Raw genomic sequence first — 57,671 nt, 5'->3', positions numbered from 1 at the left:
AATATCTCAAAAAGACAATTATATAGTAGTCTCAATCTTTGTCATTATTACTTTGGTTGCATTTACACTCCTGATCTATTTTTGGTATAGAAATAAGCAAAGAATTGCAAACAAAAACCTTGCTTTGCTTCAAAAGGAGAAAGAGATGCAGGTACTTCGGGCTATGATTGACGGGGAAGAAACTGAGCGATCACGATTAGCTAAGGACTTACATGATGGTGTTGGTGGATTATTATCTGCAACAAAAATGCACTTGAGTATCTTGCAAAACGATCAGAATTATCTAGACATCCATAATCATTTTAATCATACAGTGTCAATGCTGGATAGCGCCTCTCAGGAAATTAGGATGATTGCACATAATCTTGCCCCTGAGTTATTAGTGAAGTTTGGTTTAAATAAAGCATTGGCCACCTATTTTTCAAGGCTACAGTCACCAGGGTTTAAGATTAATTACCTAAAAGTAGGGGAAGTACCAAGATTAGAAAGCAATTTCGAGTTACTGGTTTACCGAGTTATACAGGAATTGATAAATAATGTGATCAAACATGCGCATTCAAATTATGTATTGGTGCAAATGAGTTACCATGAAAATGCACTGTCGATAACAGTTGAGGATAATGGAGTAGGAGTAAAAATGGGCGAAAGTGAAGGCCTTGGTTTTAGTAACTTAAAATCAAGGGTTGATGCTGTAAATGGTTATATAGAAGTTGACTCATCACCGGGAAATGGAACAACTGTTTTTGTCGAGTTTGACGTTATGAAGTATGTTAAGCAAGAAAATGGATTGATTATACAAAATACAAGTTTATGATACCTATTACTATTGGAATAGCCGATGATCATCTGCTGGTCATTCAAGGCATAAAGGCAATGCTAAGCAAAAAGAACCATTTGAGTATTGTGTTCGCTGCAGAGAATGGGAATTCCTTACTTAATAATTTAAAAATTGCACTGCCGGATGTACTCTTATTAGATATCCAAATGCCCGATATGAGTGGGATCGATCTGTGTCAGCAAATCGCAAAAGATTATCCCTCCGTAAAAATATTGGCATTAACGAATATGGATGAATCATTTTATGTGAAACAAATGATCCGAAATGGGGCAGCAGGCTATTTACTTAAAAATACGGATCAACTTACCATGATAAATGCAATTGAGGAGGTTATGATGGGTAATCAATATCTTGATAAACAGATTCAAAAGAATCTGATGGATGAAATGCTTTTAGGGAAAAAAAGGTCTGCACAACAGGTCGTGCTAACAAAGAGAGAATTAGAAATACTTGGACTAATTGCAAAGGAATTTACCAATCATGAGATTGCGGAAAGTCTTTTTATTAGTTTAAGAACCGTTCAAACTCATCGTTTAAACATCAGCCACAAGCTAAATGCTAAGAATATGGTTAGCCTTGTTAAAGAAGCTTATAAGAGAGGTCTTATCTAAAACTAAGTAAATTACGTATTTATAAAACTACCGCAGGCTGCGGATGTGGCGCGTATCCCACGCTTTTAATTTTACCTAAACAAAATTAAAGGCAATGGAAAAGACTTACATCCCTGGCATAACTGCCAAAATTACTATCCCAACATCCGACTGTATTAAGAAATACTGTGAGATGAAATCGTTGGGAATTAACTTTATTAAAGCTCCGGCATATTCCCCTCGTGGTTTATCAGCAGATTTTATTGATGCTTTCGGTAACGAGTGTTCAATACTTGAAGAACGGAATTATCAATCTTCATACGCTTTCTGTGATGAGATACGCTAGAGAGCTAAGCAACCGAAACAGGATTTCCTGCGATACTGTTCGGAATTCTACTGCGCAGACGCAGGAGAATCATTACACATTTAAGTTTGTTTTGAGGGGCCGACAGGATTACCTAATGGCAAAACGTAGGGTTAGCATCTTTCCGGATAGCTTTCTTTTTCTGCCGCCAGGAACCAATTACACAAGTATTATTGATTCTTATGACCCAGTAGATATTCTTTCTGTTTCGGTGAGTGCTAATTTCTTGTCAGATTTTCACAGCTCTTATTATAGCAGCACAGGTCTGTTGTCGGGCGTTACCGAGACCAACAATGAAATGCCGGAAATGTTGGAGTCATTTTATCCTTTTAGTGGTGATATGCGATTTACTGTAATGCATTTATATCAACAGTTAATTGAAGGAGAAGCGGATGAGTTACTGATCAATGAGTATCTGCATCATTGTCTGCTAAACTTTTATAGAATAAGAGGCAGAGAGGTTAATAGCCGAATGGAAAGGCTGGGGGCATTAAAGGCAAGTACGAGACAAGAGCTATTTAAGCGATTGATATTGGCAAAGGAGTTTATTAGTAATAATTATAATAAAAAATTTAACCTGAACGATGTTGCGCGCTTTTCTTGTTTGTCTGTAAATCATTTGCTAAGGACGTTTAAGGAGGCTTATGGGGTATCGCCTTATCAGTTTCTGACACAAGTTAGGCTAGAAAGGGCTAAGTACTTTTTAGAACATGCAGATTACCAGATTGCGTACACTTCAATGATGGTAGGATTTGAATCAGTAAGCTCTTTTATCCGTGTGTTTAAAAGCACATTTAATATCACTCCGCGTAAGTATAAGAGCTTATTCTCAATAGACAAGCCATGTTAAGGTTATTACTTGCTTTATTGGCGCTTGCCTGCTTTAGTCCTTTCATATGTAGTGGGCAATCAGATTCGACAGTTATTGCCACTGAATATGCCTATTTTGATTTGCCTGATAAAAGGATAGGCATTCTTAAGTCTATATATGAAAAGCCGAACTTAAGTTTTTTGGTATTGCATGATGATGAAAATACGGGTCTAAATGCGGCTAAAGCTTTCTGCAGAAGTAATGGTGGATCATTGACTGAACTCCAATACGGAAACGTTAGAAATATCTCTTTTGGAGGACAGCCACCAAGGTATGCTTTTGATCCAAATCAAATCTTTAACAACGTGGGATTAGAGAAAAGCTTAAAGAAATACAGCATTGGTAAAACTGTTGAAGGAACTGTAAAGCGAGCTCGTGGACTTGCATTATCCTTGTTTGATGTATATAAGCCTGATAGTTTAGGGTATATAATAACCCTTCATAATAATACCGACGAAAATTTTGGTATCCAATCTTATCAGCCCGGCGGGTATTTATTTGGAGTAGCTGACAGCATTTATGTTAATCCTGAAATGGATACCGATGATCTGATTTTTGTTACGGAACCTGCCTTTTTCAATTATCTGAAACAGCAGAATATCAATGCCGTCTTGCAAAGTGTGAGTGCATTGGACGGCTCCTTGTCTGTGTATGCTCAGGTAAACAGAATTCCGTATGTCAATATTGAAGTTCAGCACGGGCATGAAGATGAACATTTGCGATTAATTTATGTGGTTGAGCATATGTTTAAAACAATAAGGTTTGATGAGTTTTATGCAAAAGGTAAATGAAAGAGCTAAGAACATTTTTTAATAAACTATTATTAACAATTTATATAAATTTTCTAATGAAAACTATTAGATCAAATGAGAGAAAACAAAGTGGTGGGTACAGGAAAAGTATAATGACATTACTTGTTGTATCGCTTTGCAGCTTCGCAGGGAATGCACAATTTCTTAAAAGGCTAGGTAAGAATGTTGCTGAAAGAGCTGTTGAGCGTGGGGCAAATAAGGCTGCAGACAAAGTAGTTGACAAGCAGATTGATAAAGCATTTGAAGAAAAAGAAAAAGCTGAAAAAGAAAAAAGCGGAACAACCGAAGCTCCAGAAGAGAAGCAGGAGCAGATCGCCAGCTATTCCAAATTTGATTTCATACCTGGAGAGCAGGTGTTATATGCAGAAGATTTTGTACAAGATAATATTGGAGAGCTCCCGTTAAACTGGAACTCTAACGCAAACGGTACGCTAGTTGGCATTGAATCCCCAAAAGGGAATTGGCTAAAATTAAGTAAGGGGAAGTACTTATCTGGAAGTAAGCTAAAAACATTTGGGAATGATTATACAATCGAATGGGATATGATTTTAAATGTGGTATCTAAATCAGGATATTATCTTCCTCCTGTATCATTTGGCGCTTTTAGTAGTGGTACAGATAGTAATGATGACAATAAATTTCTAAACGACCACCGTCGAGTTAACTCGTTTGAGTTCAAAATAGACCCCAATGAAAAACTGAATACAGCCATCGAAATGCGTAGCTATAGCGACCGTAAAGAAGTATTTCGAAGCGATCGTAAGACTTTAAGTGGATTTGGAAAAACGATAAGAAAAGTGGCTCATTACGCCCTTTCGATACAGGGAAGCAGACTAAGGTTATGGATTGATGAGACTAAGGTGTTTGATGTTCCCAAAGCAGTAAATCCTGGGGCAACAATTAACCAGTTGTTTTTCGCAACTGAGACGACAGGTGGATATGATGACGAAAATTACAGTTACCTGATCTCAAATATTAAGGTGGCTTCTGGTAAACCAGATACTCGGTCAAAATTGATAACCGAAGGGAAGTTTGTGACTTCAGGAATTTTGTTTGATGTAAATTCAGATCAGATAAAACCGCAGTCATATGCCGTTCTTAAAGAAATTGGGGATGCTTTAGCTACAAATCCTGATGTAAAAATCAAAATAATTGGCCATACGGACTCAGATGGAAGTGCAGCGTCCAATCTTGCCTTATCTAAAAAACGCGCTGGATCCGTTAAAAAGTTCCTTAATACTACTTTTTCTATAAAGGATGATAGAATGGAGACCGATGGGAAAGGACTGACCGTGCCTATTGCTGACAACAAAACTCCTGCTGGAAAAGCTTCTAATAGAAGGGTTGAGTTTGTTAAGTTGTAGTAGATATGATTATAAAGGTTCATAAAAACAGGATATATTTTGTTTAAATTTATGAACCTTTATAATCGTAAAATATTATGTGGTGGATATATGCCTTGTTATCAGCTTTCTTTGCCTCATTAACGGCCATCTTTGGTAAAATAGGGGTTGCTAACGTAAATTCTGATTTAGCAATGGCAATAAGAACCATTGTGATTGTGGTTGTTGCATGGGGAATTGTAATGGCAAGAGGTGAATTTAAGGGAATTCATGAACTTTCAAAACATAGCCTTTTATTCCTATTTCTTTCTGGATTGGCAACTGGCTTGTCCTGGATTTTCTACTACAAAGCATTACAGATTGGAAAAGTTTCTCAAGTTGCTCCGGTCGACAAATTAAGCGTTGCCTTAACAATAATCTTGTCAGTTATTTTCTTAAAAGAAGTTTTAACCCTTAAAACGGCAATAGGCGCTATACTGATTATGGTAGGTACCTTTGTTTTAATCTCTTAAAACTACCAGCAAAAAAAGTGTATTTTTGCACAAAACCTACCTGAATAATGCAGGTATCTATAATAGATTATAATGAAGATCTGGCAAAAAAACGTAAACGTAAATAAAGATATTGAAACCTTTACTGTAGGTAAAGACAGGGAACTGGATTTGCAAATGGCTGCTTTTGACGTGCTTGGTTCCCTTGCACATGTTGAAATGCTTGAAAGCATCGGCCTACTTACCGCAGATGAGCTTAAGGAAATTCAAAAAGAACTTAAAAATATCTATGCCGATATTGAAGCTGGTAACTTTACGATTGATGATACTGTTGAAGATGTACATTCTCAGGTAGAATGGCTACTTACCCAACGAATTGGGGATGCGGGTAAAAAGATCCATAGTGGTAGATCACGGAATGACCAGGTTTTGGTAGATCTGAAACTTTTCTTTAGAAATTGCATTGAGGAAATGGTTGGTAATACTTCCGTTTTATTTAGTCAGCTACTGGAATTAAGCAATACTCATAAAGATAAACTTTTACCCGGCTATACCCACTTGCAAATAGCTATGCCATCTTCTTTCGGATTGTGGTTTGGTGCATATGCTGAAAGCCTGGTTGATGACATGGAATTAATGCTTGCGGCATGGAAGATCTGCAATAAAAATCCTTTGGGATCTGCAGCAGGATATGGCTCTTCTTTTCCTTTAAACAGAACAATGACTACTGAATTATTAGGCTTCGAAAGGCTAAATTATAATGTAGTATATGCTCAGATGGGGAGAGGAAAAACAGAGCGCATCTTAGCACAAGCAATGTCGTCTGTTGCTGCCTCACTAGCTAAAATGGCAATGGATGTTTGCTTATTCATTAACCAGAACTTTGGTTTCATTAGCTTCCCTGATGAACTAACTACCGGGTCAAGCATCATGCCTCATAAGAAAAATCCTGATGTGTTTGAGTTGATTCGTTCACGTTGCAATAAGATACAGGCATTGCCAAACGAGATTGCGATGATGATTACTAATCTTCCTTCAGGATATCATAGAGATCTTCAATTATTAAAAGAGAACTTGTTTCCTGCCATCACATCTTTAAATGAATGTCTGGAAATGACTACCTTCATGTTGCAAAACATAAGCATTAAAGACAATATTCTTGCTGATAAAAAGTATGCGTACTTGTTCAGTGTAGAGGTGGTAAATGAACTTGCATTAAAAGGCACTCCTTTCAGAGAAGCATATAAAATTGTAGGTGAGTCAATTGAAAATGGAACGTTTACACCGGGTACAGAAATACACCATACACACGAGGGAAGCATTGGCAACCTATGTAATGGTGACATTGAGGATATGATGGATGAAATCTTGTCTCAATTTAAATTTGAAAAAACGAAAGAAGCAATCCAGCAATTGCTGTCTTAATCTTTACAATATAAAGCATAAGAAATGAATGTATCAGTATTAGCAAACACCCTTATCGGCTCTGAAATCATTAAAATAGGTAACGAGGTTAATGATATGAAACGAAAGGGAGGGCAGATTGCGAATCTGACAATTGGAGACTTTGATCCGTCGATTTTTCCAATCCCTGCTGAACTTAAAGATGAGATTATTGATGCTTACCATCATAATCAGACCAACTATCCACCTGCAGAGGGTATTTTGCCCCTTCGTGAAACGGTAGTTGAGATTTTAAAGGATAGATATTCATTGAACTATGCTGTGTCGGATATTTTGATAGCTGGAGGTTCAAGGCCTTTGATCTATGCAACTTATCTTGCATTAATTGATCCGGGTGATAAGGTGATTTATCCTGCTCCATCATGGAACAATAACCATTATTGTCACCTTTCATCAGCAAAAGGTGTTGCTGTAGTAACCACAGTAGAGAATAACTTTATGCCTACTGCTGCTCAGTTAAAACCACACTTAAAGGGAGCAACGCTACTTGCGCTTTGTTCTCCGTTAAATCCAACTGGTACCATGTTTACTCAGGAACAACTGGAAGAGATATGTGAGGTGGTAATTGAAGAAAACAAAACCAGAGGTGCCGATGAGAAGCCTCTTTACATCTTGTACGATCAAATCTATTCTTTGCTAACTTTTGGGCGTACACACGTTAATCCGGTAAGTTTACGTCCAGAACTGAAAGAATACGTAATCTATATAGATGGAATTTCTAAATGTCTTTCTGCTACAGGCGTTAGGGTAGGATGGGCTTTTGGTCCGGAAGTTATTGTTAGTAAAATGAAAGCTTTACTTGGTCATATCGGAGCATGGGCACCTAAAGCTGAGCAGGTAGCAGTAGCCAAATACTTTAAAAACAACGATCTTGTTGATAGCTTTTTGAACTCATTTAAAAAGCAAGTTCAGATAAGTCTTGATGAATTACATAACGGATTTCAGCAATTAAAATCAGAAGGCTTTAATGTAGATTCAGTGATCCCTATGGGGGCTATTTACCTGACGCTTAAAATCGAATACATAGGTAAAACCACACCATCAGGTGAATTGCTTAAAAATAGTGCAGATGTAAATTTCTACTTAATTAAAGAAGCTCAGGCTGCGTTGGTTCCATTCTCTGCTTTTGGAAACGACGAATCAATGGCCTGGTTTAGAGCTTCCGTTGGTGGATGCTCTTTGCAGGATATTAAAGACATGTTGCCAAGAATTAAAGCAGCACTAAGCAAGCTAAAATAAAAGCTATTTAAATTCTGAAGTTTTGTGGAATTCGATATCCGGATAATCTCTCATGGTCATATTGATCATGAATTCATTATCTGCAAGGAAAACAGGGTTGCCGTCTTTATCCTGACCGATGTGCTGTTGCTTACGTTTTAGGAATTCTTCTAATTTCTTCTTGTCTTTAGATGTTACCCAGTTTGATCTGCCATAACTTAAGGTTCTGAAGTATGCTTTAGCACCATACTCATGCTCAAGTCTGAAGGCGATAACCTCAAATTGAAGCTCACCAACAGCACCTATTATTTTCCTGTTTCCAGGTTGTTGTGTAAATAGCTGTGCAACGCCTTCCTCTGTAAGTTGCTGTATGCCTTTTTCAAGCTGTTTAGTGCGTAGAGGGTCTCTGTTCTCAACTTCCTTAAATATTTCAGGAGAGAAGCTAGGAATGCCCTTAAATTGCAATTGTTCTCCCTCTGTAAGGGTGTCGCCAATTTTAAAGTTACCGCTATCGTATAAACCTACCACATCACCTGGCCATGCTTCTTCTACAATACTCTTTTCATTGGCCATAAAGTCCATTGGATTAGAGAATTTTAGTTTTTTACCTTGTCTGGTATGGAAATAGAATTTATTACGCTCAAATTTCCCTGAACATACTCTTAGGAAAGCAATACGGTCACGGTGTTTAGGATCTAAGTTCGCATGGATCTTAAAAACAAAACCTGAAAAGTTCTTTTCATTCACAAGAACTTCACGTTGTTCAGCCTCACGGCTTCTAGGGCTTGGGGCAATCTGAACAAAGGTGTCCAAAAGCTCTTTTATCCCAAAGTTGTTAATGGCACTTCCAAAAAATACAGGAGCAAGTAACCCTTCGGTGTACATACTCTTGTCAAGCTTGCCATAAACACCATCCACAAGTTCTAAATCACCTTTTAAGCCATCAAGTTCTTTTGGCTTTAAAAATTTGCCTAGGTTTTCATCATTCAGATCGCTTACTTCAATAACAGGCTCGCTAATCTTAGTCTTGTCTGGCTCAAATAAATTAAGGTGATTATTGTATATGCTGTATACCCCTTTAAAAGTATGTCCTTGCCCAATAGGCCAAGAAAGAGGGCATAAGCTGATGTTAAGTTTATTCTCAATTTCATCAAGCAAATCAAATGCATCTTTACCCTCGCGATCCATCTTGTTAATAAAGATAATAACAGGAGTATTTCGCATACGGCACACGGCCATTAACTTTTCAGTTTGCTCTTCAACACCCTTTACGCAGTCAACCACTAAAATAACACTGTCAACTGCTGATAAAGTACGATAAGTATCCTCAGCAAAGTCTTTGTGACCTGGAGTATCCAATATGTTGATGCGTTTGTTGCTATACTCAAATCCCATAACAGAGGTAGCCACGGAAATTCCACGCTGCTTCTCAATTTCCATGAAATCGGAGGTATTACTTTGGTTTGCTTTATTCCGTTTAACTGCCCCGGCAGTATTAATAGCCCCTCCAAAAAGTAAGAATTTCTCGGTTAATGTAGTTTTACCTGCATCGGGGTGACTGATAATGGCAAATGTTTTTCGTTTTTCTATTTCCGGGTTAATCATAAAGAGTTTAAGCGTGTTGTGCTTGATAAAAGGCTGCAAAGATAAGGAAAAAAAAGCTTGGAATGTGTAAAAGGAAAAGGCGACACATTTGCGCCGCCTTTTCTATGTTGGATTTACCTAGTCTCTTCCGCTTCTTGATGGTCTGCTTTCTCTTCCACCACCGTTACTTTCAGAACCTCTTGAGGGTCTGCTTTGCTCTACGCGTTCAGATCTTTGAGGCTGAGGCCTTGCTTGTTCTTGCCTAGGCTGTGCTTCTTGTCTTGTTTGTTGTGGAGCTCTTTCCTGTCTAGGTTGTTGAACCGGTTCTTGCCTTTGTTGAGGTTGAGGTCTAGGCTGAACTTCCTGCCTTGTTTGTCTCTCTTGTCTTGGCTGTGGCTCAATTCTTTCCTGTCTTGGCTGAGATGGCTGTTGTCTAGGCTGAATATCTTGTCTAGGTTGAACTTCCTGTCTGGGTTGGGTTTGATCTTGTCTTGTTGGACGATCTGGTCTTTGAGATGGAGAAGTGTTCCCTTGAGGTACTCTTTCTGGACGACTATTTACCCTTGTGCCATCAGTTGTTCTGTTGTCCGCTGGCTGGCTGCCATCTCTTGGTACTCGGCCATTAGATACTCTTCCATCTGTATTGCCTCTGTCAACGCTATTACGATCAGTTCTAGGACTTGCATATCCTTCACCACGAACCGGGTTTCTTGGAGCTACATTTCCTGCATTAGTTTCTCTACTGCTTCTGCCGTTTGGTCTATAGATTTCAACCTTGTTTCCGCTAATGCTACTTCTGCCTGGTCGGCTAGTTCTATCTATGTTGTAGACAGGAACTGCTTGTCTGGTTGAACGTCTGATATCGTCAGCCCTTGGACCACTGTAATAATTACGGTTGTTTCTTGAATAAACATTATTGATAATAGTTGTATTATGAATAATAGTTACATTTCTGCGTGAATAGTAACGAGGGAAATCGTTGTAATAGATATTTCTTTGAGGAACAAATACCCACCAAAGATCAGGAATATTGAAGTTAATATTGATATTCATCCCAGGGCCCATAGGTGCCCATCCATAATATCCGCCACCACTTCTCCAGCTTACCCATGCCGGACCCCAAACGGTGTCAGGAATCCATACCCATTGACTATAACGATTATAAACCCATCTTCCATAATGAAAAGGAGCCCATCCCCAGTCGTAATTTGAAATCCATGTGTTACCATACTCAGTCATAGCCCATCGGCCATTTGAATAATAAGGTCTGAAATCTGCCTGTTCCACATCTGGTCGCCAAACATAACCGTACTGCGAATCCTGAATCCAGGTGCCATAAGGAGATAACTCATCGTAAAAAGACTGTAAGGAAATATCCTCGTCTTGTGCCATAACCCGCTGAGCGGTTCCGGTTAAGAGGAGCATGAGCCCCAGCACAATAGCCGGTAATTTGATGATGTTTTTCATTGCGTGTGTGTTTTAAATTTACCTAACGATATTTATATATCAATTTGAGTTCCAAATAATCTAAAAAGTTTAATCTATTTATAAAATATTACATTATGATTATAGGGCTGGACGTAATATTATTGGCTTAAGTGTGGTTTAAGCCAATATTTAATCGGTTTTCTAGTTTAAACAATTTACGAAAAATATTTTTTAATAGACTACATTTAGATAGAAGATTACGATCTGCTTATAATATTTACTCCATCAAATGCGCTTTCCAGCGAATTATTTTCTTCTTTTGTAACCAAAACAAAATCTATGACAAAAGGCACCTTATTTCTTATTCCAGTACCTCTGGCAGAAAACGCAGCTCATAAATCTTTTACAAGTTATCTTGGAGATACCATCAATTCCATAAATACCTACATTGTTGAAAATGAGAAAACAGCGCGTAAGTTTTTGAAGGAAGCAGGAATAAAAGTACCTCAGAGCGATCTTGTAATCCATGATTATGGTAAGCATAAACGCAACGATTCCTTTGTTCCCTATTTTAAGGAACTAATGACGGGTAGGGATGTTGGTTTAATGAGTGAAGCAGGCTGTCCGGGAATTGCGGATCCGGGAGCTGATATCGTTGCCGAAGCACATAAAAGAGGTATTAAAGTAGTTCCACTTGTTGGGCCAAGTTCTATTTTACTGGCATTAATGGCTTCAGGTTTTAATGGCCAAAGTTTTACTTTTCATGGTTATTTGCCTATTGATAAAGTGGAAAGAGCTAAAAAAATTAAAGAACTTGAACAATTAGCAGATAAAAACAAGCAGACTCAAATCTTTATAGAAACGCCTTTTAGAAACAATCATTTATTTGAAGATGTATTAAAGAGCTGTCAACCTCAAACACTATTGAGTATTGCCAGTAACATTACTTCAGAAGATGAGTATATTAAAACATTGCCAATTGCATTGTGGAGGAAGGAAAGAATAGATTTACATAAAAAACCTACAATCTTTTCATTGTACCGTCAGTTTTAGCGGTACATATTTTTACTTTCTATGAAAGTAAGCACATTATCAGGGGCAAAATACTGAACATTTTTCCCCTCCTTAATTCCCTTCCGAATAAAAGTAGATGAAATATCCATTTGAGGAGTTTCAGTAATTATAATTGAAGGGTGACTTTCCCATTCACTGATATCTATTCCAGGTCTGGGATACACATAAATCTGATAATTCTTTAAAAGAACATCATAGTTTTTCCATTTTTTAATGGAAGCCAGATTATCAGCCCCCATTATTAGCACAAACTCTTTTCCTGGGTACTTTTCTTGTAAATGAGTAAGTGTATCGATGGTATAAGAGGGTTGAGGCAGGCCAAATTCGATATCGCTAACCCTGATTTTCTCAGAGTTCTCGGTGGCTAATTTGGCCATCTCCAATCGGTCGTACATATTTGTCAAACCGTTTTTATTCTTCAGAGGGTTGTGAGGCGAAACTACCAGCCAAACTTCCTTTAGTCCGGTAAAACTAGCCATATAGTTAGCAATTACTAGATGTCCGATATGTATGGGGTTAAAGGACCCGAAGAATAACCCTGTTTTCATTATTTAGCTATTGATAAAATCTCCAACTAATTTTTCAGCTTCAGCACATGCCGTATCTAAATCATAGTTTTTTAGGATAACATCAAATTTGTCGGCATAGCTAAGCTCTTTTTCAGCCTTTATAAAGCGCTCCTGTAGTTTTTCAGCACTATCAGTGCCACGGCCACTTAAACGTTCTTTCAGCACCTCTAAAGATGGTGGTTGAACAAAAATAGCCAGGGCATCATCTTCATACTTGCGTTTTAAGCGTAATCCACCTTCTACATCAATGTCAAATATCACATGTTTGCCATCATTCCAGATGCGGTCAATTTCAGACCTTAAAGTGCCATAAAAAGTACCGTTATAAACTTCCTCAAACTCTACAAACTCCTGGTGAGCAACTTTGTGCAGAAAATCTTCTTTAGAGATAAAGTAATAATCCTTGTCATTTTTTTCATCTCCACGTAACTGACGTGTTGTTGCAGAGATAGAAAAACTTAACGAAGGGAATTTCGTAAGTAGGTGTTTTACAATTGTTGTTTTTCCTGCCCCAGAAGGTGCAGAAAATATGATAAGTTTACCTTGTTTCATTTTTTGTGTTGTCGTCTTTAAGCCAATGGCTTACAAAACATTTAATAGTTGTTCTTTAATTTTCTCTAGCTCTTCCTTCATTCCCACAACCAACTGCTGTATTTGCGCATCGTTAGCTTTTGCTCCCATGGTATTAATCTCTCTTCCAATTTCCTGAGAAATAAAACCAAGCTTTTTCCCGTTTGCATCTTTGCTTTTTAATGTTTCAATAAAGTAATCACAATGACTCCTTAAACGAATCTTTTCCTCAGTAATGTCAAGCTTGTCAATGTAATAGATTAACTCTTGCTCCAGACGGTTCTGATCCACGTTTACCTTTCCTACATTATCTTCCAGAAACTGATTTAATCTGCTTCTGATCTGAGGAATTCTAAGCGGTTCCAAAACTTCAATTTCAGAAAAGAACTGTAGAATGTTTTTAATTCTCAGCTCAAGATCAGTTTTTAAAACAACCCCTTCTGCAATTCTGAATTGGTTAAAACTCTCTAAAGCTTTAGCGAAAGTACTGTTTAAAATATCCCAATCATTTTCATTAACCTCTTCATCAGAATAGCTAATTACCTCAGGGAAATTAAGAACAGCTTGTAAAAGATTATTAGAATTGGCTCCTAATTGGGTATTGATTTCTTCAAGTTGCTTGTAATACTTGCTTAGCAAGGCAGCATTAATAGTTGCCCCTTTTAAGTTTTCTTCGCTGCGTTCTATGTTTATAGAAACACTTACTTTACCGCGCTCTATTTCCTTGCTGCAGATATTACGCAGCAATAATTCCTTATCCGAGAATGCTCTTGGTAGTTTTAAATTAAGTTCCAGGAACTTACTGTTTAAAGATTTTATCTCTACCGCAAACTTTATGTTTTCTTGATCAGTAGAAGCCAGGCCATACCCTGTCATTGATTTTATCATGTGCAAAGATATAATTTATTGCCTTTTCAAACTCATTTAACTTTTTTTAACTTAGGTCATTGGCAAACAATAGTTAAGTTTACAAAAAATATTCGTTAGATGATGAGGCTTGGTTATTTAAATATTTTAGTATTCCTACTGTTTTTTGCGGCATCCATAGCTCCTGTTTCAGCCCAGCAAGAGTTTATTTTGAAGGGGGCAATATTAGAAAAGGGGACAAAGACGCGCGTTGCGGCAGCTCAAATCGTAAATAAAAGAACCGGTTTGTTTGTATTAAGTAACGATTTTGGCCTGTTCCAAATAAAGACCGTACCGGGCGATAGCCTTTTGGTAATTAAAATGGAATATTCTGATGGAATAGCTGTTGCCCAACCAGGGAAAGACCTTATCGTTTATTTAGATAGAGGCACAACATTAAAGGAAGTTAATATTATCGGGCAAACAAAAAGGCAGGAACTAAATGATATAAAAAGAGATTTTAGAAACAAAGGCTCATTTTACCAAGGGAAACCACCATTCTTATCCTTTCTTTTTAAACCACTTACGGCAGTTTATGAGTTGCTAGGCCGAACACCAAAAAATGCAAGAAGATTTGGCCGTTATTATGAAACCGAAATGCAGCAGACCTTAATAGATGGATTTTTTAATGAATCTATTATTCAAAATAATACTGATTTAAAAGGAGATATTCTCGAGAAGTATATGATTGATTACAGACCAGAGTATGAGAAGGCTAAAAACTGGACAGAATACGATGCCATTAAATACATAAGAGAGTCGTATAAAAAATATACTGACACCCTAAAAAAGTAAAAGTTAAATAGAAAGGGCTTCGCAAGCTTTTTCAGCAGCAAGCTTTTCAGCATTCTTTTTATTGTAATCCCTACCTGTACCAAAGCTTTCACCTTCAATAACAGCCTGTATTGTGAATAGCTTTGCACTTTCACCTTCACCATTCTGGATCATATCAAACGAGATATCTTTACCATGGCGTTGGCACCATTCAATCAATTTGCTCTTAAAGTTAGTCTCAGTAAGCTCTAATGTATGAATATCGATATACGGCTTTACAATTCTTTTAAGCAGAAAATCTTTAGTGAAATTGTATCCTTTATCAAGATACACAGCGCCTACAAGAGCTTCAAATGCATCACCCAACATAGAATGATGTTTTGTTTGGATGTTTACAGCTTTTTGATCAAAAACGATCAGCTGATCAAAGCCCATTTTTCTTGCAAGTTGATTAAGATTGGCGCGATTTACAATTTTTGAGCGCATTTCTGTTAAAAAACCTTCCTCTTTGTATGGATAGCTTTTAAACAGTAATTCTGCAATTACGGCTCCCAAAATAGCATCGCCTAGAAATTCTAAACGTTCGTTACTACTCCGGCTGCCATTTTTTAGAATTTTTGCCACAGACCTGTGCCTGAACGCCATTTTATATAAAACAGTATTACCAGGCACAAAGCCTAAAATGTTGTTCAACTTTTTTATAAAGTCTTTATCGGATGACAGATAAAGCTTATACAGGTCAAATAATGGCATTAAATTATTGCAAAATTAAAGGAGGCTAAAATAGCCTCCACAAAGTGCTTTTTATTCTTCGTATTTTTTGAAAATCACCGAAGCATTGTGACCTCCGAAGCCAAAAGTATTACTCAAAGCAGCACGAATTGGCCTTTTTTGAGCCACATTAAATGTGAAATTTAATTTCGGATCAAACGCAGGATCATCAGTAAAGTGATTAATAGTAGGAGGTACTATATCATTTTTCACTGCAAGGATAGAGGCAATTGCTTCAATAGCACCTGCAGCACCTAATAAATGCCCTGTCATAGATTTTGTAGAGCTGATGTTTAATTTATAAGCATCTTCTCCAAATAAATCCACAATAGCTTTTGTTTCAGAAATGTCTCCCAAAGGAGTTGAGGTTCCATGAACATTGATGTAATCAATATCCGCAGTAGTTAAACCAGCATCTCTAAGGGCATTTGTCATCACCATTTTAGCACCTAATCCTTGCGGATGTGGAGCTGTAATATGGTTCGCATCTGCGCTCATTCCACCGCCAACTAATTCGGCATAAATCTTAGCACCTCTTTTCTTAGCATGTTCTAGTTCTTCCAAAATAATGGTTCCTGCACCTTCACCGGCAACAAAACCATCTCGGTCTTTATCAAACGGTCTTGAAGCTGTTTGAGGATCATCATTTCTGGTCGATAAGGCATGCATTGCATTAAAACCACCAATACCTGCTTCGTTAATAATGGCCTCAGATCCACCGCTAATCACGACATCGCACATATTCAAACGAATATAATTGTACGCATCGATCATTGCATTTGTAGACGAAGCACATGCAGAAACTGTAGCAAAATTGGGGCCTCTAAGTCCATATTTTATAGAAATATGGCCCGGAACAATGTCAATTATTACTTTAGGAATAAAGAACGGATTCATGCGTGGAGTACCATCGCCTAAAAAGAAGTTCTTCATTTCATCCTGAAATGTTTTAAAGCCGCCAATGCCAGAACCCCAGATTACACCAACACGGTTGGTATCGATTTGTGAAAAATCGAAATTACCATCCTTTACGGCTTCATCTGTGGATACTAAAGCATATTGAACAAATGGATCTAGCTTGCGCGCTTCCTTTTTGTCCAAAAAATCTTCTGGATTGAAGTTTTTAAGCTCACATGCAAACTTGGTTTTGAACTTTGATGTATCAAAACCTGTAATGGGGCCAGCGCCACTCACCCCATTTAACAGGCCTTCCCAGAACTCCGGGATTGTACTGCCAATAGGAGTGAGCGCACCCAACCCTGTAACTACTACTCTTTTTACTTCCATTTATACGGATTATACGGAGACCGTATTTTACTTAACGTTTTTTTCTAAGTAAGCAATTGCTTGACCAACTGTACCAATGGTCTCAGCCTGATCATCAGGGATTGCTACATTGAATTCTTTTTCAAACTCCATAATAAGTTCTACTGTATCTAAAGAATCCGCACCTAAATCGTTAGTGAAAGAAGCCTCTGGGGTAACTTCGCTTTCATCCACACCTAATTTTTCAACGATAATAGCCTTAACTCTTGAAGCAATATCAGACATAATGTTATAATTTAATGGTTAAATAATTCAGTGCAAAGAAAAATAAATTCTTACACATTTCAAATGTTTTTATTTCTCTATCAATTTTAATGTTTTTATTTCGAACATTAAAGTAAAATTAGTTTTATAATTTCGTAATCCCGTAAATATACTGCGTTTTGAACAAAACTTACTTAAAACTATCATTAGACCTCGATTTTGTACTAATTGCCATCACTGCTTCATTGAAAGATTATATGCTCTGTCATAAAATAAATACAAGCCTTAATTTTAACTTTGAAAAGGTTGAGGATCATGAGGTTTACTTTAATATTGATGAAGATCCGCTGCCATTTTCGAAATATTATTTTTATGTTGAACAGGGGGAGATTGAATATTACATACTTAACAATCGAAATGCAGAAGGGTTTTTAATTCCTGAAATGAATAAAGTAGATTTTTTTATGATTATTCATCAGTACATTGATAAAGAAGATCTTAATTTTATACTTAACGGATTGAATAAACTGCCTGATATTCAGGTTGCTGCACAGATAGATCCACGTAAATTGAAGTCAAGGGAAAATTTGATAATGTAAATTTTATATTGTAGGTGTATTAAATACACTATATTTGAACTTACATTATCAGACAAATAACATTAATAATCAGACGGACATCGGTTTTTTATGTGGAAAATCGGCGTTTTGCCCGTCAATAATAAATTTAAGTAACTAAATGAAACCATTTCATTCCAGAACAAAAATTGTGGCCACCCTGGGCCCTGCTTCAGCTAAACCGGAAGTTTTATACAGTATGTTTAACGCCGGATTAGACGTTTGCCGTTTAAATTTTTCACACGGTTCTCAGGCAGATCATCAGGAAGTATTGGATACCATTCGCGATATCAATCAAAAATACAATTATAATGTAGGTATCCTTGCCGATTTACAAGGCCCTAAAATTAGAATTGGTATGGTTCAGGATGGTGGTATTAACTTAGTTAATGGAAATCGTACGATCATCACTACGCAAGAGTGCATAGGAAATGAAGAACGTATTTACATCACTTATGATACTTTCCCAAAAGACGTAAAAGCAGGCGAAATCATCCTTTTAGATGATGGTAAACTACAAATGCGCGTTATCGAAACTAACCTTGTAGATGAGGTTGTTTGCGAAATCGTACACGGTGGTATCCTTACCTCAAGAAAAGGTGTGAACCTACCTAATACGAAAGTTTCTATCCCTTCTCTTACTGTTGAAGACAGAAAAAACCTTGAGTTTGTTCTTGAAAACAATGTAGAATGGATCGGACTTTCATTTGTTCGTAATGCTGAAGACATTATTGAATTAAAAGATATCATCAAACAAAGAGGCAAAACTGCTCGCGTAATCGCTAAAATCGAGAAGCCAGAAGCTATTGCAAATATTGATGAAATCATTGCTGTTTCTGACGGTATCATGGTTGCTCGTGGTGACCTAGGAGTTGAAATGCCAATGGAAGAAGTTCCTTTGTTACAAAAAATGATTGTACAAAAATGTAGAGCTGCTTCGAAACCGGTAATTATTGCTACCCAAATGTTGGAAAGTATGATTACTACACCAAGGCCAACACGTGCTGAGGTTAACGACGTTGCAAACTCTGTTCTTGATGGTGCTGATGCAGTAATGCTAAGTGGTGAGACCTCAGTAGGTGAGTTTCCACTTATCGTTATCGAGACAATGCAGAAGATCATTCAGAACATCGAAACTAACAACTATCCATTCCACCCGGAGAAGTTCCTTAAACCGAAATCTGAGAGCTTCCTAAGCGATGCAATTTGTGATACAGCTTGTTTCTTATCTAAACAAACAAACGCCGTAGGTATCGTTTCTATGACTGTGAGCGGATACACTGCTTTTGAAATCTCAAGTCACAGACCTAAGGCTTTAACTTATATCTTCACCAGTAACAGATCTCTATTAAATACTTTAAGCCTTTTATGGGGTGTTCAAGGTTTTTATTACGACAAATTTGAAAGTACTGATGAGACTATTCAAGATGTAAACAACCTGCTTAAGGAATACAAAATGATTAAAAAAGGAGACGTGATTATTAACACGGCTGCTATTCCAATGGAGCATAAAGGTAAAACCAACATGGTGAAAATCACTGTTATCGATTAATATTCTGTAACAACAAAAATCCTACTTTTGCAATCCTGAAAAAGGGAGAGTTGTCCGAGTGGTTGAAGGAGCACGCCTGGAAAGTGTGTATACCTCAAAAGGGTATCGAGAGTTCGAATCTCTCACTCTCCGCCAGTCTCAGTATTATAAAAGTAAAAAAGAGCCCGTATCATGGATAATGATACGGGCTCTTTTATTGTATCTAAAAATAACTACCTCATGCAAAAGGCTCCACTGCGTGATAAAACATCTTGACCTATTTGTCTGAAAATGAGTAAATAATATCAGCTCTCTATTGGTTTTTAAATTTTTTAGAGATAAAAACAGTGGTTTGCAAAAAAAAAATGAAAAAAAAACGAAAATAAATATCGCGGTTTAGGTCAGGAAACAACCGTTTGCGTAATATATTATAAGCTGTTTATCGAGCGATTTTAGCTTTTCAGATGCTCTATCTATTTGGAATACAAGTTTTTGTTTGTAATATTGTTTTAACCAAACAAACGATTTAGCAGAATTAAATCGTTACAAGTACCAAATAAATATAACCTAATAATAACCTAACAAACCAAATTATGTATTCATGCTCTACAATTCCCCCCATGGGATTATTTCCCCCCAAGATGTATTCTTTTCGCAAGATTAGAAGAAACTAATTCTTATTAGGCTACTTTGCTTTGGTAGCCAGGCTAATTTAACTTATTCTGAGTTTAAGGTATTCTATTTCCCGCATTTTCGGGAGGGGCTTCGTATTGCCTATACTTTAAAAATCAGGGTAGTTTTTAAGCAATTAATTAATTAAAGGTTTTAAATCAGTTAATACTTAATTATCTGCTATGCGCTTTATTGCAATTATTTCGTTGACGGGATTGTTGTGCGTAACAACAATTTCTTTCGGGAGAACACCCGGGTCTGCGCGTATTTTAAGATACACCCCTTTTTATAGTGGGGTTAAAATACAGTCAGACACCTCAAAAAAGAAGAAAATTGATACTGTCGGGAGTACAGAGGGTACCCTACTTAAATTACGGTCTGATAAAAACCCTGTTTTTTCGGAGCTTAATTTAAAAGCAAACAGTATTGATCCACAAAAACTTGTCACATCTCCTGCTGTTTCTTTGCAGCAGTATTTAAAGGGACAAGCTGCAGGACTTTACATTCAGGAGCCTTCCGGTGAGCCTGGAACTATTCAAAGTATGTTTATTCACGGTGCATCACAGCCTCTTTTATCTGCACGTGAGCAATTTCAAACCCAACCCTTGATTGTTCTTGATGGGATTCCACTAATAGGTGAACATCCATTTGCCTTTGATATCCAGCAATACAAATTCAACAGAATAGGGCCGGCTACCAATCTATTAACGAATATAGATATGGAAAATATTGCTTCTGTACAGGTGTTGACTGATATAGCGAGCATTGCGGCCTATGGGCCGAAGGGTGTAAATGGAGTCATTGTTCTTACCTCTAAAACGCCCTCCGCTCAAAAACAAATATCGTTCAATTCCTATGTTTCTGTCGGTTTGAGACCTCAGGTTACAACGCTGAATGGGAGGTATGAAAACAATTTCAGAAAACAATTTTATTACAAGTACACGCCTAACGGACGTTTTTCTGATGATGAAGTATATCCTCTTTATTTGAGTGATTCATTAAGTAGTTCTTACTATGGGCCATCAAACTGGAGCGATCTATATTACCGTAATCCGGTTTCACACACCATTAATGCGGCCATTTCAGGTGGAGCGGAAAGGGCCAATTTCCGGTTTTCATTGGGCAATGTGCGCAATGAGGGAATTGCAGATCAAACTGCGTTGAACAGATACAGTACGATGCTGAACGTCAATATGAAGCCACTAGAGTGGTTAACGTTTTCAGCCTCCGTGAATGCGAATCGTGTCGAAAGAGATAGGAATAACTCTTTGAGAGATCGATTTAGTCAGATGAATTACATCCCCGACTTGAGTTCACCTTTTAGTCCAAATAAGGACATCTATGCCGGCTTCTTAAAAGATCTTAAAAATGGTTATGATGACAACAAGTCAAACATTGTTGAAGGTGCTGCTGTCCTTTCCATAAATCTGGGGAACTTTTTGTTTACCTCACATTTTGGTATGGATTATAATGAGGGCTACAGGGATATTTATTATTCCAAGGTATTGCTTGAAGGAAACAGCTACGCATCTAACTACTATGGTTTCAACCAGCGGTTAATGTTTAACAACACTGCAAGTTATGATTTGAAGTTAAATGAAGTTCATAACTTCCGTTTCGAACTAGGTCAGTCGGTTCATTATGATACCTATAAGTATAATTATGCATTTGCTTATAAAGGAACCAACGATTATATAAAGTTAAACCTATTGAATTCCAATCCAGCCTTGGGAGGTGATGGTTCAGAACCTGAGGATTATCTGTATCCGTTATCCTTTCCTAAATCTTTAACATTTAAATATTTAGATAAAACAAAGAATAACATGCTTTCATTCTTTGGCAAAACGGCTTATAATTTCGATAATAAGTATACCCTTTCGTTCATATTGCGTGCAGATGCATCTACAAATGCACAACCTACCAGCCGATGGTTTGTTTCACCTGCTGTGTCCGCATCATGGAATATTAAAAATGATTTGCTTACAACCAATTCAAGTTTCAATGAACTGAGTTTACGTGTAAGTGCAGGTAGGTTAGGTAGAGCGGAATACTATGATAATTTTGCTCAAGGGCCTCAATATACTACAGAGCTTGGTTATACTGGGAACTTATTAAGTCCTGGTTATAATGCATTTGCCGTACTTACCAGACCTTACAATTACGGATGGGTAGGATATGGTATTCCATGGTCTTATACCGATCAGCTAAATGTGGGTGCTGATGTTGCCGTATTAAACAACCGATTACGCATGTCTCTTGATTTTTATACTAAAACAGATAAAAATCAATTGCTGGCAATTCCGGATTATGCTGAATATGGTTATACCCAATCTTATGAAAGTGGACTTTCTGTAAACAATAAAGGTATTGATTTAACCTTGTCAGGCGATATAATTTCTAATGATCGCTTTAAGTGGACACCGTCCCTAAACTTAAATTATAACGTAAACAAGTTGGTCGCCTTACCACGCGGATTAAAAGAAATTGCAATTGGCGACAGATTATTTAAGGTTGGACACGCTATTGATCAATACTGGTTATACACCAACGATGGAATGTATAATACCAATGAAGAAGTTCCTGTTGTAGGAGGTGTTGCTAAAAAGTTTAATGGCATTACACTAGGTGCAGGTGATCCGAATTGGAGAGATCTTAATAATGATAATGCAATTGATGACAATGATAAAACATTAAGAGGACATGCGCTTCCAGTCGTTGCCGGTAGTTTTAACAACGATTTTAAATACGGGAAATGGACTTTAGGCATGCAGTTTTATTTTAACCTGGGAAGGGAAGTCATAAACCAGGAAATGTCAAATCACTTCAATTTCATCAATCAGGAAAGTGGTAATACCATCAACTCCGTTAAAGAGATCACTTTCTGGGAGAAAAGAGGCGATTTCAGCAAGTACCCATTGTATAATCCATGGAGTCCGGTTATCTCATATCGTGTAGATCAGGATTTGTTTCTCGAAAACGCTTCTTTCCTAAAATTAAGGACAGTGTCTTTAGGATATGAACTTACCGATGTAATCAATAAAAAACGATTAAAACTATCCAGACTATACATCTATGGTACAGCAAATAACCTGTTTACCATAACACCATACACAGGACAGGATCCGGAATTAATCAATTACACGGGATACGATAGAGGCTTTGGAATGCCATACGCAACCACATTTACGCTGGGTGTTAAGATGGATTTGTAAATCTTAAGATATTGAAATATAGAATCATATAAAATGATATCATGAAAAAAATAATATTAAATAGTTTAATCTTTTTATCCCTTTTATCGGCAGGTTGTAAAAAAATCCTTGATACAGATTCGACAAGAGTGGTTGGAGAAAAAAACATGTGGAATTCTCTGGAGGATACAAGGGCTGGCTTAATGGGTATCTATGGACTTGCCAGATCTGCCATGGCCGACAATAATGCGCATTGGCTGTATGGTGATGTTAGACCAGCCGAGTTTACTGTAACCAACCGTCAGGATTTAAAAGCAATTGTAAAGAATAATTTAAATGCAGATTACGAATCATTGGAAGCTCTTTCTAATTGGAGAAGGTGGTATTCTGTGGTCAATTCAGCTAATCTTTTTCTTGAAAAAGTAGGAGATGTTAAAGCAGCAGATCCAAGATACACTGAGAATAATATGACTGTTGATATTGCACAGGCCAGATTTTTAAGAGCCTTTGCTTATTTTTATATGGTCAGAATATGGGGTGATGTACCTTTGATCATCAGTTCTCACGATGGTAAATTTGAAGCTAAAAAGAGAGAGGATCAATCAAAAGTATTAGCCTTTGCCGAAGCTGAAATATTGGCCGTTGCAGATGTTTTACCTTATAGATATAGTGCCGATGATCCTCAGCAACCTGGTGCTTATTACAATGAAACTTCCGTAAGATGGGAGGGTACACTTGCACGTAAGTTAACAGCTTATGCAATATTATCGCACATAGCAGCATGGCAAGGAAACTATCCTAAAGTAGCTGTCTACACCAAATTTGTAATGGACAACTATGGTAAAGCTGCCACTGGATTCCAAAGTACCTATGACCTTACAGAGCCGCACGGATTTTTTTATGGCAAAAAGAACAGTCACATTCTTGGCTTTAACTTTAACTATAGCCATGCCGAGGCCTCACCTACGGGCCGTATTGAAGAGCTAACACTTGCTGCTCCTGTAGTAAATAAGCCTATCCCGGATATTTATCTAAGTAAAGATTCAATCCTGTCTATTTTTAATGAACCCAAAGATCAGCGCTTTAGTTTGGATACACTAGGTCAGCCGGTTGATGATAAGTACTTCAGCAATTTTAATGGGAAGTATCCGATTTTCAGTAAAATAAAAGTAATTCTAGGCGGAGTTTCTGATCCGACATTCAAAATGTTTGCCAGTACAATTGTATTCACAAGGCTTGAAGACATCGCTTTGCTTAGGGCAGAAGCGCTAGCCGTATTAGGAGAACGTCCTCAGGCTATCGATATTTTAAACAATAGCATAAGAGCAAACAGAGGTTTACCTGCGTATAAGGAAGAGGTAAATGGAAATCTGATAGACGCCATCTTTAAAGAACGCCAAAGAGAGCTAATGGGCGAAGGCCACAGATGGTACGATCTGATTAGATACAACAAGATCAGACACAAAAATCCTGCCTTTACCAAGCTTATTGAAACTGGGGGTATTTACTGGCCGGTATCTCGTATCCTGATCAAGCAGAACGCTTTATTAACTCAAAATTCTTATTGGAAATAAATAACAGATTAGATATGAAAAACCTTAAAATATTATTAGGTAATATGGCTGCAGGTTTATGCTGTTGTATAATCATTTTCTTCAGTGGATGCGGTAAAGACAAGGGCTTTTATGAGGCAGCCGTAGATGAAAAAAATGTACCCTTAAATACTTATGATTATTTAAAAAGTAAAAGAGGTATTTACGATTCATTATTGCTGGTTATCGATAGAGTTGGACTTGCCGATACGCTGAAAAAGAATCCTGTTACTTTGTTTGCTCTTAGCAATTCCAGTTTTAAATTGGCCATGACCAATTTAAATAACCTACGTAGAACTACCGGTAAAGACCCTTTGTTTCTGTCCAACGTGGATATTAAACATCTGGATACTTTGATGACCAAGTATGTAATCAGAGGCCTATACCCAACAGAGTTATTGACGGAACAGGATGGATTAACATTTTATGGGGTTAAATATAACCGCATGATGCATGGTAAATTAGAGTCTTCAACCGCATCAGGTTACAACGGTGGTGGACCTGCTTACATTAAATTCGACGATACCAAACAAAGTATTTTTGTAAAGAATTGGGTAAACACTACAACAGGTTCAGTAAATATCAAAACCACTAATGGTATTGTACATATAGTAGAACCAAATCACGTATTCGGGTTTGATGAGTTTGTAAAGAGAATCACTTTTATTCCTAAAGTAAGGACACCTTTCTATGGTGTTCCGTTTGCAATTCCTGGCAAATTTAAAGCTATTGATTTTGACCTGGGAGGCGAAGGGGTTGCTTATTCTGATGCTACATTGGCTAATCAGGGGGGTGGATACCGTCCATTTGAGTCAGTAGATATTGAAGGCTATGGAGACACTTTTGCGATAAGAGAAGGCCTTACCGGTGAGTGGCTTGCATATTCAGTAGATGTAGCCGAAACCGGAGCTTACGAGCTTTCAATGTTGCTTTCTACTCCTGTAAGTAACAAAACTGTAAGCGCTGAAATGGATGATGTTAACATTACCGGTGGCAGGGTTGAAGTTCCCAATACTAATGGGTATCAGAATTTCACTCCTGTAAAAAGAACGGTTCAGCTAACCAAAGGGAAGCATGTGTTTAAGTTTAAAATCACAAATGGGCCGATGAATTTCTATGAGTTCATTTTCACTAAGCTACCCTAATCAAATATTACAGTTATAAAATTTTAATTCTTTATAGAAATGATGAAAATATTAAAATATAACCTGCTCTTACTTACCGCACTAATACTGGTGTCTGGTTGTAGGAAGCTACTTGATTTGCCTGAAGAAAAAGATTATCTGAGTGGCAAGCTAAATTATAGCAATAAGGTCTTTGAACCGGTTTTAGGTAGAACAACAGTAATGGGAACCCTCAATGCAGATAATTCAACATTGCCAATGCAATTTGAAATTGTAAATGCAAGGTATGGTGATGGAAAACCATATGATGATATGTTTAAAGTTCACAAAACATGGGTATGGACTTCAGCTTACACAGGTAAGGAAACCTCACTTGAACAAATCAATGCAAAAAGGAAACTTGAAGATCATCCAATGTTTGAGATCAGGTCTTCAGGTCAGTTCATCATGTGGCAATCATCAACTGATGAGCTAATTGATCCAAGACCTGCAGATAGTTCAAATAGCGTTCAGGATATGCGCCTTTTTGATTTGAAAGTTAAAAATTCAGGCGGAGAAGTATTGCTTAGAGACTTCCAGATAAGACCATGGAGAGAACGACCTTATGAACCATCAACAGATATCAATCCATTTACAGGAGCAGTAGCCAGAGATCCAAAAGACCCGAACAATCCAAACAAAAGAGATTACATCCTTGCCGATATTGGAAATATAATAGGAACACCTTCAGATTTACAACTGATAAGTAACGCAGATCAGAAAGATGTGGTCGTTTACATCAGGCCATTCACCGGAGGAAACGGACATTCATTACGATTCAAATTCTTAGATAAAGATGAACAGGTTATTGATCCGGCAAAGTTTAATGAAACCAAATGGGAGCAACTGGTACATGGTTTTAACATGCAAAAAACAACAACCTATGTACAATACGATGTTGCATATCCTATTCCATTGGTAAATATAAGTACTCCATATGCACCAAATGGTTCACAGGCATCCTCATACATTAAATATTCAAGAAGAGGATTTGGGGGGATGAAAACAACCGCCTATCTCGGACTAACGTACAACATATTTAAAGCAGGCGACTGGGAGATAGTTTTTCACTTCCGCAGGGAAAATCCAAAATTTCAAGACGAATAAATTATGCTAGGATTTAATATTATGAGAAAGAAAATACTCTTTTTATCGATCTTATTTGGTTGCCTGATGTTCAGTGATCTTCAGGCTCAAATTAAAAAAGTATTAGTTAAAGGTGTGGTTATTGAAAAAGCAACCAACCTTGGTATACCGGGTGCCACCATACTTTCAGGTACTCCGGCAAAAGTAATTGGTTCTACAGATGGCAAAGGAATGTTCTCTGTAAATGTAGATGAAGGAGGTACTTTGGTGTTTCACTTTGTAGGATTTAACGATGCAAGGGTTAAATTAAAACCAGGACAAACCTCTGTAAACGTAATCCTACACGAAAGTAATAGCCAATTGGATGAGGTTGTTGTGCGGGGTTATCAGGTGAGGTCTAAAGAGACCAGTACAGGATCATCTACAACCATCACTAGTAAGGATATTATGGATGTTCCTGTTTCAAACGTTGAGCAGCTATTGCAAGGAAAGGTAGCCGGTTTAAACATACAGGTAAACACCGGAGCTCCCGGATTTAGAGGAACCTCTACTATTCGTGGATTGAATACACTTGCAGTAACCGGTAACGGAAGCGAATCCTTTTTGCAGCCAACCTCACCATTATATGTAATTGATGGGGTGCCAATTGACGCAGATAAAGCTGCTGAATACGGTTATAATCAACAAGGACCAGGTGTGAGCCCACTTTCTTTAATCCCTCAGGAAGACATCGCAAGTCTGGAGGTGCTTAAAGATGCGCAGGCAACCTCACTTTATGGTTCCAGAGGTGCCTATGGGGTAATTATTATTACTACCAAGAGGGGGAATTCGAAGATTCCACGCGTACGCTACACCTCTAACTTTTTTATGAATACACCGCCTAAGCTTAGAGAAACATTAGGTGGTAACGCGGAGCGAAACTCAAAAATAAACCACATTCTTGCCAATGCTTTAACGCAGGAAGATTTAGATAAACTATCAAAAACATATTTCCTTACAGACAGTTTGAACGATTATTATAATAATTCTACTAACTGGCAAGGTGTATTTTATCAGAACACGTTTAACCAAAGTCATAACCTCGCATTCGATGGTGGTGATGAAAAGTTTAACTATAAAACCAATGTTGGTTATTTCTCTGAAACAGGGGTAGTTAAAAATACCGGTTTCGATAGGTACAATATGAACATGAACATGGAGTACAACCCAACTCCAAAATTGAAATTTTTTGCATCTGTATTTGGTTCAATTGGTAAACAAAATAAAGGAGATGGAGTTGGCTTACTTCAAAGTGGTGTTGCAGAGAATGGTCAGGCTTCTTCTTTATTGCCGGGCCCCTCATTCTTTCAATCTACACTGGGTGCAGTATCTGCTTTAAAAACGTTGAATAATAACGATTCCAGAAATATCAGGGCTAATATTGATGTCAAATATCAACTGCTACCGGGATTATGGGCTGCAAGTACTTTAAGTTATGATTTTACATCCGACAATGAAGATACTTTTACACCAGCTGCGGCTAACAGGCAATTTGCCAGAGTATATTCATTTAACGGGCGCAGTTCTAATTTGTATAGCAGAAGTAACATTTCTTATGCTAAAACATTTAATGGGAAGCACAATATTTTTGCGAATGTTTTCAATGAACTGTATAAAGTTACCGGACAATCAGGCATTATTGTTCAGAATAAAACCGCAAACGATCAATTACAAGGGCCTTTAGGTTTTGATGGGTATTATTCAACAGGTGGAGGTATTCTAACCAACTTTAAGAATGCTCGTCTTGCATCTTTTGCAGCTGCCTTTTCATATGATTACATGAAAAAATATGTAATCGACCTTTCTTACCGTTTAGATGGTTCATCAGGTAGTGGCTTAGAAAATCCTTATGCTAAAAATCCAGCTATTGGATTAAGGTGGAACTTTAACAAAGAAGAATGGCTTAAAGATATTGAGTGGCTTAGCTACGGTGCATTTCGTTTAAGCTGGGGCCGTAACGTTTCACCAACAGCAAATCTTTCGAACATTTATGGTTTATACCAAAATACCGGCACCTATAATAACAACCCTACTATGGGAATTGACTATGGGCAAGTACCAAATCCTAAGCTTAAACCAACCACAACTTCTCAATACAATTTCGGATTTGATGCAGGTCTATTCGACAGTAAAGTCGAATTAAATTTTGATGCTTATTATAAGAAAGTTGACAATCTTTTGTTTGAAAGTAACTTAAGCAATGCAGTAGCTTTTGATAAAGTTTTGAGTAACGATGCTGGTATTGCAAATTATGGTTATGAATTGGCAATAACAGTTAGGCCGCTTCCTACAAGTAGTCCTTTTAACTGGTCTATATCTGTCAACGGAGCCATTAATCGTGATATTTTAACCAAGCTTCCAGCAGAGTATAACGGACAATACATCAGATTTGATGGTGATGACAAATCTTTGCAGCATCTTGTGTACAGGGTAGGTAAGAATACCTTGTCTAACTATCTGCGTGTAAACCAAGGCGTATACTCTACAACTGAAAACGTTCCGGTTGATCCGGCTACAGGGCTAACCTATAGTACTGGCGGAAGATTTTTCCAGGGAGGAGATCCAATCTTTAAAGATGTAAATGGCGATTATGTACTTGACAATCGAGATTATGAAATATCAGGAAATTCTCAGCCTGTTGTAACAGGTGGATTGTCAACCAATTTAAGCTATAAAGGTTGGGGGCTAAATGTTTACGGTTCATTTACCTTACTGCGCACCATTCTAAATAATGCACTAGCCGATCGTTTCAGAATCATGAGCAATCCATTCGATTTAAGAGCGGTTGTTCCTCTTGATGATCTGGATACCTGGAAAAAGCCTGGTGATGTAACAAAATATCCATATGCTTATGATTATGCACGCTATGGCGCTGTCCAACCATTCAGGTTAGATCAAACGCTATGGGCTGAACAGGGTTCGTATCTTAAGTTTAACAGCGTTACGCTTTCTTATATGTTCACTAAAAAATTAGCTAAAAGGATCGGCCTTAATAATTTCCGAGCATATATATCCGGAAATAACTTAATCACATTTTCTCCTTATTCCGGCCCGAATCCGGAAAACGTAACTGCTTTAGGAAGGGATGCTTCCGGTGGTTATCCGGTGCCTCGCACCTACAACTTTGGTATGAACGTGGAATTCTAATTATTGACATAATAAAATTGATATGAAAAAATATATAATTTGTTCCCTGCTTTTATTATGTGGTCTTGGCCAGTTTAGCTGTAAAAAGTTTCTGGATGTTACACCACTGGATAAGCTCACGGGCAATAACTTTTACAAAAACAAGGAAGATGTAGAGACCGTGATATATGACATGTCCAGAAACTTCTTCACCAAAATTAATGCAACTCATTATGCCGGTGCAGTCGGAGAATATAGAGCCGGCGAAGTAAAGCACCAGTTAAATACAAGTTTGGCCCCGGCACGACGCTTTGTTGAGGTACTAGGGAAAAATGATCTTTTACAGTTGTTGTATGGCAATCCATTGCCATGGGATTTCTACAACTTTGGCACGTTAACAGATTGGACAACCTATTATCGGGTAATACAATCTGCAAATATCCTTGTCTTTAATCTGGAACAAGGTATCCCAACATTAAGTGATAAACAGACCAAACAGTACATAGGCGAAGCTAAGTTCATAAGATGCCTGGCTTACTTTTATCTGGTTCGTTTATATGGAGATGTACCTTATTATACTAAGGCCTTTTATTCAGATGCACCTCCAAGAGAAAACATGGTGTCCGTGTTCAATAAATGCATTGTTGATTTAAAAAGCAGTGTAAATGATATGCAATGGACATTCTCAGATCCTGCCCTTAAAGGTGTTAGAGCCAGTAAAGGAAGTGTTATTGCCTTGTTGATGAACATGAACATGTGGAATGCAGGATTTGATGGCGCAAACGCCTCAAAATATTGGGAAGAAACTGCACGCCTTGGCGACGAGCTGATAAAAAGTGGAGCCTATAAATTGCTGGACTTAAAAGACTGGAATTTAGTAATGAAAGGCAGATCCGATGAGAGTTTGTTTGAGTTTTACAGAAGTATCAACTACAACGATGCGGTAAATAACTTTGCATCCATTGGCGATATGTTTTTACACTATCCCTATAAACGTCCTCAAACATCCTTCCAAGTTAGTTTTGCTTATTTCAAAGCAGAATACATGAAGCAGATTTATCCGGAAATAGAATCCGATAAGCGTAAAGAAGCCTGGTTCGAAAACATGTATGCAAACGATGGTGACTTCATTATGCAAAAGTATGGTCAAAACGTTTATGCTTCCGGCAATCAAGACGTAAATCCCGATAATACTTTTCTGGTTTTCCGCTATGCAGAATCCATCTTATTGTGTGCTGAGGCACAAGCAAACCTCGGCCGCAATGCGGAAGCAACAACATTGGTAAATATGGTGAGAGCACGTGCAGAAGCAGCCCCTTACGATGGATCAGGATCTGTAAAAGACTTCGTATTTCTTGAGCGCTCAAGAGAATTAATTGGCGAAGGACACCATTACTTCGATTTGATTCGTACAAAGAGAATCCTTAGCAGATCATGGACTTCAAACCCACTAACCCTCGATCAGTTTAATCGTGGGGGATGGACATGGCCCATAAATGAGGCAGCGCGGAATAACAACCCATACATGACTTTAAATACATACTGGTTAACTGGAGGTAAATAATGGCCGGTTTAAAAGAAAACGATATGAAAAATTACATGCTAAAATATATTAAAGGGTCCCTTTTTATAGTGGTATGCTTTGTATTGGGCTTAGCCTCATGTTCAAAGGATGATTATTATAGAGATGGTGGCAAAGCACAGGCAAAATTTAATGGAGATATTCTTCAATTCCTTGAGTCAAAACCTAGAGAATTTGATTCAGTCGCACAAATCATTAAAATCGCAGGTCTTGAGGATGTGTTTAAAAAGGAAAATATAACCTTCTTCGCCCCTAATGATAGGGTTATCAAAGAAACTATAAAAACTTTGAACCCTTATTTGTATGCACTTTACAAAGATACCGTTAAGAACTTCACTGACATAAATCCAGAAATCTGGAGAAAATTTATGTTGCGCTATGTATTTAAAGGTGAAATTAAACTGGCAGATGTTCCACAGATTGACTTAGCGGTACTGCCAATTTATCCCGGCCAAAATTACCTCTCTTATGAGGGCGCTGTTTATAACATGGGGGTAATTTATAATGAGGCCAACGGAGTTAAGTACATGGGCTACCGACAACTGATTTTAAATTATGTTCCTGATGTTTCCAAGCCGAAAGATAATTGGGTTATCAACTATTTGTCCTCATCAGATATTCAGCCCAATAATGGTGTAGTTCATGCCCTCATTTACAATGGAGCCCCATTCGGAATAGATTATGTCGGTTTTCTAAATGATGTCATCCGTTCTAAATAATTAATCAGGTATGAAATCGATAATATTTATCCAGATAAAAAATACAGATCTAAACTAATTCATATGAAGTCAAATCTTAAAGTATTAATTTTTGCGCTAACTATCTTTATTATAGGTGGCTGTAAAAAATCTAAGGAGGTGTTTGATCCTCCTTATCAACACGGGAAACCAGCTCTTGGAATTAAAATTAATGAAACACAAAAGCCTGTTCCTGAAGAAGGCGAGCCTGGTACCGTTGTAACCATTCTTGCCACTGGTCTTGAGCAATATAAAGACAAACTTGTTTTTATGTTTAATGGCGAAAAGGCCGATGTAACGGAGATTACCGAAACCAGTATTTCAGTAAAAGTACCCAAAACGGCAAGTTCAGGGGTTACTTCAATACTAATAGGTGGGAACATTGTATTTGGACCTGATTTTAAAGTGAAGGGATTGATTAACTTCGATCCTACTTTTAGAGTCGTTAATGGCACAAATGGACCTGTAGCTGCGGCGCTGAAACTTGATGAAGGAAAGTATTACTTTGTTGGTGGTTTTACAAACTACGACAATAAAGGAACTGCTGTGCCTATCAATAGATTGGTAAGAACATCTTTAGACGGAGATATAGACAGAACCCTACGTGTTGGAACCGCTTCAAATGGTTATTTGTCAAATATGCTTGCTGTCGGTAATCAGTTTATCATAGCAGGTGGGTTTTCCGGATACAACCAAAGAAAGGAAAACATCAGTAACATAACAAGATTAAACACCAATGGTACTATTGATACCGTAGGGATTAAGGTGTTTAATCCACCAACCAAGCCAGAAACCATTAAGTTCTTTCCGAGGTTCAATGGCGGAACCAACGGTTTCATCTCTAAAATTTACAATTACCAGGATAAAATCACAGCAACTGGCGATTTTAGGTACTACATCTCCCGCAGATACGATAAGCCGAATCTTTACCAAACAAAAGATTCAGTCATTTTGGATAGTACAGAAATCAGACAGATTGTTCGTCTTAATCCCGATGGATCTTTGGATAAAACCTATAGGTTTAACGCAGGTACAGGTAAAGGCTTAAGCGGGGCAAATGGTTTTGTAATAAGTTATATGCATACCAAGGCAGGTACAAATGCCGGTAAAATGGTACTTGTTGGTTCTTTTACCACATTTGATGATGCTCCGGTTCCATATATCATCAGGCTTAATGCCGATGGTACAAAAGATGCCGGTTTTAATGTTGGCTCAGGAGCAAGCTCAACAATAAGCTCAGTAACCTACAACGAAACCACAGGTAAATATTTAATCACAGGTACTTTCAAAACATTTAATGGTTCCCCTTCAAACGGAATCGTAATGCTTAATGCCGATGGTACAGAAGACAAAAGCTTTGTAGCTAAAACAATTACTGAAGGGTATGTATATGGTGCCAAACAACTCAGTGATGGTCTGATTGTAGTATTTGGCGACTTTAAAAAATACGGAAACGTTACTCGCAACGGATTTATGATCTTAAATCCAAATGGAGAATTAGCTGAAGGGTACAATGCTACCGGACTCTTTAACGGATCATTAAATGACGTAATAGAAACAGTGTCTGCCGATAGTAAACGCGCCTTACTGCTGATAGGTCAGTTTAACAGATTCGATAATGCACCTGTTCAGAATATAATCCGCGTAACATTAGAATAATCATTGAATTGGAATTTATATAAACCATTAACTATTTAAAGATGAAACAAAATCAATTCAAATTATATCCGGCCTTACTCATTGCCTTGTTTATGGTGATGACGGGCTGCAATAAAGACTTTGAAAGAGAAATACCTAATAAAACTTATACCGACAGTGTTTCCATAGCATTCGGAAATCCTAAAGTACTGTTGCTAATTGCCGACGGTGCGAGAGGTATTTCTGTAAGAGATGCCAGAACACCCGTAATAAGTTCGCTATTGCGTAACTCTATTTACTCGTGGAATTCACTGGCTGATGATGAAAATCCGGAAAGCGGAACAAACTGGACAGATTTACTTACAGGAGTTAAGGCAAGTAAACACGGAGTGATAGGGGATGACTTCAGTAAAAGTCAATTTCAGGACTATCCCTTAATTTTTAGCCGCATTAAAGCTGCCAAACCAAATGCTAAAATTGTGTCGTTTGCTGCTACACCAATGTTTAGCGAAAAACTAAATGCAGGGGTAGATGTAAGTAAAACACCGGGTAACGATGAAGGAGTAAAAGCTGGAATTGTAAACTCTTTAAAAACTGATACTGCTTCTTTTATTGTAGGTCAGTTTAAAGAAATAGGAGAGGCCGGAGCAGAACATGGCTATGATGTAAGTAAACCTCAATACAAGGCCGCAATACAACGCTTTGATACTGAAGTAGGAGAAATGCTTGAGGCATTAAAAAGCAGACCAAACTATGCAAACGAAAGTTGGCTGGTTGTTGTCGTGTCAAACAATGGCGGCACCTATCAAATCCCTGTTGAGCAAGATGATAAAACTGTTTTCAGTAACCCAAAAGTAAATACGTTTACCATTATCTATAATCCTAAATATTCAGTAAGGATATTAAATAAACCATTTCTAGGCAATAAGTATAATGGAGTGGGTGTTAGGCTTCATGGAAATGTAAATGACGGTGTTAGAGCAACGGCTTTAAATTCTGAGTTATTTAATTTCGGAGATAAAACACCTTTTTCTGTCGAATTAAAGCTTAAAAAGAATCCGGGGCCAAGTGGAAATTACCGTTATTCCTGGCCATCAGTTATCGGTAAAAGGCCTCAATGGGCTGGAGGCTGGCCTACAAAGGGTTGGGTAATTTACCTCGAGAACAACAACTGGCACTTAAATATTAGAACTGATAAAGTAGCAGATCAGGTTCTTGGCGGATCAATAAGTGATGGTAACTGGAATACGCTTGCTTTTGTCCGTTCAAATGAGGGTGGCCGTATAATTATCACAACTTATACAGATGGGAAAGAGAACAATAAAAGAGATGTGACTGATTGGGGAGATTTTGATAGCAATGAGCCACTTACATTAGGTGTTTTGGCCGGTGATGGCCATGGAATAATGGACGGTACTGTAAGCGATGTAAGGATTTGGAAAGTAGCGCTACCTGCATCAGTAATCAGCCAATTTTCTTGCGATACTGAGATCGACGAAAACCATCCGTTTTTTGACTATTTGCTTGGCTATTGGCCGTGTACCGATGGCTCAGGTAATGTCTTTAAAGATAAAGGTGCTGCCGGAAGCGATTTCAAAATACAAGGCAATTATGAGTGGGCTAAATTCAGCGACCTGATGTGTGCGCCAAGTGCTTCAGACTTTGGAGCTACTGTACCCAGAAATATGGACATGACTACGCAGCTGTTAAGCTGGCTAAGAATACCTGTTCAAGAGAGCTGGAAATTAGACGGTAGAGTTTGGTTAGATCAATAAGGTTGTATAAAGAAATTATATACTGATGAAAAAAATTAAAATGATTAATAGCAAATCCCTTATCTGCATGCTAACCTCCTTAATTTTGTTAGGTGGTGCCTGCAAGAACAATCAACTCGACGATTTTGGGATTCAATCAACAGGAAGTGTAAAGGTATCTGCATCACCAGAAGTAGGAGAGGTAGTAAAGGATAAATCTAAAGTGTGGGTTTCTTTGGATGTTTTACTTTCTATCCCGGCAAGCAATGCTTTCGAGATAGATTTAAAGGAAAATCAGGATACCATTACTACCCTAATAGAGAACGGCACACTTCAAAATACCATAGCCTTACCAGTAGGAACTTATGATGCTCCTGCGGTAGTTAATGTTGCTTATGGCGAGAAGAAAACCACTTTTAAGGTAGCCATTGCAACCAGTGTTCTAGAAAAGAACTTTGGAAAACAAGTTGCCTTTGCAGTTAAATTATCATCACCAAGCAAGGGTAATTCTGTACAACAATCAAAAGAGAGCTTTGTAGTAGTATTGGATACTAAAAAAATACTAACACTAGAGGATATCCACTACGTTACCTTTAAGGGCGGTACATCTGGAATAGTTAATATTCCAGGTGGAGGAGAGTTCGGTCAAAATGCCGAAGGCTTAGCTATTCCACTTACTTTACAACTTAATGGTTTGGGTGAGAGTGTTGGCTTTGATGCAACTATAGAAGGAAGCGGAAGCAATATACCTGCAATGGTAGCAAGTGGTAAATTACCTGCAAACGCCATTGCTTTAGCTCCTGAAAACTATAGATTAGATAAGGTTGCTAAGTTTCTTCCTGGTCAAAATACAGCGAAATTTGCGATTACCGTTTATATGCCGATAATACGAGATAATGTGACAAAAAAACTGGCATTAACGCTAACCTTAACCAACGTCACCAAAAACCTGATTAATCCGGAAAATAAAACAATTACTGTTGTTCTTGATCCTGCGGCACTGCTTTCTGCTGACGTAACAAGCGCAGGTCAGTTATCAGTTTCTATGGACAATCCGAATGGACCGGGTGCTTCGCAAGGATCTCCAAAGTTGGTAGATGGCAATTACTTTAACAAATTCTTAGCAGAAATGGGTTCACGGTTATGGGCTCAATTGAAATATGATCAGCCAATAGTAATAAATAGCTATAGTATCACATGTGCAGAAGATATGCATTCTAGAGATGCGAAAATATGGAACCTTTCTGCCTCTAATGACGGGATATCGTGGGTAGTACTGGATGAACGCAATACCGAAGTATTTGAAAATTATAATGAAACCAAAACATTCGATTTTGTTAATACCAAGGCATTTAGCTATTACAGATTAAACGTTCTTAAAAACCAAGGCGATTATTATTTCCAGATGGCAGAGTTCCGCGTATTTAAAAAACCATAGTTGTTTTAGATAAAGCTTAAAAATGATTTAATCCGTGATTGATATGAAACATATATATAAAATAGGAGTGTTAGGCTTAATGTTACTTGCCTTCTCCTGTAGTAAAGATAAAGAAGTAGCTAAAGCTGTGCCCGAAGAGCCAAAACCAAGAGCCGTGGCCGAAATTATCCGCGATCCAAATAATGCCTTCACCTTTGAATTTAAGAGTACATCTCTAAATGCAAAAAGTACCAGGTGGACATTTGGCGACGATAGTGTCGCAATAGTGCCAACCGCCAAACATACTTACTTATACGCAGGTATATTTAAGGTATTGCTAAGGGTAGAAAATGGACAAGGTTATGTTGCCCAACAGGAAATGACCATAAACATCAGCCCCGAGAAAATATTGACCATTCAGGCAAAACCAACTGCTGATGGTAATGTTAAATTCGCTGCTGTATCAGCAACTGCTTTTAAAGATTTCAAATGGACTTTTGCCGATAAAACTACTTCAACAGAGGCTTCTCCAATAAAGAAAATAACCGAAGGAAAGATAGAAACAGTTACACTTAATGTAACTACCGAACAAGGCTCTACAATCGAATTGAAAAAGATGATAGGGTCGTTTGGTGGAATCAGCGATGTAACTAAAGGGGCTACATTAGCTGTGTCTAATGAAAATGGCAATGGACCATTTGGAGGAGAGGGATCGCTAAAACTTATTGACGGTGACAATGGCACCAAATTCTTTTCGGGAGGTTTTAATGCCAACTTCTGGATGAAGCAAACGCTTGTGGCTCCACAGGTTGTTCGAGTATATTCAATAACTACTGGTAATGATGAAAAGGTTAGAGATCCAAAAACCTGGACCCTGCAAGGATCAATGGATGGCGAAGTATGGGATGTTTTAGATTCCAGAACAGTAGAATTCAGCGATAGGAATGAAGTAAGAGCTTTTGCTTTCGAAAACACTAAAGCATATCCTTATTACCGTTGGTATGTTACTGCAAATTGGGGCAATATCTCGATATTTCAGGCGTCGGAATGGCGCTTGTTCAGAGTTGATTAAGTACGCGATTCTATTAAATACAAATCATCCCTATTAATAAATACAATAGCCTGCATCATGATTAATGAGCAGGCTATTGTATTTTACACTCGTCTTTTTTACACCCGTCATCCTGAATTTATTTCAGGACCCCTCAAGAGAAAGGTGGCCTTGCAGATGCGCGGTCCTGATACCGGCCTTCGCCGGCACAACGAATTCAGGATGACGAGTGTATTATTCAGGACGGCGATAAATTACTTACCGACCTAACTACTTCCCTACCGGCACAAGCCTTATATTCTTCAAATTCATAACTCCCAAACCCGGTTTAGTAATCGCCTTCACCAATATCGTATTCGTTCCTTTTTTAGAAATCACGGCCGTTCCCATATCCCAATCCTTATACGCGCCCCAGCTGTTTTCCGTGCCTTTAACTACACCCGGAAGGGTGGTTTTACCCAAGCTAACCGCAATCTTAGATCCTGCCGAAGCATCCGTACAAGCAGTGCTCAGAATCACTTTGTATTTACCCGGCTGCGTAACATTCACATTCCATGCTACGGTAGCATCCTGAGCAGTCCAGCTGTGTAATATTGCCTGTTCGCCAACCGACAGGGCGATACCACCTGTCAATATTGCATCACCTGCCAATAATTTAAATGAACCATCTTCCTCCGGAAATATACCCTGAGCAACAAGAGAAGTTCCTGTAACATCTAACGCTATAACAGTTGCAGCATCATTTTTAAACGCCTTATTGCTTACATCTATAAACAAACCACGTTCGTTAGCTTCTACCTTTAATGGAGTTTTAGAACCATCGGCAAGGAAATATGCCTGAGGTATCACCCCTTTATCCGGAGCAAATGGAACGTGTAATTTGTTGTTCTCCGGCCAGTTAAATACGTGTAAAAAGAACTTGCCCGGTTTGGTAGTAATGCGACCCCAATTAACCTTGCCAATAGTATTGGCTCTGGAGCCATATATAGCCTCTCCATTTACGTTCATCCAGCTGCCGATGCCATGCATTAAGTCTATACTTTTTGCAGGAATAGTACCATCGGCCATAGGGCCAACATTTAGCAAATAGTTGCCGCCTTTAGAAACAATGTCTATCATATTATGAACCAATTCCGTTTCTGTATGCCAGCGCTGGTTGTTTTTGCTGTATCCCCAGGTACCGTTCATGGTCATGCACGATTCCCAGTCCATACCCTTAAAACCCGATTCCGGGATAAACTGTTCGGGCGTTACCAAATCTCCGTTTGCACGAGTGTATTCGCTATTGTGCTCAAAAGCATACAAACGGTTGTTCATAATGATGTTTGGATGATGCTTTTTCACCATGGCCACTAAATCTTTAGCACCCCACTTTTCACCCTGAATCTCTTTAGAACTGTAATCCCACCATACCACATCGATAGGGCCATAGTTTGAGAACATCTCTTCCGCTTGTTTGTGCATATACTCAACATATTTAGCATTATCGCGAGTGTCATTTTTTACACCTGCAGGTGCGGGTAAACCATGCTCTACGTAAGCATCAGGATGGTGCCAATCTACCAATGAAAAATAAACCCCTACACGAAGCCCTTGTTCATGTAAAGCGTTTACAATTTCACGGAACAAATCTCTGCCAGTTACATCCATTCCATCGAAAGTGGTGGTTTTGCTATCATGCAGGGCGAAACCTTCATGGTGTCTGCTGGTGAAAATAACGTATCTGCAACCAGCATCTTTAGCTGTTTTTGCCCATTCTCTGGCAAAGTCTTTTTTCGGTTTAAAAAGAGGTTTTAAGCGAGCTTCGTAAACATCAGCTGGTACGTTTGCCATGTTTTGAATCCATTCAACACAGCCGTCGTAATCTTTGCCATCCCATTCTCCGGCTGCACCACTGTACAGTCCCCAGTGTACAAACATGCCAAAGTGGGCATCTCTGAACCATCGCATTCTTGCATCTCTGATGGCTTCGGGTTCTTCAGCATTGGCGGTAAGGCCTTCTTTAACCTGTGCATTACTTGCTGCGTACGGCAAAATCAGGCCGACGAGCATACTTAACTTTAAAAAAGTTTTCTTCATTTGTGGTTGGTTTTGTTAGGTTTTTAGGTTACCAAAATGCGGTGCATTTTGAAGGGCTTAAGATAACGAAATCATTTAAGTCATCTATTAGCAAAGCTGTCTTTAAAAGACATGTTTTTTCCTGTTAAAGAGGCGAGTACATCTATAAATAAACGTAAAGTAGGTAAGCCTTTATAAGTAATTGAGAAATCACTGGGAAATAACTAGAAACCCCAATCCAACCCCCTAGCAAGCGGTACGCAATTCAGTGATTTCCTAGTTATTTCCCTGTGATTTGACAATAGTTTCTAACTGCAATGTAATACTGAAATTACCTGCCTTTTATAGACTAAACTTAAGAAATGGAAGAAGGGCTATATTTTAGTGCACAAATATAGTAGAGCCGCGAGTGCACTGCCGATAATAGGCCCAATTACAGGTATCCATGCATAGCCCCAGTTGTTGTCGCCTTTGCCGGCTACGGGTAATATGGCATGCATAATTCGAGGGCCAAGGTCTCTTGCCGGATTAATTGCATAGCCTGTGGTGCCGCCAAGCGACAGTCCGATTACCCAAACAAGGAAGGCTACTGGCAAAGCGCCAAGAGAGCCTAATCCAATTGGGGATTTATCCGAGCCTAATGAAGCATCGGTGAAATGAAATATCACAAAAATCAATACGAAAGTGCCTATTATCTCACTAATTAGGTTCGAAATCGTATTTGGGATGGCAGGAGCTGTGCAAAAGGTAGCTTGTTTTAACCCTTTGTCTTCAGTGCCTTTGTAGAAATCTTTAAATAATAGCCATACGAGTGTAGAGCCAAGCATTGCACCGATAAACTGAGCGGCAATATAGGTCGGGACATTAGCCCAGCTAAATTTTCCTGCAATGGCTAATCCGATGGTTACGGCAGGGTTGAGGTGCGCGCCACTATATGGGCCGGCAACAACAACGCCTACAAAAACGGCCAAGCCCCATGCTGTAGTAATTACCATCCAGCCGCTATTGTTTCCTTTGGTTCCGGTTAAAACCACGTTGGCAACAACGCTATTGCCTAATAAAATCAAAAACATAGTACCAAGGATTTCGGCTATAAATGGAGACATGAGGATTGGATTAAGTTATTATTTAGTTAATTTTCTGCGTATGCTTTTGCTGCTTTTACGGCTCTATTCCAGCCTTTTATACGCTCTTCTATGTTTTTAGCTTCTCCGGCGTTAAAGCTTTTGTCTATTTTCCACTGGCCGCTAATGTCGTCCATGCTGCTCCAATAACCTACTGCCAAGCCAGCCAGATATGCGGCGCCCAAGGCAGTAACTTCGGTAACCTGAGGCCTGATTACTGTGGTGTCAAGTACATCGGCCTGAAATTGCATAAGTATATCGTTGGCGGTTGCACCTCCGTCTACTCGTAGTTCTTTAATTTTTAGTCCTGAGTCTGCTTCCATGGCATTTAAAACCTCCATGGTTTGGAAAGCGATGCTTTCGATGGCTGCGCGGGCAAGGTGTGAGGCATTTGTACCTCTGGTTATGCCGGTAATAGTGCCTCTGGCATCCTGATTCCAGTGAGGTGCGCCAAGTCCGGCAAAGGCAGGAACGAGGTAAACGCCGCCAGTATCTGCTACTTTTAAGGCTAGTTTTTCTACATCGGCCGATGCCTTAATTAAGCCGAGTCCATCTCGTAACCATTGCACAACGGCGCCGCCTATAAAAATACTGCCCTCTAAGGCATATTGTACTTTGCCGTTTATTTTCCAGGCGATGGTGGTTACGAGGTTGTTTTGCGAGGTGATGGGTTTGTCGCCAATGTTCATGAGCATGAAACAGCCGGTGCCATAGGTGTTTTTTACCATGCCTACCTCAGTGCACATTTGTCCAAAAAGGGCGGCTTGCTGGTCGCCGGCTATGCCTGCAATAGGTATTTTAGCTGCAAGTACATTGCCTGTGGTTTCTCCGTAAACTTCGCTTGACGATTTAACTTCGGGAAGGATATTGCGGGGGATATTAAAAAGTTCGAGTAATTCCTGATCCCACTCTAGGGTGTGGATGTTGTAAATCATGGTTCTTGATGCGTTGGTTACATCAGTTACATGGATTCTGCCGTCGGTTAGTTTCCAGATTAGCCAGGAGTCTATGGTTCCAAAGGCGAGGTTTCCGGCTTCGGCTTTTTCTCTTGCGCCGGGAATGTTGTCTAGTATCCACCTGATTTTTGTGGCCGAGAAATAGGCATCTATAATGAGTCCTGTTTTTTCTTGTACGCTTTTGGCGAGGCCTTTTGCTTTTAGTTCATCGCAGTAGGCAGAGGTGCGTCTGTCTTGCCAAACGATGGCGTTGCAAAGTGGTTCTCCAGTTGTTTTATCCCATAATAGGGTGGTTTCACGCTGATTGGTAATGCCTATGGCGGCTATATCATTAGGGGTGATGCCTGCTTTTACGATGGCTTCGGTAGCTACAGCAACCTGGGTTGACCAGATTTCGGTGGCATTATGCTCTACCCAGCCTGGCTGAGGGTATATCTGCTGAAATTCTCTTTGTGCAATTGAAACAATGGTTCCTTGTTTATTAAAAACAATCGCCCTCGAACTTGTAGTCCCCTGATCAAAGGATAGAATATACTTGCTCATACGTTATATTTGGAATAATATGTAATTAAACGTAAGTATAAGAAATCATTATCGAAAGTAAAAGGAAGTGGTGTGCAATTATTTTGATTTGTTTATGCCGGGAATGGCAGGAGTTTTTGTATCAAATTTGATACAAATTATAGGGTTTACTCATTAATTCTCTTAAAATAATTGTGGGTAAAATGAATGTTGTAACAAGTTTTAAATGGATGGTTGCCAAGGTTTAAAGGTTATAAAGGTGTAGTTTTCTAAAAGTTGGCACATTTCTTTCAGGTGGTCAGGAAAAAACTACACAAAATGAAGAAATTAATTGTTTTGGCCATAGGCCTATTTGTAGCCGGTGCAGCAAATGCACAGAGCCCAATCAGATTGGGTGTCAAGGGCGGTTTAAACTTATCGAACATTGTTAAAGGTGACGGTAATAATGATTTTAAAACAAAAGTTAATCCTGGTTTTAATGCCGGTATTACTTTGGATATCAATTTGATAAAAGGATTGGCATTTACTCCGGAGTTATTGTATTCGACAAAAGGGTATAAAGCAGAAACTGCTTTTGGTGATTTTACTCAGACTACTCACTTTATTGATGTGCCTATTTTGGCGACTATTAATGTTGGTGGTTCAGGACTTAATTTAGTTGTTGGTCCTCAGGTATCTTTCCTTACTTCTACTAAAAACAAGTTTGAAAACGGATTTGGATCAGGTGAAGAAACAATCATTGAAGATAAATCAGATAGATTTAAGAAGAGTTTGGTTGGCGGTGTAATTGGTTTCAGGTTTGATGTAACTGATAAAGTAGATTTACATGGCCGTTATTCACTGGATTTCCAAAAGAACAATGAGAACGGATCTAAAGAAACTCCGGAATATAAAAACCAGGTGTTTTCGGTTGGATTGGGATTGAAATTCTAGGACTTTACTTTTTTGGAGAGAGCCTGTATCGTTTTATAGAAGGCCTGTATCATTAAATGATACAGGCTTTTTTGTTGCGTTTTTTTTTGCGCTTGTCATCTTGTGCGCTCGTCATCCTGAATTTATTTCAGGACCCCTCAAGAGAAAGAAAACCTTGCTAATGCGAGGTCCTGAAATAAATTCAGGATGACGGGTGTTTTAGCAAATTGATTGGGCTGATCTTATGATAGTGTCTCAAATCGGAGACACACTTAAGAGGTTCGCTTATAGAGGTTTGCTTGGCATTGTTTCTTATCGTTAATTTGTTATTAAGTTACAGTAAATGAGTTAATTGCGTGGTTTTTTGATGTGCCCCGAAGCCTTGTTTTTGGTTTCTTTGGCATGGTTATTACAATACCTTCCATGAATTTTAAATAGAAAATCATGAAAAAATTATTCATTATAACGCTAGGATTAACGGTAAGTAGTTTCGCTTTTAAGGCAAATGCACAGACTTCACAGTCGGCTGCAAATGATCAAATGAAGTTTGGTATCAGGGCAGGTGCTAACTTGATGAACATGGGTAAATTTCAGTTTGCCGATAAGGATTATGCAACAGATTCAAAAGTTGGATTTCAGGCTGGTGTTTATGGCGATTTACCTTTAGGTGGTGGATTTGCTTTCTTGCCGGAAGTAATGTTCATTCAAAAAGGAGCTAAGTTGAGTGAGTCGGTTGCCGGAAATACAGCAGATTTTGATACGAAAGTATCTTATATCGATGTTCCGGTATTGGTTGGGTATAAGGCAACGCCAGAGTTAACAATATTTGCAGGTCCTCAGGTATCATTCCTGCTTTCTCAAAAATCTACCGGTTTGGTTAATGATAATGCTCAAACAGAGTCGACAGACACAAAGAATTTTAGTAAGTCGTTGGCAGGTGCTGCGGTTGGTTTAGGGTATAGTATCACACCGAATATTAATGTGAATGCCAGATATATGATGGACTTTCAGAAGGCTCTTAAGGATGATGTGAATCAGGATAAAATAAAGAATAAAGGATTTGCACTATCATTGGGTTATAGTTTCTAGATACACTTGCTTTTTTGAAGGGTAAGTTAAACTTATTGAGTCATTTGTGAGGAAATTGAAAAATTGAGTGTAACTTTAAAAAGTTTTGAAAACGGATGATTTGTTTTCTGATAAGACTTCAAAAAAAGATAATTAGTAAAAGCTATATAAACAATTGCGAAAGCAATAAAAATATGAATCCCGAATTGTGTGTGAGGATAATATTCCTATTTAACCTTAGAAAAGCATCCTGTATAGGATGCTTTTTTTTATAACTTTGAAATTTAAACAATCTACTGCCATAATGAACGTTAAACATCTCCTGATTGCTACATCCTTATTATCTATCTCAGTATCCTCAATTAAGGCTCAAAAGAAATCTTACTTACAAACACTTACTGAAAAGAATGAATGGGTTGATTCTGTTTTCAATAAACTGAGCAGACGTCAGAAAATTGCGCAGATGTTCTTTGTAAGGGCACATACCAATTTAGGAAAAGCATACGAAGACTCGATTGCCAATGTGATTAAAAAGGAACATATTGGTGGATTGGTGTTCTTTCAGGGAGGTCCCGGCAGACAGGCTATTTTAACAAACCAGTATCAGTCTATATCAAGAGTGCCTTTATTGATCACTTCTGATGGGGAGTGGGGCTTAGGAATGCGTTTAGATAGCACCATTTCTTATCCTTATCAAATGGCTTTAGGAGCAATTCAGGATAAGGAATTGATTTATAAAATGGGATTGGAAGTGGCTAAGGATTACAAACGCATCGGAATGCACATGAATTTGGCGCCTGATGTTGATGTAAATAATAATCCTAAAAACCCGGTGATAAACTACCGCTCTTTTGGAGAGAATAAGTACAACGTAGCCACAAAGGCTGCCGAGTATATGAGGGGAATGCAGGATGGCGGCTTATTGGTTAGTCTTAAACACTTTCCGGGGCATGGCGATACTGATGTGGATTCTCATTATGACCTTCCTCAGCTTAAGTTTACCAAAGCGCGTTTGGATAGTTTGGAGATTTATCCTTTCAGAGAATTGATTCGTCAGGGGGCAGCAGGGGTAATGATTGCGCACATGAATATTCCGGCATTGGATAATACGCCAAATATGCCTTCTACATTGTCTAAACCTATTGTTACTGGTATTTTAAAGCAAGAACTTGGCTTTAAAGGTTTAATTATTTCTGATGCTATGGGCATGAAAGGAGTGGTTAAATACTTTAAAGATGGAGAGGCGGATGTAATGGGTGTTATTGCAGGTAACGACATTCTTGAACTTTCAGAAAATAGTGACAGAGCAATAAAGCTGGTTCGTAAAGCGGTTAGACAAGACAGGATCAGCATGGATAGAATTGACGAAAGCGTTAAGAAAATCCTTACTGCTAAATATTGGGCTGGTTTAAGTGTTCGCGATTCTATAAATGAAAGAAACGTACTTGCAGATGTAAACAGACCGGGTAGTCAGGTGTTGTTGCAGAAACTAGCTGATGCTTCTATGACGCTGTTAAGGGGCAAGGCAAACATTAGTCGTTTGTCTAAAGACAGAAGAACGGTGATCATTAGTTTGGGGACTCCCGGGGTTACTGAGTTTCAACGAGATTTAGGGGCTTATTATAAGAACTCAGTATTCTATACCTTAGATAGAAATGCCAATGCTGCGGCTATTGCAAAGGTTTTAAGATATATCAATGTTTTTGATCAGGTAATTATAGGTATTCATGATACCCGCATCAGGCCTGGTAATGGCATCATTTTAAGTAATGATTTGAAGATGTTTATTAAGGATATGTCGTTAAGCAATGCCGTTTTTGCTTTGTTTGCTAATCCTTATAACTTATCGGCATTGCCTGGTCTTGAAAACAGCAAGGGTTTAATTGTTGCGTATCAGAAAGAAGATTTCATGCAAAAGGCAGCCGCCTCTGTAATTAAGAATCAGTTGATTCCTACAGGGAGACTGCCCGTTACTGTGAATTCGTTCTTTAAGTATGGCGACAAAGAGTAATTACTTTGCTTTTTGTTGTTTGTAAGTTGCAGGATCAACCGCTTTTACTGTCCAGTTTTTTAAGAAATCGGTAACAGCGTTTACGCTATGTCCTGTTTTCTTTTTTCCATTTGCATCTGTCTCTTCTGTTTCCAGATAACCCGAGTTTTGAGTGTGCAATAGTTTTCCGTTTCCATCAAGGATTACAAAAACAGGGAATCCGAAACGTTGAGGGTAATTCAGGCTGGCAAGAACAACTTCATTCTTGTTTTCGGGACTATAGTTTACCAAAACAACCTCATAATTATCGTTAATGAATTGTTTTAAGGCAGGCGTGTTGTCTACCATTTTATGGAAAGCAATACACCAGCTGCACCAGTTACCGCCAATTTGTATAAACACATGTTTTCCTTCTTTTTTAGCTTTTGCAACAGCGCCATCAATATCTGCGCGGGCATTTGCTTTAGGATTGTAGATGTGTACGGCTTCTTTTTTCTCTTGTGCAGAGCTTGCGCCTACAGTTGCTATGGCAATAAGTAGTATTAAGGCTATCCTTTTCATTGTTCAATAATTTAATTGCAAAATTAATAGATTAGCTAACATCAAATGTAATACCAGTTTAATATTCTCTAGTTAAATAGTAGATTTTATTTGTGACCATATTTTTCTAAATAAGTTATAGCTTTACGTAATGCCTCAACAACCTTTAAAATTGCTTAGAGCATCTGCCGGATCGGGTAAGACTTTTAGCCTAACCCTGCATTACCTTACACTTTTGTTTAGCGGCCCGGGTAAATACAGAGAAATTCTTGCTGTAACTTTTACCAATAAGGCAACGGCCGAAATGAAGGAGCGGATACTGGGTGCTTTACAGGCTATTGCAAAAGGAGAGCCTTCGGATTTTAAGCCTCTTTTAAAAGAGCGCTATCCGGAACTTTCGGATCAGGACATTAAAGCAAAAGCACAGGTAATTTACAGCAATATTCTGCATGATTTTGGCAGGTTCTCTGTAAGTACAATTGATGGTTTCGTACAAAAGGTAATCAGGAGTTTTGCTTTTGAATTGAATCTGGACAGTGGCTATAAGCTGGAAATGAACCATGATAAAGTAAAGGAAGAGCTGGTTAAAGCACTTAATTTACAGATGGAGGCTGATCCTGAGTTGTTGGAATGGGTAACGGCTCTTGCAATAGATCGGATTAGTGATGGTAAGGATTGGAATTATCAGCGTGCTTTAAAGGATCTGGCTAATGAGATTTTTAAAGAACGGTACTATCCTTTTCAGGAAGCCATGTTGCTGATGGGAGAGGACAGATCGGCAGAGTTTAATGCATTAAAACAAACTGTAACTTCGGGCATCAAGGCTTTCAATAAGGCCTTGTTTGATCAGGCTACAGACTTAAAATACATATTTGATCTTTCGGGTGTTTTGCCCGAAGAGCTGGCTCGTAAATCTCTTAATCCGCTGCTAAAGCTGGATAAGATATTGAATGAGGACTATACCATATTTCCTGCTTTGGCCAATATGGTTGATGATTTTGACCTGTGGCCACATGGCACATTAAAAGATACATCGGGAGTAAGGCAGTTGTACGAAGACCTGAACCCAGGATTAAAGAAAATGGTTACTTTTTATGAAGAGGGTGCAGAGCAATACTTTACATGGCAGGCTATTCATAAAAACAGTTCTTATTTGCGGTTGATGCAGGAAATGGCTCAGCAGTTAAAGAATTACAGAGCAGAAAATAAGGCTTTATTGATTAGTGATGCCCAGCAATTGTTGGTGGGTATTACAGGTGCAGATGCTGAAAACCCTTCTTTTATTTGGGAGAAAACGGGAAACCGATACAAGCATTTCCTGTTTGATGAGTTTCAGGACACCAGCACGATGCAGTGGCTCAACTTTTTGCCATTGATTAGGAATGCGCTTTCGGAATTTGAAGGGAATACTACCGAACACCTTATTGTCGGCGATGTAAAGCAGTCTATTTATAGGTGGCGCAGTGGCGACTGGCGTATTTTGCATAGTAATGTAAGGCATGATGTGCAGGCGCATAATGTTGCTGAGGAAAACCTGGAGTTTAACCGACGAAGTACTACCAATGTGATTGCTTTTAATAATTTTCTATATGCTCATTTGCCCTCTATTTTGCAAAGACAGCTTAATAGAATTCTTGCAGATACAGAAAGGGAAGATCTTTTGAGCTACTGGAATCAGGAGTATAACCAGATTATTGATCGTGCTTACGAAGGAAGTTCTCAGAAAGTTACACCCCAAACTTTGGATGGTGGTAAAATAGAAATACAGTTTTTAGATAAAGAAGATGATGCAGAAGCCGAAGATGAAAGTCCGGCGGCGGCAGTGCATGCAGTAGATAAAATCATTGAATTGCTATCTGTTCATGGCTTTGCTATGAAAGATATTTGTGTGTTGGTAAAAGCTAACCGCGAGGCAGAAACAATGATTTCGGCCTTGTTAGATAGGCAAGATGATTTATCCGCCGCTGCGGGCAAAACATTTCAGGTTATTTCGGGTGATGCTTTGAAGATCTCATCTAACCTTGCGGTGCAGTTGCTCATCAATATATTTAGGATGTTAGTGGCTCGGGAAGATGAGCAGGCCATTTACAGGGCTACTTGTGCAAGGTTGTTTAGTCAGATAAATAATCCTGGGGGGGTAGATAAGAAAGTTGCGCTAAACGCTCAGGACTGGATGGACATTGCTAATCAGCCAATTCAAAGCCTTACGGCTTATTTTCCGGAGGAGTTCTGTAGTGGTTTTGAAAGTTTCAGGCAGTTGCCGATGACTAGTTTGATGGAAAGAATGGTGCAGTTTTTTGGACTGGGAACAGGCCAGAATGAACATCATATTCCATTTATTATGGCACTTAGAGATCAGATTGGTGTGTTTGCAGGTGGTGGCGATCAGGGCTTAGGCATGTTTTTAGAATGGTGGGATGAGGAAGGTTTGAATAAAGCGTTGCCTGCTGCGGATGATCAAGATGCGGTGCAGATCATGACCATTCATAAATCGAAAGGGTTGGAGTTTAAGGCGGTAATTATTCCGTTTTTAAATTGGAAATTAGATACGCCTAGCGGATTTATTAAGAAGATTTTATGGGTAAATGCTGCTCCGGCAGGGTTCGGGAACTTTAGCACTTTGCCTGCAGATTATAGTAGTAAGCTTGCTTCGACAGCTTTTGCGAGGGAGTACTTTGAAGAAATGCTGCTCAATTATATGGATACGCTAAATACATTATACGTAGCCACTACCAGAGCAAGGGAGTATTTGTATATGGTATGCCCTAAAACAACAATTGTAGAGAAGAAAAAGGAAGTTTCGGTTAGAAACGAGTTTCAAAATATATTACTGAATCTGTTTAAAACAGAGGAGGGTTCGGGCTTTGTGTTGGATGAAAAGCTAATGTCTTTTGGGGAGTTGAGGCCTGCGGTTAAGAAAGTTTCTGAAATTAACGAAAGCGCCATAAAGGTGTCTGATTATTATGTGAATGAGCGTTTAACTTCTAAGTTTAATTACCAAAAGAACAATGAGGATGGCTGGTTTAATGCAAGACAGCGAAAAGGTGTGGTGTTACACGGTATTCTGGAAACCATCACAGATTTAAAAGAGCTGGATAAGTTGATTGCCGTGAAAATGCAGGAAGGCCTGATTAGACGCAGTGAGCGTGATGAGGTAAAGCAGGCGGTTATTGATGTGATTAATCAACAGGAAATAGCGCTGTGGTTTAAAAATTCGAAAAGCATCATTAGTGAAAGGGATATGATTTTGGAGGGGGGAGAGGTAAAACGTCCTGATAAGCTTTTTGTGATGGAGGATAAGGCGGTGTTGCTTGATTTTAAATTTGGCGCCCCTCATAATAAATACATAGACGACATTAACCGTTACAGGGATAGCCTGTTAAAAATGGATGAGTTTAAACAGATAGACGCCTATATCTGGTATGCCGAAACTGGAGAATTATTAAAAGTATCGTAATGAAAAGTGTGAACGAAGGAAAGTTTTTAAACAGAGTAGCTACCGATCTTTTAGAACGTTTTGGTAATGAATTGCAGGATGTGGCCATTGTTTTTAATAACAAAAGGCCTCAGCTGTATTTAAAGAAATACTTGGCAGAGGTAAGTGGGAAGCCGATTTGGAGTCCGCAGATGTACACCATTCAGGAGTTCCTTTCACGTGGTACGGAACTTGTGGTTGCCGGTCAGCTTAAGCAATTCTTTGTTTTATATACCTGTTACAACGAACTGCTAAAAGCAGAACGTAAAGAGGTGATTTCGCCCGATGAGTTTTATCCTCTGGCAGAAATTATACTTGGCGATTTTAGTCAGGTAGATTACTATCTGGCCAATGCCAAAGAGATATTTGGCTTAATTGAAGATATAGCCGAGCTGCAACTGCAATTCCCGAATTTTGATGAAGAGCAATTGCAGTTTATGCGAACATTCTGGGGGTCGTTTTCTGCGAAGAAGCAGAACCAGATGCAGGAAAGGTTTATAGAGCTGTGGCAAAGAATGCCTGCGCTTTATGTTAATTTCCATGCAAGGTTGGCTAAGGAGGATTTGGTTACCAATGCCAAGATGTATCGTAACCTTGCAGAAGGAAAAGATTCTGATCCTGAGTTTTTAAAATCATTTAAACATACGGTGTTTGTTGGTTTTAATGCTTTGTCGAAAGCAGAGGAAAGGTTTTTTAAACAGTGGCAGGAAAAGGGATGGTGCTCTTTCTATTTTGATGTAGATGCTCATTATTTTTCTAATCCATTGCAGGAGGCCGGGCATTTTATCCGAAGAAATGTACATACAGTAGGGTTGGTTAATCAGTTTGAAAAGGCTCCGGCAAGGCTTAGTGATGTTGCAAAGGAATTTGTGGTTGTGCAGGCATTGGGCAATGTTGCTCAGGGTAAATTGCTTTCTGAGCTTTTGTCGGATAGTGAGGTTCGGGAGGGTGGAAAGGCAATTATTCTTGCTGATGAGAAGTTGTTGATTCCGGCTTTACAGACCATAGATGATGATAGTGTGAATGTTACGATGGGTTATCCCTTTGAGCAGTCGGCCCTGTTTGGCTTATGCGATTTGTGGTTAAGCATCCAGGAGGCCCTGTTGTCAGATGCTGATGTGAACTATAAACACGTGTTGTCTTTTCTGTTTAATCCGCTGATTCCTATAGATGCGGATTTGCGTAACGAGCTGCACAATCAGATTGTTGATGAGAAAAAGGTGTCTTTTAGTAGAGCTGAATTGTTGCCTGTTGGCAAGATTGCCACGATTACTTTTAATCCTTTTGCCGATTCCTTTACCACAATAAGGCATCTGGCAAGTGTATTATTATATGTATCAGAAGAAGGGAAACTGCAAAGAATGGATAGTTTATTGTCTACCGAAGCAGTTAAAGCCCTTAACGCACTTACCGATAGTTTTGAAGAGCTAAAAGCTGAGGGCGCAAAAGATTTGAATCCGAAGTTTGTATTTAAGCTGATTAGAAGGGCGCTTCAGGGATTAACCGTGCCTTTTGAGGGGGAACCACTTGCTGGTTTACAGGTAATGGGGCTTTTGGAAAGCAGGAATCTGGACTTTGATGAACTTATAGTTTTGGGGGTAAACGAAGGGATTCTTCCTAAAATTACCAATAACCCATCATTTATTCCTGATAACATCAGGCGTGCTTTTGGTTTGCCAATTCTGGAGCATCAGAATGCAATTTCGGCATATCTGTTTTACAGGCTACTACACGTTGCAAAAAAGGTGACTTTGGTTTATAATGGGGTTACCGACGAAAAAAGTACTGGTGAGGAAAGTCGCTTTGTAAAGCAGTTGGAGTTCGAAACCAATTGTACGTTTTCGCATCGCGTGCAGCAGAATCAGCCAATTGAGAATCCCAGAAATCTGAAGATTGTCGTTGAAAAAAAGGGAGAAGTATTAAAGGGCTTGGAGAAGTATTTTAAAAGAAACTCCACTGCTAAGTATGATAAAAAGATCTCTGCAACTGCATTTACAGATTATGTTACCTGTTCTTTAAGGTTTTTCTATAAGAATATTGCAGGTTTAAAAGAGCCTAAAGACCTGCCGGATAGGATAGAAGCCAATTTAATTGGAAGTGCACTGCATACCGTGATGGAAGTTTTCTATGAGCCGGCTGTAGGTGCTGAGGTAACGGCAGACTATATTAAGGAAAGAGAAAAGAAGCTAAAAGACCTTTGTGAGTTCGCCCTGGCTAAGGAACTTAAGCTTAATACCGCCAAAACTGGTACTCAAACTCCGGCATTGCAACAAATTGTATTGCAGGTGTTGGAGCAATATGCGCTTAAAATTTTAAGAAATGACGAAAAACTTACACCTTTTAAAATAGAGGAGCTAGAAAATAAAAGCGATTATGTGATGCTCTATCCAATGGCGAAAAATCGTAATATTTGGTTGTATGGTATAATCGATCGTGTTGATGTAAAGGACGGGAAGATCAGAATTGTTGATTATAAAACAGGTAAGGATCAGTTGAAGTACAAAGATTTTCCTTCGCTTTTTGAGGATCAGGCAAAGGATCATAACAAGGCGCTTATCCAAACATTATTTTATACTTATGTATATGAACAGGTAAAACAGCGCCAATATGTAGAGCCTCATCTTTATACTGTTCGGAATTTTAAGGAAGGCACGTTGTTTAAAGAAAAGCAAAAAGGAGGGCTGTTTTTACAGGATCAGAGCCTTGAAAGTTTTAAATCTATGTTCGCTAATAAGTTACAAGAAAAGCTGGAAGAACTGTTTGATGAAAGCATTCCGTTTGTGCAAACTGAGAACAAAGAGAACTGTGGTTATTGTCCTTATAAAGACATTTGTCAGAGATAGTTAGCAGATTATTGCAACATGGATATATTTCAAGTGTAAAAGTTTCTTTTCAATGATGGAGCAGTGTGCGAATAAATTGCATATAAAAACAATTTTATCTAAGTTTGCCGCAATTAACATTTGAATATACAATGAGAGAGATTCAATTTAGAGAAGCTTTACGTGAAGCCTTAAGCGAGGAAATGCGCAAAAATGAAAACATTTTTATGATGGGCGAGGAAGTTGCACAGTATAATGGTGCATACAAAGTTAGTCAGGGAATGTTGGATGAATTTGGCGAGAAACGCATTATCGATACGCCTATTGCTGAGTTGGGCTTTACCGGTATTGGTATTGGTGCAGCAATGAACGGATTGATTCCAATCATCGAGTTCATGACTTTTAACTTCTCTCTGGTTGCTATAGATCAGATTATTAACGGAGCAGCAAAAATGCTATCTATGAGCGGCGGTCAGTTTTCTGTGCCAATCGTATTTCGTGGGCCAACTGGAAATGCAGGTCAGTTAGGTGCTCAGCACTCTCAAAACTTTGAGAACTGGTATGCAAACTGCCCAGGCTTAAAAGTTGTAATTCCATCTACTCCTTACGAAGCTAAAGGATTGCTTAAACAATCTATTATTGATCCGGATCCAATTATTTTCATGGAATCTGAGGTGATGTATGGTGATAAAGGTGAAGTTCCTGAAGGCGAATACTACATTGAAATTGGTAAAGCAAACATTGTAAAAGAAGGTACTGATGTAACTATCGTAACTTTTGGTAAAATGCTTACCCGTGTTGTAAACCCGGCTGTAGAAGAATTAACTAAAGAAGGAATTAATGTTGAAGTAATCGATTTACGTACTGTACGTCCTATTGATTATGCAACGATCATTGCATCTGTTAAGAAAACAAATCGTTTGGTAATTGTTGAAGAGGCTTGGCCATTGGCTTCTATCTCTTCTGAAATTGCATTTAATATCCAAAAAAATGCTTTCGATTATCTTGATGCTCCGGTATTGCGTATCACTTGCGCTGACGTACCGTTGCCATATGCACCAACTCTTATTGCAGCAAGTTTACCTAATGCAGAAAAGGTAATTAAAGCTGTAAAAGAAGTTATGTACACAGCAAAATAAGACTAATAATTTAAAGTAAATATAATCCCGCTAGTTAAACCCTATGCGGGATTTTTTTTATTTTTGACCCCACTGTACTTTGTAACATCAAATAGAGATCAAAATGAGTAATCACTCTACAATAATCGCTGCTGAACTCGCAGTGGCGGAAAAGCAGGTTATCGCTACTATTGAATTACTGGATGAAGGAGCAACTGTTCCCTTTATTTCGCGTTACCGTAAGGAGATGACAGGGAGTTTGGATGAGGTGCAGGTTGCAGCCATCCGCGACAGGTTTCAGCAGCTTCGTGAGCTTGATAAGCGTAGAGAAGCGATTTTAAAAGCACTTGCTGCACTTGATAAGTTAACTCCAGAGCTAGAGGCGAAAATAAACGCGGCTGCCAATATTGCTACTATTGAAGATATTTATCTTCCGTATAAGCCAAAGCGTAAAACGAGAGCATCGGAAGCCCGTAAAAAAGGCCTGGAGCCTCTTGCCCTTACCATATTGGAGCAAGGCAAACAAGATCCTGAATTGGAAGCCGGCAAGTTTCTTAATGATGAACTTGGTGTGTCATCAACTGATGAAGCGCTTGCAGGTGCCCGCGATATTATTGCTGAGATTATAAATGAGAACATTGATGCTAGAACATCAATGAGAAAATACTTTCAAAATACGGCCACTTTTAAATCTACACTTGTTAAGGGTAAGGAAGAAGCGGGCATCAAATACAAAGATTATTTTGAATGGAGTGAGCCGCTTAAAACGGTGCCTTCTCACAGGATCCTTGCCATGCGCAGAGGTGAAAATGAAGATATTTTAAAGCTTGAAACAATGCCTGAAGAGGATGGAGCAATTCAGATTCTGGAAAAGCAATTTGTGAAAAGCAATAATAGTAGTGCTGCACAGGTTAAACTGGCTATTCAGGACAGCTATAAGCGTTTACTAGGGCCAGCAATGGAAACTGAGGTTCGTGGCCTTTCTAAAGAAAGAGCTGATGAAGAGGCTATCCGTGTGTTTGCAGAAAACGCAAGACAATTGCTATTGGCTGCTCCAATGGGACAAAAGAATGTTCTGGCAATAGATCCTGGATTCCGTACGGGATGTAAGGTTGTTTGCCTGGATATGCAAGGTAAATTGCTTGAAAACACAGCTATTTATCCGCATAATGGTCAGCGAGGTGTTCTTGAGGCTGCGGAAACGATCAAAAAGCTATGTGCTAAACATAATGTTGAAGCTATTGCTATCGGTAACGGAACTGCAGGAAGAGAAACGGAAGTATTTATCCGCGGATTGGCTTTAGCTGATGTCATTGTGGTGATGGTTAATGAAAATGGCGCCTCTATTTATTCAGCTTCTGAGGTTGCCAGAGAGGAATTCCCTACTCAGGACATTACCGTTCGTGGAGCTGTTTCAATTGGTCGTCGTTTGATGGATCCATTGGCAGAGCTTGTTAAAATAGACCCTAAGTCGATAGGCGTTGGGCAATACCAGCATGATGTAGATCAGAATAAGCTACAGGCTTCTTTGGATGATACTGTAATGAGTTGTGTGAATGCGGTAGGGGTTGAGTTAAATACTGCGTCGAAACAGGTTTTGGCATATGTATCAGGGCTTGGTCCGCAGTTGGCGCAAAACATTGTAACTTATCGCAATGAGCATGGTGCATTTAAAAATAGAGAGAGCCTTAAAAAGGTGCCTCGTTTAGGTGATAAAGCTTTTGAGCAGGCTGCTGGATTTTTAAGAATCAGAAATGCGGAGCATGTGCTTGATACCAGTGCTGTTCACCCTGAGCGCTATGCTTTGGTTAACAAAATGGCGCGCGATTTAAACTGCAGTGTTGCTCAGTTAATGAAAGATGCTGAGTTGAGAAAGCAGATTAAGCTTCAGCAGTATGTAAGTGAAGAGATCGGTTTGCCGACATTAAATGATATCATGAGTGAGCTTGCAAAACCGGGCAGAGATCCGCGTGAGCAGTTCGAAATATTTAGTTTTACTGATGGCGTAAATGCAATTGCTGATTTAAGGATTGGCATGAAATTGCCGGGTATCGTTACTAATATCACCAATTTCGGTGCTTTCGTAGATATAGGTGTTCATCAGGATGGATTGGTGCATACGAGTCAGCTTTCTAATAAGTTTGTAACTAATGCTAATGATGTGGTTAAAGTGCATCAGAAAGTAGAAGTTACGGTTGTGGAGGTTGATGTTGTAAGGAAGCGTATTTCGCTTTCTATGAAAACGGAAGCGACTGCTCCTAAGCCTCAGGCTAAAAAAGCGGATCAGAAACCGGGTAATTTTAAAAAGCCAGTTAGTGGTGGCAAGCCGGTTAGTGCAGGTAAGCCAGATCAGAATAGAAAGCCTTCTAAACCTCAGGGTAACAATAGCGGAGCGAAAAAGGAAAAGCTGCTACCGGAAGGGGATTTACAAATGAAATTAGAAGCATTGAAGAATATGTTTAAGTAATAGAGAAGGGGAGCTATTGTATGGCTCCCCTTCTCGTCATGGATCACCTCGCCGTCATCCTGAATTTATTTCAGGATCTCGTTTAAGCATGTTTACGCATAGCATGTGCGAGGTCCTTCTATGTTGAAATCCAAATTTATTTATCCATATTTTATCAATCAATGATGTTGTTAGGAGATTTTTCTCTCCTAACAACATCATTGATTTCCATATCTTATTTGTAATG

The 57,671-nt window shown here is 38.7% G+C and carries 43 protein-coding genes and 1 tRNA gene (1 of these 44 running past the window's edge); 32 read left to right on the top strand and 12 right to left on the bottom strand.

Translation table 11 applies throughout. The features are described 5' to 3' along the window. The 9 genes from HQN83_RS23640 to HQN83_RS23600 form a co-directional block, all read left to right on the top strand. A protein-coding gene (locus HQN83_RS23640; RefSeq protein WP_173093975.1) for a tetratricopeptide repeat-containing sensor histidine kinase crosses the window boundary here: on the top strand, nt 1–814 show its final stretch. The gene continues 1,181 nt to the left of window position 1, outside the view; the window shows 814 of its 1,995 coding nt (coding positions 1,182–1,995); the start codon falls outside the window, past its left edge; it ends in the stop codon at nt 812–814. Continuing rightward, the gene (locus HQN83_RS23635) at nt 811–1,449 is read left to right on the top strand and encodes a response regulator (protein ID WP_173093973.1); all 639 of its coding nucleotides are present in this window, start codon (nt 811–813) and stop codon (nt 1,447–1,449) included. Before HQN83_RS23640 ends, HQN83_RS23635 begins: the two co-directional genes overlap by 4 nt. A 94-nt stretch (nt 1,450–1,543) precedes the next feature. Then, nucleotides 1,544–1,774 carry a hypothetical protein gene (locus HQN83_RS23630; protein ID WP_173093971.1) on the top strand — a complete coding sequence of 77 codons (231 nt, stop codon included), beginning with the start codon at nt 1,544–1,546 and terminating at the stop codon, nt 1,772–1,774. After that, nucleotides 1,761–2,642, top strand: a complete 882-nt coding sequence (locus tag HQN83_RS23625; protein WP_173093969.1) for a helix-turn-helix transcriptional regulator — start codon at nt 1,761–1,763, stop codon at nt 2,640–2,642. The genes HQN83_RS23630 and HQN83_RS23625 overlap by 14 nt, the downstream gene beginning before the upstream one ends. Next, the gene (locus HQN83_RS23620) at nt 2,636–3,454 is read left to right on the top strand and encodes a hypothetical protein (RefSeq protein ID WP_173093967.1); all 819 of its coding nucleotides are present in this window, start codon (nt 2,636–2,638) and stop codon (nt 3,452–3,454) included. Before HQN83_RS23625 ends, HQN83_RS23620 begins: the two co-directional genes overlap by 7 nt. Nucleotides 3,455–3,510: 56 nt before the next feature. Continuing rightward, the gene (locus HQN83_RS23615; protein WP_173093965.1) at nt 3,511–4,839 is read left to right on the top strand and encodes an OmpA family protein; all 1,329 of its coding nucleotides are present in this window, start codon (nt 3,511–3,513) and stop codon (nt 4,837–4,839) included. 77 nt (nt 4,840–4,916) lie between these two features. After that, the gene (locus HQN83_RS23610; RefSeq protein WP_173093963.1) at nt 4,917–5,330 is read left to right on the top strand and encodes an EamA family transporter; all 414 of its coding nucleotides are present in this window, start codon (nt 4,917–4,919) and stop codon (nt 5,328–5,330) included. Nucleotides 5,331–5,402: 72 nt separating this feature from the next. Further along, entirely contained in the window at nt 5,403–6,734 is a 1,332-nt protein-coding gene (gene argH / locus HQN83_RS23605) for an argininosuccinate lyase (RefSeq protein ID WP_173093961.1), read from the top strand. A 24-nt stretch (nt 6,735–6,758) separates the two neighbouring features. Continuing rightward, nucleotides 6,759–8,012 (top strand): pyridoxal phosphate-dependent aminotransferase, encoded by a 1,254-nt coding sequence (locus tag HQN83_RS23600; protein WP_173093959.1) that lies wholly within the window; start codon nt 6,759–6,761, stop codon nt 8,010–8,012. A 3-nt stretch (nt 8,013–8,015) separates the two neighbouring features. Here HQN83_RS23600 and HQN83_RS23595 read toward each other — a convergent pair whose 3' ends face one another. Then, entirely contained in the window at nt 8,016–9,596 is a 1,581-nt protein-coding gene (locus HQN83_RS23595; protein ID WP_173093957.1) for a peptide chain release factor 3, read from the bottom strand. A gap of 117 nt (nt 9,597–9,713) precedes the next feature. After that, complete coding sequence (locus tag HQN83_RS23590; protein ID WP_173093955.1) at nt 9,714–11,042, bottom strand: DUF6600 domain-containing protein; 1,329 nt, start codon at nt 11,040–11,042, stop codon at nt 9,714–9,716. Between the two features lie 300 nt (nt 11,043–11,342). Between HQN83_RS23590 and HQN83_RS23585 the strand changes: the two genes are divergently transcribed. Then, nucleotides 11,343–12,056 carry an SAM-dependent methyltransferase gene (locus HQN83_RS23585; RefSeq protein ID WP_173093953.1) on the top strand — a complete coding sequence of 238 codons (714 nt, stop codon included), beginning with the start codon at nt 11,343–11,345 and terminating at the stop codon, nt 12,054–12,056. Here HQN83_RS23585 and nadD read toward each other — a convergent pair. The 3 genes from nadD to HQN83_RS23570 are packed head-to-tail and all read right to left on the bottom strand — an operon-like array spanning nt 12,053 to nt 14,092. Next, nucleotides 12,053–12,625 carry a nicotinate (nicotinamide) nucleotide adenylyltransferase gene (nadD, locus tag HQN83_RS23580; protein ID WP_173093951.1) on the bottom strand — a complete coding sequence of 191 codons (573 nt, stop codon included), beginning with the start codon at nt 12,623–12,625 and terminating at the stop codon, nt 12,053–12,055. The two genes, HQN83_RS23585 and nadD, sit on opposite strands and share 4 nt — an antisense overlap. A gap of 3 nt (nt 12,626–12,628) precedes the next feature. Then, nucleotides 12,629–13,198 (bottom strand): guanylate kinase, encoded by a 570-nt coding sequence (gmk, locus tag HQN83_RS23575; RefSeq protein ID WP_173093949.1) that lies wholly within the window; start codon nt 13,196–13,198, stop codon nt 12,629–12,631. Nucleotides 13,199–13,228: 30 nt separating this feature from the next. After that, nucleotides 13,229–14,092 (bottom strand): YicC/YloC family endoribonuclease, encoded by an 864-nt coding sequence (locus tag HQN83_RS23570; RefSeq protein ID WP_173094006.1) that lies wholly within the window; start codon nt 14,090–14,092, stop codon nt 13,229–13,231. A 111-nt stretch (nt 14,093–14,203) separates the two neighbouring features. Here HQN83_RS23570 and HQN83_RS23565 point away from each other — a divergent pair, with 111 nt between their 5' ends. Then, the gene (locus tag HQN83_RS23565; protein ID WP_173093947.1) at nt 14,204–14,917 is read left to right on the top strand and encodes a hypothetical protein; all 714 of its coding nucleotides are present in this window, start codon (nt 14,204–14,206) and stop codon (nt 14,915–14,917) included. Between the two features lie 3 nt (nt 14,918–14,920). On the opposite strand, the gene rnc is transcribed toward HQN83_RS23565, so the two are convergent. Genes rnc through HQN83_RS23550 form a run of 3 tightly spaced genes read right to left on the bottom strand, consistent with a single transcriptional unit; the run spans nt 14,921 to nt 17,218 of the window. Further along, a complete protein-coding gene (gene rnc, locus HQN83_RS23560) occupies nt 14,921–15,649 on the bottom strand; it encodes a ribonuclease III (protein ID WP_173093945.1) in 729 nt (242 codons plus the stop codon). 51 nt (nt 15,650–15,700) lie between these two features. Beyond that, nucleotides 15,701–16,954 (bottom strand): beta-ketoacyl-ACP synthase II, encoded by a 1,254-nt coding sequence (gene fabF / locus HQN83_RS23555; protein WP_173093943.1) that lies wholly within the window; start codon nt 16,952–16,954, stop codon nt 15,701–15,703. Between the two features lie 27 nt (nt 16,955–16,981). Next, nucleotides 16,982–17,218, bottom strand: coding sequence for an acyl carrier protein (locus tag HQN83_RS23550; RefSeq protein WP_008508386.1), 237 nt, complete (start codon nt 17,216–17,218; stop codon nt 16,982–16,984). A gap of 158 nt (nt 17,219–17,376) precedes the next feature. Here HQN83_RS23550 and HQN83_RS23545 point away from each other — a divergent pair, with 158 nt between their 5' ends. The 14 genes from HQN83_RS23545 to HQN83_RS23480 all read left to right on the top strand — a co-directional run bounded on the left by HQN83_RS23545 (nt 17,377) and on the right by HQN83_RS23480 (nt 38,414). Beyond that, on the top strand, nt 17,377–17,796 hold the full coding sequence (locus HQN83_RS23545) for an IPExxxVDY family protein (protein WP_173093941.1): 420 nt from the start codon (nt 17,377–17,379) through the stop codon (nt 17,794–17,796). 139 nt (nt 17,797–17,935) lie between these two features. Further along, nucleotides 17,936–19,366 (top strand): pyruvate kinase, encoded by a 1,431-nt coding sequence (gene pyk / locus HQN83_RS23540; protein ID WP_173093939.1) that lies wholly within the window; start codon nt 17,936–17,938, stop codon nt 19,364–19,366. A gap of 44 nt (nt 19,367–19,410) precedes the next feature. Then, nucleotides 19,411–19,501 (top strand) — tRNA-Ser (locus HQN83_RS23535). Nucleotides 19,502–20,199: 698 nt separating this feature from the next. Then, a complete protein-coding gene (locus HQN83_RS23530) occupies nt 20,200–23,229 on the top strand; it encodes a SusC/RagA family TonB-linked outer membrane protein (RefSeq protein ID WP_173093937.1) in 3,030 nt (1,009 codons plus the stop codon). A gap of 41 nt (nt 23,230–23,270) precedes the next feature. Continuing rightward, nucleotides 23,271–24,782 carry a RagB/SusD family nutrient uptake outer membrane protein gene (locus HQN83_RS23525; protein WP_246254574.1) on the top strand — a complete coding sequence of 504 codons (1,512 nt, stop codon included), beginning with the start codon at nt 23,271–23,273 and terminating at the stop codon, nt 24,780–24,782. 14 nt (nt 24,783–24,796) lie between these two features. Continuing rightward, nucleotides 24,797–25,945, top strand: coding sequence for a carbohydrate-binding protein (locus tag HQN83_RS23520; RefSeq protein ID WP_173093935.1), 1,149 nt, complete (start codon nt 24,797–24,799; stop codon nt 25,943–25,945). 39 nt (nt 25,946–25,984) lie between these two features. Further along, nucleotides 25,985–27,070, top strand: a complete 1,086-nt coding sequence (locus HQN83_RS23515; RefSeq protein ID WP_173093933.1) for a DUF5007 domain-containing protein — start codon at nt 25,985–25,987, stop codon at nt 27,068–27,070. Nucleotides 27,071–27,091: 21 nt separating this feature from the next. Next, nucleotides 27,092–30,235, top strand: coding sequence for a SusC/RagA family TonB-linked outer membrane protein (locus tag HQN83_RS23510; RefSeq protein WP_173093931.1), 3,144 nt, complete (start codon nt 27,092–27,094; stop codon nt 30,233–30,235). Nucleotides 30,236–30,257: 22 nt separating this feature from the next. Next, nucleotides 30,258–31,778, top strand: a complete 1,521-nt coding sequence (locus HQN83_RS23505; RefSeq protein WP_173093929.1) for a RagB/SusD family nutrient uptake outer membrane protein — start codon at nt 30,258–30,260, stop codon at nt 31,776–31,778. A gap of 23 nt (nt 31,779–31,801) precedes the next feature. Next, nucleotides 31,802–32,515, top strand: coding sequence for a hypothetical protein (locus HQN83_RS23500; RefSeq protein WP_173093927.1), 714 nt, complete (start codon nt 31,802–31,804; stop codon nt 32,513–32,515). A gap of 63 nt (nt 32,516–32,578) precedes the next feature. Then, on the top strand, nt 32,579–34,192 hold the full coding sequence (locus HQN83_RS23495; protein ID WP_173093925.1) for a DUF5008 domain-containing protein: 1,614 nt from the start codon (nt 32,579–32,581) through the stop codon (nt 34,190–34,192). Nucleotides 34,193–34,233: 41 nt separating this feature from the next. Then, on the top strand, nt 34,234–35,946 hold the full coding sequence (locus HQN83_RS23490) for an alkaline phosphatase family protein (RefSeq protein ID WP_173093923.1): 1,713 nt from the start codon (nt 34,234–34,236) through the stop codon (nt 35,944–35,946). Nucleotides 35,947–36,013: 67 nt separating this feature from the next. Next, complete coding sequence (locus tag HQN83_RS23485; RefSeq protein WP_173093921.1) at nt 36,014–37,363, top strand: hypothetical protein; 1,350 nt, start codon at nt 36,014–36,016, stop codon at nt 37,361–37,363. A 43-nt stretch (nt 37,364–37,406) separates the two neighbouring features. Further along, complete coding sequence (locus HQN83_RS23480) at nt 37,407–38,414, top strand: PKD domain-containing protein (RefSeq protein ID WP_173093920.1); 1,008 nt, start codon at nt 37,407–37,409, stop codon at nt 38,412–38,414. 249 nt (nt 38,415–38,663) lie between these two features. On the opposite strand, the gene HQN83_RS23475 is transcribed toward HQN83_RS23480, so the two are convergent. The 3 genes from HQN83_RS23475 to glpK all read right to left on the bottom strand — a co-directional run bounded on the left by HQN83_RS23475 (nt 38,664) and on the right by glpK (nt 43,074). Beyond that, nucleotides 38,664–40,472 carry an alpha-L-fucosidase gene (locus HQN83_RS23475; RefSeq protein WP_173093918.1) on the bottom strand — a complete coding sequence of 603 codons (1,809 nt, stop codon included), beginning with the start codon at nt 40,470–40,472 and terminating at the stop codon, nt 38,664–38,666. 353 nt (nt 40,473–40,825) lie between these two features. Next, nucleotides 40,826–41,557 (bottom strand): MIP/aquaporin family protein, encoded by a 732-nt coding sequence (locus HQN83_RS23470; protein ID WP_173093916.1) that lies wholly within the window; start codon nt 41,555–41,557, stop codon nt 40,826–40,828. A gap of 26 nt (nt 41,558–41,583) precedes the next feature. After that, entirely contained in the window at nt 41,584–43,074 is a 1,491-nt protein-coding gene (gene glpK / locus HQN83_RS23465) for a glycerol kinase GlpK (RefSeq protein WP_173093914.1), read from the bottom strand. Between the two features lie 297 nt (nt 43,075–43,371). On the opposite strand from glpK, the gene HQN83_RS23460 reads away from it, so the two are divergent. The 3 genes from HQN83_RS23460 to HQN83_RS23450 all read left to right on the top strand — a co-directional run bounded on the left by HQN83_RS23460 (nt 43,372) and on the right by HQN83_RS23450 (nt 47,044). Continuing rightward, entirely contained in the window at nt 43,372–43,986 is a 615-nt protein-coding gene (locus HQN83_RS23460) for a porin family protein (protein ID WP_173093913.1), read from the top strand. A 423-nt stretch (nt 43,987–44,409) separates the two neighbouring features. Then, complete coding sequence (locus HQN83_RS23455; protein ID WP_173093912.1) at nt 44,410–45,054, top strand: porin family protein; 645 nt, start codon at nt 44,410–44,412, stop codon at nt 45,052–45,054. A gap of 283 nt (nt 45,055–45,337) precedes the next feature. Then, nucleotides 45,338–47,044, top strand: coding sequence for a glycoside hydrolase family 3 protein (locus tag HQN83_RS23450; RefSeq protein WP_173093911.1), 1,707 nt, complete (start codon nt 45,338–45,340; stop codon nt 47,042–47,044). On the opposite strand, the gene HQN83_RS23445 is transcribed toward HQN83_RS23450, so the two are convergent. Next, nucleotides 47,045–47,584, bottom strand: coding sequence for a thioredoxin family protein (locus HQN83_RS23445; RefSeq protein ID WP_173093910.1), 540 nt, complete (start codon nt 47,582–47,584; stop codon nt 47,045–47,047). It abuts the gene before it with no gap. A 130-nt stretch (nt 47,585–47,714) separates the two neighbouring features. On the opposite strand from HQN83_RS23445, the gene HQN83_RS23440 reads away from it, so the two are divergent. From HQN83_RS23440 to HQN83_RS23425, 4 genes are all read left to right on the top strand, one after another. Beyond that, on the top strand, nt 47,715–51,020 hold the full coding sequence (locus HQN83_RS23440) for a UvrD-helicase domain-containing protein (RefSeq protein WP_173093909.1): 3,306 nt from the start codon (nt 47,715–47,717) through the stop codon (nt 51,018–51,020). Next, nucleotides 51,020–53,881 (top strand): PD-(D/E)XK nuclease family protein, encoded by a 2,862-nt coding sequence (locus HQN83_RS23435; protein ID WP_173093907.1) that lies wholly within the window; start codon nt 51,020–51,022, stop codon nt 53,879–53,881. The genes HQN83_RS23440 and HQN83_RS23435 overlap by 1 nt, the downstream gene beginning before the upstream one ends. A gap of 131 nt (nt 53,882–54,012) precedes the next feature. Further along, nucleotides 54,013–54,999 (top strand): pyruvate dehydrogenase complex E1 component subunit beta, encoded by a 987-nt coding sequence (locus tag HQN83_RS23430; protein ID WP_173093905.1) that lies wholly within the window; start codon nt 54,013–54,015, stop codon nt 54,997–54,999. Nucleotides 55,000–55,102: 103 nt separating this feature from the next. Next, on the top strand, nt 55,103–57,445 hold the full coding sequence (locus tag HQN83_RS23425; RefSeq protein WP_173093903.1) for a Tex family protein: 2,343 nt from the start codon (nt 55,103–55,105) through the stop codon (nt 57,443–57,445). The last annotated feature ends 226 nt before the right edge of the window (nt 57,446–57,671 follow it).

The organism is Pedobacter foliorum (assembly GCF_013266735.1).
In the GTDB taxonomy this organism is placed as follows: domain Bacteria; phylum Bacteroidota; class Bacteroidia; order Sphingobacteriales; family Sphingobacteriaceae; genus Pedobacter; species Pedobacter foliorum.
This window is presented reverse-complemented; position numbering and strand designations above follow the sequence as displayed.

Excerpts from the sequence above, each read along its gene's own strand:
- argH (WP_173093961.1), top strand. The coding sequence starts at position 5,403 with ATGAAGATCTGGCAAAAAAACGTAAACGTAAATAAAGATATTGAAACC.
- HQN83_RS23525 (WP_246254574.1), top strand. The coding sequence starts at position 23,271 with ATGAAAAAAATAATATTAAATAGTTTAATCTTTTTATCCCTTTTATCG.
- HQN83_RS23495 (WP_173093925.1), top strand. The coding sequence starts at position 32,579 with ATGAAGTCAAATCTTAAAGTATTAATTTTTGCGCTAACTATCTTTATT.
- HQN83_RS23425 (WP_173093903.1), top strand. The coding sequence starts at position 55,103 with ATGAGTAATCACTCTACAATAATCGCTGCTGAACTCGCAGTGGCGGAA.
- HQN83_RS23440 (WP_173093909.1), top strand. The coding sequence starts at position 47,715 with ATGCCTCAACAACCTTTAAAATTGCTTAGAGCATCTGCCGGATCGGGT.
- HQN83_RS23630 (WP_173093971.1), top strand. The coding sequence starts at position 1,544 with ATGGAAAAGACTTACATCCCTGGCATAACTGCCAAAATTACTATCCCA.
- HQN83_RS23480 (WP_173093920.1), top strand. The coding sequence starts at position 37,407 with ATGAAACATATATATAAAATAGGAGTGTTAGGCTTAATGTTACTTGCC.
- HQN83_RS23530 (WP_173093937.1), top strand. The coding sequence starts at position 20,200 with ATGCGCTTTATTGCAATTATTTCGTTGACGGGATTGTTGTGCGTAACA.
- HQN83_RS23455 (WP_173093912.1), top strand. The coding sequence starts at position 44,410 with ATGAAAAAATTATTCATTATAACGCTAGGATTAACGGTAAGTAGTTTC.
- HQN83_RS23565 (WP_173093947.1), top strand. The coding sequence starts at position 14,204 with ATGATGAGGCTTGGTTATTTAAATATTTTAGTATTCCTACTGTTTTTT.
- nadD (WP_173093951.1), bottom strand. The coding sequence starts at position 12,625 with ATGAAAACAGGGTTATTCTTCGGGTCCTTTAACCCCATACATATCGGA.
- HQN83_RS23570 (WP_173094006.1), bottom strand. The coding sequence starts at position 14,092 with ATGACAGGGTATGGCCTGGCTTCTACTGATCAAGAAAACATAAAGTTT.
- HQN83_RS23550 (WP_008508386.1), bottom strand. The coding sequence starts at position 17,218 with ATGTCTGATATTGCTTCAAGAGTTAAGGCTATTATCGTTGAAAAATTA.
- HQN83_RS23615 (WP_173093965.1), top strand. The coding sequence starts at position 3,511 with ATGAAAACTATTAGATCAAATGAGAGAAAACAAAGTGGTGGGTACAGG.
- HQN83_RS23475 (WP_173093918.1), bottom strand. The coding sequence starts at position 40,472 with ATGAAGAAAACTTTTTTAAAGTTAAGTATGCTCGTCGGCCTGATTTTG.
- HQN83_RS23600 (WP_173093959.1), top strand. The coding sequence starts at position 6,759 with ATGAATGTATCAGTATTAGCAAACACCCTTATCGGCTCTGAAATCATT.
- HQN83_RS23595 (WP_173093957.1), bottom strand. The coding sequence starts at position 9,596 with ATGATTAACCCGGAAATAGAAAAACGAAAAACATTTGCCATTATCAGT.
- pyk (WP_173093939.1), top strand. The coding sequence starts at position 17,936 with ATGAAACCATTTCATTCCAGAACAAAAATTGTGGCCACCCTGGGCCCT.
- HQN83_RS23435 (WP_173093907.1), top strand. The coding sequence starts at position 51,020 with ATGAAAAGTGTGAACGAAGGAAAGTTTTTAAACAGAGTAGCTACCGAT.
- HQN83_RS23450 (WP_173093911.1), top strand. The coding sequence starts at position 45,338 with ATGAACGTTAAACATCTCCTGATTGCTACATCCTTATTATCTATCTCA.
- fabF (WP_173093943.1), bottom strand. The coding sequence starts at position 16,954 with ATGGAAGTAAAAAGAGTAGTAGTTACAGGGTTGGGTGCGCTCACTCCT.
- HQN83_RS23635 (WP_173093973.1), top strand. The coding sequence starts at position 811 with ATGATACCTATTACTATTGGAATAGCCGATGATCATCTGCTGGTCATT.
- HQN83_RS23515 (WP_173093933.1), top strand. The coding sequence starts at position 25,985 with ATGATGAAAATATTAAAATATAACCTGCTCTTACTTACCGCACTAATA.
- HQN83_RS23620 (WP_173093967.1), top strand. The coding sequence starts at position 2,636 with ATGTTAAGGTTATTACTTGCTTTATTGGCGCTTGCCTGCTTTAGTCCT.
- HQN83_RS23430 (WP_173093905.1), top strand. The coding sequence starts at position 54,013 with ATGAGAGAGATTCAATTTAGAGAAGCTTTACGTGAAGCCTTAAGCGAG.
- HQN83_RS23470 (WP_173093916.1), bottom strand. The coding sequence starts at position 41,557 with ATGTCTCCATTTATAGCCGAAATCCTTGGTACTATGTTTTTGATTTTA.
- HQN83_RS23500 (WP_173093927.1), top strand. The coding sequence starts at position 31,802 with ATGAAAAATTACATGCTAAAATATATTAAAGGGTCCCTTTTTATAGTG.
- HQN83_RS23585 (WP_173093953.1), top strand. The coding sequence starts at position 11,343 with ATGACAAAAGGCACCTTATTTCTTATTCCAGTACCTCTGGCAGAAAAC.
- rnc (WP_173093945.1), bottom strand. The coding sequence starts at position 15,649 with ATGCCATTATTTGACCTGTATAAGCTTTATCTGTCATCCGATAAAGAC.
- HQN83_RS23460 (WP_173093913.1), top strand. The coding sequence starts at position 43,372 with ATGAAGAAATTAATTGTTTTGGCCATAGGCCTATTTGTAGCCGGTGCA.
- gmk (WP_173093949.1), bottom strand. The coding sequence starts at position 13,198 with ATGAAACAAGGTAAACTTATCATATTTTCTGCACCTTCTGGGGCAGGA.
- HQN83_RS23490 (WP_173093923.1), top strand. The coding sequence starts at position 34,234 with ATGAAACAAAATCAATTCAAATTATATCCGGCCTTACTCATTGCCTTG.
- HQN83_RS23485 (WP_173093921.1), top strand. The coding sequence starts at position 36,014 with ATGCTAACCTCCTTAATTTTGTTAGGTGGTGCCTGCAAGAACAATCAA.
- HQN83_RS23505 (WP_173093929.1), top strand. The coding sequence starts at position 30,258 with ATGAAAAAATATATAATTTGTTCCCTGCTTTTATTATGTGGTCTTGGC.
- HQN83_RS23610 (WP_173093963.1), top strand. The coding sequence starts at position 4,917 with ATGTGGTGGATATATGCCTTGTTATCAGCTTTCTTTGCCTCATTAACG.
- HQN83_RS23520 (WP_173093935.1), top strand. The coding sequence starts at position 24,797 with ATGAAAAACCTTAAAATATTATTAGGTAATATGGCTGCAGGTTTATGC.
- HQN83_RS23445 (WP_173093910.1), bottom strand. The coding sequence starts at position 47,584 with ATGAAAAGGATAGCCTTAATACTACTTATTGCCATAGCAACTGTAGGC.
- HQN83_RS23510 (WP_173093931.1), top strand. The coding sequence starts at position 27,092 with ATGAGAAAGAAAATACTCTTTTTATCGATCTTATTTGGTTGCCTGATG.
- HQN83_RS23625 (WP_173093969.1), top strand. The coding sequence starts at position 1,761 with ATGAGATACGCTAGAGAGCTAAGCAACCGAAACAGGATTTCCTGCGAT.
- glpK (WP_173093914.1), bottom strand. The coding sequence starts at position 43,074 with ATGAGCAAGTATATTCTATCCTTTGATCAGGGGACTACAAGTTCGAGG.
- HQN83_RS23590 (WP_173093955.1), bottom strand. The coding sequence starts at position 11,042 with ATGAAAAACATCATCAAATTACCGGCTATTGTGCTGGGGCTCATGCTC.